We start from the raw sequence: 48,151 nt of genomic DNA, 5'->3' as shown, positions 1-48,151 counted from the left end.
ATCCCTTTAAAGATGATTTTACTGCCATTCGGAAAGCGTATTTGCATAGGGGAACTGACACAACGTATTTTATCAGCTAAACCCATATCCTCAATAATTTCTTCAAATAGAGAAAATGTAGAATCTCTGTGTGTATCATATACTTCCCGTACCACAAGCGCTGTTCTTTTTTCCTGCAATAGCTTTAATATAATCTTTAAAGCGACATGGTAACTTTTACTCGAACCATAACCGCCCACAAGAACTTGAAACTTATGTTTCCAATCAAAGAGAAAGTTTTCGAAGTGAGGATTCACTTCTTTTTCTATCATGATGTATCACCTTTTCGTTTTATCATGATTTCAATTGGATCACTGTCATTGTTGTCTGTTATTTTTTCAACCTCGGCTTTTGTTTTATCAATAACAGCTCTCATTCTTTCAACTTCCAGCAGCCTATCATCGTCATAATTGGCCAATTCATAAAACTGCTTAAGCATGCTTCTTAATTCGCCCATTGACCTGCTAAGGGAATTCATAAATGTTGCTTGGCGATCCCAGGCGAACTGGAATTCATATTCAACCTCTTCGCTTTTCATTTTGTCTCCACTTGACTGTTTTAACTTCTTAAGCTCTTTAATCATCTCGGTTTTACCTTCGACATACATAATTTGTTGCGCCCGCATAATGGATGCAAACTGCATTTTTATATTCATCCAAAGAATGTCTAAAGGTGAAATGTCGTCAATATCGTTAACAATGTTTAGCGTCTCTTGAGGCAAATATTTAGCGAATAACCCGTGCGTAACAGCATTGCTATTCTTTTTTGGAGCTCCGCCCTTGTTACCTAAAGCATTTTTGTTTCCTGGTTGCCCACCTTTTTTTGTGTGCACACTTTTTTCTTTGGGTGCACCCTTGTTACGTTCCCATCCATGCCGGCGTTTCCAGGACTTTACCGTATTAATTGAAACGCCGTATTTCTCAGCTATATCTTTATATTTCATTCCTTTGTTGTAATCTATTTCGGCCTTCTTATGTCTAGCTTCCATTTACATCAACACCCACCCCCGTATGTAATCGAGTTGTTTTGAACGAAAGAAAAAGACACCCCATGTTTGAGATGTCTACAGATACTTTTATTTTCTTTTTCGATAGTTCAACACATCTTCTTTCAAGAATAATCGTTCTCGTGGCGTTTGCTTGATCGGCATTAGTGTACCATGGTCAACCAATTGCTTTATATTCTGCCTGCTGCAACCTATTAGTTCTACAGCTTCTGTAGTTGTCACCACTTCATTTTCCAAAAAACTGCGTAGCTGGTCCACATTATCAAAGCAGTATTTACTCTTTGTCATGCTTCTTAAACCTCCACTTGATTATTATATCTATTGTTGTGATAATTAACCAAATTACAGCTATTACAGAAGCAATAATATCCAATGTATGCAGATCGTTATAATCCATGAATGTGAAGTGGTAAATAAACAGACCTAACAGCACTATATTGAACCAGTCGTAAGTTTTCATTTTGTTTGTGAACATGGTATACTTTGTATTGAGAAGGGGAATTTCTTCCCCCTCGGGCTTACTTGCGACGTTTCTTCTTGGTGGGAGAGCGTCGCTTTTTCTCTTTTTTCCTGTCTTTCATTTCACCCAGATTTTTTATTGTGGTTACTATAGCCGCTATGCTAGCTGTAGACCAAGTTATTAATCTAAGTATTCTTTCGACATCTTCCATGTTCACCTTTTTCCCTCCTTCCTTACTTATATTATAGCATTTATATTTACGTACGTCAATATAAATTTGTTGTTTTATGTATTTATTTTGCAAACAAAAAACACCCAACACACAACATTGGATGCTTTTTGCTATATTATAACCCTTAAAGGAGTTTGTAAGATATTTTTCTTACGGTATCATCTTAACACATAAATAGTTGCAATGTGGTTGCAGATTTTTTGCAGACTCACTTTTCAAACTGGATGGCTTCGATTCCAAAAAAAATGACTGGTAAATCTTCTATTGCTTTATTCAAGTATCTGTATACTGTTACCTTATCAATACATTCTCGTTCTGCTATTTCTCGTATTGTGTATTTTTTAGGCGTGATATACTTCATCTCAAGAACACGAAAATATTTTAATTCATCCTCGCTGCAAGAACGTTTGTAAGCTTCCATTTTCCCTCTGACAAAATACACCATGGCAATGGACTTCGTTTTACTCTGTTTAATTGATTCAATGCTTTCAAGGTTAATCTCATCAATATCCAAGTCCTGGATAGATGTATTCTCAAACTTAACCAAATCATCTTCTAGTTTTTCGCAATGAAGTACAAGCGCCCTGTAATGTTTCAACAGCAGTTTAATATTACGTAAACGCCTGTCATGCTTTTCTTGGTTGCGTTTATTCTCATCTTCTTTATATGCTTTAATTGCTTCTCTTGAAGCTGTTTCTGTAATTAGCTTTAGCTGTTTCTCTGTAATGTGCATCAGGCACCCTCCTTCACTTTCAACTATTCATCATCGCCAAACAGTGACTTCATTTCTTGTAGTAGCTGTTCATCTGTATATTTCTGAAATACAGATTCGTTAACTCCTTCAGCTAATGCCAATTGAGCTATGATAGATTCTCTTTCGTTATGATCCACGATTATTCATCCTCTCATAGATTTCTTTTAACCAATCTACTAGCATAATCATTTGCTTTTTAACCAAGTCATTATTTCCATACTTATTGCTCATTTCACCAGTAGACCGCATAACCCAACTCCAAAACTCGTTGCTATGCATACCGAACGCCATCGCTTTGTTATTACACTCATTTATCCAATTAGCAACTTCAGTATAAAAAGCTTGATAGTCCATCAAATCTCCTCGATTCGAATATAAATACCTGGTAGCTCCGCCCAAAACTTTTCAGCTACCAAACTAACGATCAATGAATCATCCTTCCAAAATCCTAAATCCGTCATGCAATCAAATAATAGCTTCTGGCTGTTATCAATATCCGGCTTTGTATATTTATATTTACCATTCGTGTGTTTCCCGGTAATCGGGAATAACCACTTCACATATAACCGAATCGGATTGTTAAACTTCTTTTCTGGAGCATGTTTTCCAAGGTGAGCCATCAACTTAGTACGTGCAGCCTTTAATTGTTCTGGTTCATAGAAAACGGGCTTCCCCTTCACTACCGTTACCTGTTTCTGTTGATGAGTTACAGTTGGTACTTTTTTCATTGGCATAAAGAATTCAGTTGTCATTCTTCATCCTCCTCGTAATCCACACCCTGCCATTTGCCTGTTTCGGGATTATAAAAAATGTCTTTTGAATTTGATACATCTGTAAATACGTGTTCAATTAACGCCGGTCTTTCAGATAACCATTTCAAAACTTCGCTTTTCCTATGGCTGTATTTTTCACCTGGTAACGTATGGTAAAGAGGCGGCATATTTCTGGCAACTCTTAGCTTTGGATGTTTTTTCCTTTTAGTCAATTTTATCCACCTTCCATTTTTTTACTTTTTGCTGACTGAAATTTTTCATTGTCGTAGGAAGAGAAAATGGTGTGGCGGGCTGCGCTTGAGCCCACCACTTTTTTCTCTACGACCTACGGGAGGGAAACGGAAATGTTATATTATTAATATAAGGTTTTCCCTTCCCTGTGAAATTCTCGATATTTCTCGACTTTTTCCCTCTCAGTGAAGGGAAGGAAAAGTACCGATATTTTCCCTGCTTAGGGAAAGGAAAATATTCGAGTTTTTCCCTAATGAAGGAAAAGAAATAGTTCGAGAATTTCCTTGTTTCCCTAAAAAGGGAAAGAAAGAAAAATATCGACTTTTTCCCTTTTTATTTATCTGGTTTTCTTCCCACTTCGCCATTCGTAATCCAAAAACCACCATGATTTTTAATTCTGTTTCTTACAGTTTTTGGAGTGACTCCCATAAATTCTGATAATGAATCTAATGTGACAGTGCCATCTATCGTACAAGACTCGTAAGCTATTTCTAATGATTCGTTCTGTTCCTTCTTCTTCTCAGCTGAACTCTTTTTCTTTTGAAAGTTTTTCTTCCAAGTTGGCTGTTCGTTTTCAGGCTGTATATCCTTTAAAACTCCTACTTCATCCACTTGATGGACAGGATACTGGAACCACATATTCACTGGTTCAAACTTCGGATATTCACGTAATGTTCCTTCGATGCGCCATGCAGAACGTACACGCACACGCTTTACAGCTTGATTTATTTCTTCTTCCACCTTTTCTAAAACTTCTGGAGGTAGCACCCGTTTGGCATGCGTATTCATTTGCGCTACGCTCTGCTGATCATCTATACCAACATTCTCGTCAAAGTAATCAAAGTTAGCTTGTTGAATCGCCTTAGCGTATATAGCAGTAGCTGCAGCACCTTCTTGTTGCTTGTTCAATTCCTCTGTTACTTCTAGTTCTACTAAGTCAAGAAGTGCATCAGGATCCCTTGCAAACACGCCTGAACCACTAGCCCTATCCATAGATTTTTTACCACCCTGTGTACCTTTTGAATGATGGTGACAGTAAATAACGCTAGAACCCAGCTCAGTGGCTATTTTGTCAAATTGATTGGTGAAATGCGCCATTTGATCAGCACTGTTTTCATCACCCGTCAACACCTTATAGATAGGGTCAATAATAACCGCAATGTAACTTTTCTTTTGCGCACGTCTAATTAGCTTTGGAGCCAACTTGTCCATAGGAACAGACTTCCCACGCAAGTTCCAAATATCGATATTATTAATGTTATTAGGTTGTAACCCTAATGATTGATATACATCTTTAAATCGATGCAAAGCACTGGCTCTATCTAATTCAAGGTTGACGTATAACACCTTTCCTTGTGTACATGGCCATCCAATCCACTTAGACCCTTCCGCAATTGCTATGGATAATTCAATTAAGGCAAATGACTTTCCTGCTTTTGATGGTCCGGCCATTAACATCTTATGACCTTGTCTAAGTACTCCTTCAATTAACGGTGGAGCAAGTTCTGGCATATGATCCCAAAACTCTGTTAAGCTTTCAGGATCCGGCAGATCGTCGTTCACATCTTCAATCCAATCATGCCACTCTTCCCAATTTGGTTTACCAATGTTCGTATCGATGATGAATTGCTTTTTACCATTTCTTACGACACCTGGCATGCGCGAGAGTCTGGAAGGATTTCTGTTTTGATTGTCAATGTTCAAGCCGTTCTTTTTGCATACGTTATACAGGTAATCAACACGTTTTCTATATTCGTCATAATTAGCAGCATCTATTTTTACGATGGCATGAATACTCTTTTTGCCACTATAAACAAGCGCTGCAATTGGTAACTCTAACTCTCGTAAAATAGCGTTTTGCTTTTCTAAGTCCATCGTGTCTGATTCTACCAATGCATATTTATATTCTGTGACATTGTCATTTTTCACGCCTTTTCCGTCTAAAGGATTGAAACGAATCCAAGCGCCAGCTTCGGGGTTATAATCACCTAAAACTGCCCCAACGTCTCCATTCGATTCATTTAATGCTTGTATTAGCTCGCCAGCTGTACGATCCCAATTACCTTTAGTAGGCAAGTGTTTCCCTTCATCGTTTTGCCAGGTGGATACGACATAACCAACATTCTCCGATGCTTCAAACAATGTTTCTAAATAGGTGGTCAGCTCACGAACCGGATTCCACATTGTTGGCTCTCTTATTTCCTGACCTTCAATCCAGTTTTTATCAATAACAACGTAATCATCATTACCAGCTATTTCATCGTTCCAATCTAGTTCACGATCATCACCTGATCGGTGTGGTTGCCATCCGTAGTCTTTGGCCATTTGAGTAATTGTCGCACCCGTAATGCCATTCCCTTCAAATGTAGTCCATTTTTTAAAACATTCTCCTGGATGGTAACGGGCGTTATCTCGTCTGCTCCAATCTTCCCAATCGCTTGCGGTATAGCCCTCATGTTTGAGAGCCATACCTATATTTAGCCATTCTTGATAATCAAGCATAGACGGATCTATATAATCTAATAGGGCGAGTAAATCTAGTTTGTGTTCCAAACATTTCACCAACTTTCCATAGTGACTTTTTACTAGATCTATTTTTTGAATACAAAGTCATAATTGCCTTTGACATCCTCAAGCTTCAAATACGAATATATTTCACTCAACATGTCTTTAATTTCTTTCTTTTGACGTAGAACATAGTTCTTATAAATTTCTGGGTCAAGTAACCCTTCTTTAACCATAGCTGAAGTTAGTTCTACTTTTCCGGTAAGATCTGCTATTTCATTTCCCATAGTTTTCACTTTATTTCTTGCATAACCAGTAAAATGTATTTCTTCATTTATTTTTTGCACTTCTTGTCTATTCAATGATATCTCTCCCTCTTACTCACCTTTATATTCTTTTGGATTTATACCTTTCGGTATTCGCCAACCGTTACCAGCAATTCGATCTATTAATCGTTTTGCATTATCAAACGACCATTTCCCTACATGCTGAAAACCACGTTGTTCTAAGAAACGAATCTGTTTAGGAGTCGTTAACCCTTGCTCTCTTCGCTTATCTAAACGATCAAGAATTTTGCTGGCCTTTCCTGCATTATCAATTTGATCTGGCATAATACCTAGCTTCTCAAGTTTCTTCACTTGTTGCTCACTAGGTGGACCCATTTCCCATCCGAATGAAGGAACATAGCCAGATAAATCTTCTGCTTGGATACTCATTTCAAATTGAAGTGGATCCACTAACTTTCGCTTCCTACGTTTCATTTCTTGTAATTGCTTAGCCAGTGCTTCCTCTCGTTGAGCCACTACATCCTCTGCTGCTGTTTGTTCCACTAATTCTAAATCAAGTGGTACCCCAGCCTCTTCAATTTGTTTTGTCATCGCTTTGGCCACTTCATCATTTTCAGCAATTAAGTGAGCTGGATGACATAGCTCATGGCGCTCTGTATGCCACAAGAAATCCAATAATAATAATTCAGTTTTACCATGATGAAGTCGGGTACCGCGCCCAACCATCTGGCTGTATAAGCTACGTACCTTTGTTGGCCTTAATACGACAATGCAATCAACTGAGGGGCAATCCCATCCTTCCGTTAGTAACATGGAGTTACAAAGTATGTTATATTTACCTTTATCGAAATCTTCCAATATTTCAGCTCGGTCTTTACTTTCCCCGTTTACTTCAGTTGCCTTAAACCCTTTTTCGTTTAATATTTCCGTGAACTTTTGGCTTGTTTTAACGAGTGGCAGAAAGACAACGATTTTTCTATCCTTAGCTACTTTCCACATTTCTTCAGCTATTTGATTTAAATAAGGATCCAAAGCTGAACCTAAATCGCTCGTTTTAAAATCTCCTGCTTGTTGACTTACTTGGGATAGATCTAACTTCAAAGGAATTGTTAATGCTTTAATTGGACTTAAATATCCCTCTTTAATGGCTTGGGGCAAAGTATATTCAAAAGCTAAGCTTTCAAAATAAGATCCCAAGTTCTTCATATCTCCCCTATCTGGTGTAGCTGTTACCCCTAAAACATTAGCTGATTCAAAATGGTTTAAGACTCGCTGATAACTATCAGATATACAATGATGCGCTTCGTCAATGATGATCGTATCGAAAAAATCACTATCAAATTTTGCTAGTCGTTTTTCCCTCATTAATGTTTGAACGCTTCCTACTACTACACGAAACCAACTACCTAATGATGTATGTTCAGCTTTTTCGGTAGCGCATTTTAACCCTGTTGCCTTCTCCAATTTATCTGCAGCTTGTTCTAACAATTCACCCCGATGGGCAAGGACGAGAACACGCTCGCCCTTTTTGACTCTGTCCTCAATAACTTTACTAAAGACAATGGTCTTGCCACATCCGGTAGGTAGAACAAGTAATGTTTTTTTAATGCCTTTATCCCATTCCGATTGAATTGAATCCCTGGCATCTTGTTGATAATCTCTTAATTGCATAATCTTGCCTACCTCCTAAAATTGACCTGGTGTAAATCCGCCTTGCCCCTGTTGAGGGGTATTATTAGTTGGAAATGGCGCTTGTTGATTCATTGGTTGGCCTTGTGGCATACCTTGTTGCATTGGTGCACCTTGTTGTTGTGGAAAAGCTTCCTCGTATGGGTAAAACTTTTTTACTTGATTATTGGTACGTTCTTGGCCGTCGTTCCCAATAAACTTATTAATTTCTAGCTGCAGCTTTCCTTTAGCACCAATAACGCTATTCCAATCCATACGTAACTTTTCACCTTTTTTCTTTTGCCCAATACCAGTGAAGAAATTTGATAACAGTCCTTCTGTTTTGGTGTGAAGTAACAAGTTATGAAAGACGACAACATTCCCATGTTCTTGCGAATGTACTGTTAACTCCAACTTAGCTTGGTTACAAGGAGGCATTTTCGCACTACCTTGAAAACGACCACGTTCAAATTTGGTTACAGTAAAATGGTAGTCTCCAGCTGGTAGCAATATAAATTCGCCACCATCACGTTCTATCTCGTCATCCCAGCCTAATTCTCTTTCTTCAGTACTCATTCCTAATTCCTCCAATTAAATAGTCTTTTAAAATGGTAGATTCTTTCTAAATTCCTCTATCATTCCATACACTTGCTGCCAAGCTCCTACAAGTACGCCTTCGATGAAGCTAGGATCATAATTTGTAATTGGCGTATCTTGTGGATAGTAACCTTTTTGACTAACTGCTATTTGTATCTCACCTTCTGAAACATTATGGGCTATCATTAAATCTCTTAAAGCCTTTGGTATATTTTGATCTAAAGTATCTTGAATCGGCTCTTCTATATTTCCTGCATTACTTTGCTGCATCGGTTCTGGTTGTGTTACTGGCTGTTCAACCGGACTTGGTTGTGTTTGTTGTATAGGCTCTGGTTGATTCACAGGTTGAGATTTCTTCTGAAAAATATGAGCAATGCTTGAAAAATTAAGTGGTAATTCTTCAGGTAACCCATGCCTGTTTTTGGCATCCCATGCCGGATGATGTGTAGTGTACATAATCCTTGTACCCCCTTGAGCTTTATGCTTCCGACCTTTATCATCTGCAGCTACACTGAACGTTTTATAATTTATAAACAAAACCATGTCCGCCCACTCTTTGACTAATGGAGCTGTCTGTGAGCTCGTCTTTTTTCCAAGTTTCAATTGATAACGATCATAAGCGCCCATTTCGTCTGGTTGTTCAAACTTTACAATTTGACTATGTGCAGTAAGAACAACATGTATACCTGCTTCAATAACGTCACTCAGCTTATTCAGAAAGCGCCCGAGTTCTTCTTTTGCATAAATATAACCCTGTCCATAACCGAAGTCCTCAATACCTTTTTTATTGTGTTGAGCACAAACATAGTTCGTGCATTGCATTTCAGCCCAATCAATGGTGTCAATTACAAGCGTTTCAAAGCGCCCCGCCTGCTGTTTAACCCAATCGACTTGTTGTTGCAACATTGTCCAACTTGTTGGTGCTGGTAAACGATCTACTTCTAATTCCGTTGTGGAACCCTCTGTGTCGATGAAAATAGGTTTCGGAAATTGAGATGCTAGAGAGGACTTTCCTATCCCCTCTGGACCATACAAAACAACTTTCTTTGCCTTTTCGATTTTTCCACTGATTACTTCCATGGATTAAAATTCACCCGCTTTCCAAGTTTTTGCCTGTGGTTGCTTTATTTCCTGGGCTTGCTCTACAATGCTTTGACCGACAACATAACCATCCTCAATAATGATCGAACATTCTTCTCCCGTGCCAACTCGTGTAGCTATGGCCTGCAAACCTTCTCCTTCTAACCATTCACCAAACTCCGTAAGTGTTTCGTTATCCATTTGTTCCAATTTGTCTAAGAGGATAAAGCCACAATCAGGTTTTAGTTTACGAACAATAGCTGTAGATACGCGTAACTGATCAGCGCCACTCATGTTATCCCACTTTTGACCGTTGTAAATTAAATCCCCATCTTCAACAGATAAACCTGGCAATGGTAAATCGGCATTCCCTAACAACTCCGACTTTTCCTTTCTAACATCTTCAATGGAAGCTGATAGTTTATCGTACTGTGCTCTATAATCAGCCGCATCTGTTTCTGCCTTATCTTTATCTAGATTTGCACGTACTTTGCGGTTGATTTCGTCAATTTGTTGAATATTAGCTTGCAATTCTTCTGTTGACTCATCTACGAGATCCAATGCATCTTTTTGCGCAATTTCTAAATCATTACCTAATGCAGCATAAGCAGCTTCTGCTTCTTGCAATTGTTGTTTTATGCGTTCAATTTCTTGTCCTTTAGCTTCATACTGTGATTTTATTTGTGCAAGCTGTTGGCGTTTACGCTGATTCTCTCCGTTTTTTGCTAGAATAGCTTGTTGTTGTTCGATAAGTTCGGAGGCAGAAACAAGCTCTTTCGGTGCATCAGGGTAATAAGTTTGTTCCTTCGCAAACTTTGCTTTTTGAGTAGCAATTTGCCCTATAGTGCGCCGCTGGTTATAGAGTTCCTGCTCCTTTGTTTCTAAATCATGAAGCTTGTCTCCTACACCTATAATGCGCAATAAAATATTCGCTTTTTCTTTGCTGGTAGAATTCATGAATTTCGGTAGATCAATAGCCAATTGTTCTACAAAACTATCTAATAATTGTTGGCCTGCTTTTTGACCGTTAGGATCGATAACTTTTAAATCGCTATTTTTACCTTTACGCTCCACAACTAATCCATTGGATAGAGTTAGTTGTAGATAAGGAGGAACTACAGAACCATCCCTATTAGCTTGACTAGGGCGGAATTTATTTCCCCCTAACCCCCAAGCAATAGCATCTAGTACACTCGTTTTACCTTGCCTGTTTTTCCCACCAACTATTGTTAACCCGTTGGCAGTAGGCTCTATTTTGACAGCTTTCACCCGTTTGACATTTTCTATTTCAAGCTTGTTAATTTTAATCAATGTACGTTCTCCTCTCCTTAAGCAATAATAGTAATTCTTCCAGTTTCCATTTCTTTAGCTAACTCTGCTTTTAAGTATTCGCGTACATTAATAATTGCTTGATTTCTCCAAGCACCCCCATCAGCTTCAAAAATGGCACCAGTTGGACCATCTTTCATCCTGAAAATAAAATTACTCTCTGGCTGTTCAACTTCTAAAAATGTACGATATGGTGCTAAAGTAACTGGATTTGGAACAATTACATCATCTGCTGAAGCAATACCTGTTTTAATAGTCACTGCTTGAGAAACACCATTGTCTCCTGTTTGGCGAACATTTTCTTCTTTCACGTTGCCAACTACTTTTAGAATCAAATCACGATCCTTTGTTTTAGTGAATTTGGATTGAAAAGCAATAATAAGTTCTTCAGCATCAAGAAAGTCCCCGTAAGCAAATCTTGGTACAATCGCATTGGCAACCACTAGAGTTTCTCGGCCACCATCTGACTCAAGCAATCCACTCAACGTTACTTTTTTTTCGTTCACTACTTGTAAGAAAAACTGTTGATCTTTACGTTCAAGATTCGATTGAATATAACTAACTAATCCTGTTAGAGTGTTTAACTCAAGTTCATATTGCGCTCGACCATTTGTCGGTTGTACTTCCCTTGCCGTTCCGTTATCGTCAATAAAAAACATACGATCTTTATTATCGGAATCTATTATTTCCACAACTCTTTCATCTGGCTTAATTCCCAACTCTGTTAAATATTTAATAGCTTCTTTAATCATGGTAATTACCCTCTCTCTTTTTGTAGATTAATCACATTTTTTCTGTTCTGTTCTTGTTCAATAACATCAACTGGAACACCAACATCTGTTTTTTGATTGAGATCATCGTCAAAATAAGTCTGTCCTGGTACTTTTGATTTGAGCTCTTTCGCTTCAATGTTTCCATCCGTTAAATCCTTGTCAGTAAGTACCGTAATAGATGTATCTACTACATTTGCTAACTTAATGGCTATGTTGCTGTTTAACTTCACGATTTGACGATTCTCATCCGGAACGAATTCTAACTTTATAGTGACAATACGCTTATCCTGTGCTTTCGTATTTGGATCATGAATGTTGTCGAATACCTTTTTTAACTCTAAGTCCAACTTTTCTTGGATAGCACCCTCCGCTAAACCAGAAAGTGGTAAATCAATTTTTCTCTGAACCATTTCTCTAAATCCCCTTTCTGTGGTATAATCACCACAAGTTATTGTTTTACTATTGGTAGTCAGTTGCAGCTGACTGCCTTTTTATTTTCCGCCAGTAACTTTCCGTCAAGTGTCCAGTATTGATGTATTTCTTCACCAGTTGAATTACTACTTACTGTAAGTATTACTGGTACAACTTCAGCTTTACTTGGAGTTGTAACCACATTTCTCACCTCTTTTCCTAAAGTTGCAAAGCGTTTTTGATTAAATTCATCATGAGCTTGTTTTGCTTTCACACTTGTTTTGGTCATGTCAGCTTTAACTGTTAGTACATCATCACGTCTTAATTGGGATATTTTATATGTCACTGATTGATAAGGACGGTTTAACGCTCGAGCAAGCTCTTTGGTGTTAGTTGTATAACCATTTTCATCAAACTGAATGTTATTAATGAGATAATGGACATCACTTGAGTTCCACATTTTTTTAGATGTAGTTTTTATAACCCCTTTCCTCCGTAATCTGCCTATCACGCTATAAATAGATGACTCTGTTCTACCTAGCGATTCTGCAATTTCTTTAGCAGTAGAGCCTTTTTTTACCATGAATTTTATCCTTTTTATGTCTTCATCCGAATAAGGTTTTCCAGCTGTGTCAATTGCTTTTCCTTTATCAATTTCAGGAAAGTCACCCTCTTGTCTTAGTAACCAAATACGCTTTGAAACAGCACTAACACTACGATTTAAATGCTTTGCCATTTGTTCTAGATTAACAACGTCATTGGTACTATCTAAGAGAGCAGCACGTTTAATGTATCCAACCTCTTTAGTAGTCCATTGTCTTCTCAAATTTACGTCACCTCCTGTCAAATGATCATTAGCACAATAACAATACCTATTACTAAAGCACCCATTAGGCTACCTTTAGCCAATTAAACTCACCTACCTTTTTAGTGGTATAACTTGCTTTCTATAGTCTCGAAAAACTTTTGCTAAATCTGAGTTCAAAGGTGACCCGATTTTGATGTAACAGTCCGTACAGCAAAACAAGTCTGTTTCAGCATGGTAAGTTCCTTCATCCATTCTCACGTAATCGTTTGGACTCATCTCGTTAAAATTGGCTTGCTCAATATATTCAGGGATATCTCTCGGCGCCCTTTTGCAAAATGGACAATGCATTGCTTCACCTCCTTTCATATTGTGGTTACTTTTATTTTTCCAACAGAACGAAACCCTGCATAAACATAGCCGATACCATAATTGATCACGAAATGTATATCCGATGAAACAAGATGCGGAAACACCATGCTTAAAAGGTTATTGAAATTCACTACCTCCATATCTTCCGTAACAGTCACATTGTTTCTTCCTAAATCAGTAATTTTAACTCGGAACATTGGCTTCACCTCCTTTCAAGAGCTTCTTCTAACTCACCCTCCAATGCTTCATCAGCTAATTCAGCTTCATAGTTTCTTTTCACATTCTCCAACCGTTCTTTATCTCCCACTTAATCCTCTCCTTCAATAATTAACAATTAGCAGCCAATTACCAACGACCACAATCCCAAAAGCGACAGGATAAAACACATCAGGATCCAGTAGCTTATTCAAAACCAATTCCTCCTGATTGATTCTTGCTTATCTATTTGATTCAATAGCGATCGTGCTTCATCAGTCGTATCCTTGCTGTTTTTCATACGCTGTAACTCTTCTAGCGCATTAGCTACATTACGATGGTGCACTGCAGCTTTTTCAAACTCTCCTTGTGCGACATAACGGGCAGCATGCATAAAGTTGTAATCATAAACAGCTAACTGCTTGTCGGCTTTTTCTTGGTCTTTTAGTAGAAACATAGAAAGATTTGCCATAATGATCTCCTTTCTTTCCCTCACTTTTGGTAGAATAAATGTGAAGGAGGGTATAGATTTGAAATTTATAATATGGTTGAAACATTTTAAAGAAATCAACAGACCAGTAGGTGACTTAGCGTACGATATTCTTAGGGATAGAAAATTTCCAAACTCTAACAGCTATGCTGATATGAGTTCCTATTTAGAACGAAAACTTGACCGGAACCAATTTAAAATGTTTGAAAAACTCTACGAGCTATATAAATCGGATATTAATTAGTACTTTTCATATCTTTTTCTTCCGGTTATCGGGTCGGCGGTTGCATCCCTGGAATAAGGTCCCACGCTTTTTCTTCGATTTGCTTCTTTTACAACTAGCTTCATCAGTTCAGAACGGCGCAGATCTATTTCTTGCGGGATGCCGTTTTCCAAAACAGTATCTACTGCCTGTTCAAAGGCGCTTCTTAGATTAGATAACTTATCAAACATCTATCTCCCTCCCTCAAAATCTCTTGCATAACTAACTTGTCTATAAAGCTTCATTACTTCCGGGTTGTTGAATGTATACGCTGCTGAATACAACAACGGAATGTTATATGTCCTTGCCATATCCTCCATCAAAGTAACTAACCGTTTGTTACGTATCCGTTTAGGTGCTTGCATGATGTTGTTGTATCTATCACGGAACGATTGCAGTTCTTGGGTCATTTTGCTTCCTCCTTACGTATTTCTGTATTCCAACGTCTACCCACGACTATTTTTTTTATTACCATTCAGATACAATTTCTTCTATTGCTTTAAAAGTTGGTTCGGCAATCCACCAACGTTTCCGGTTTTTCCTTCTTTCATGAACCTTAATTCTTGGATCAGATAAAATCTCTTTTTCCAAATATCGAACTGACATACAAGTTAATTCTGCAAGTTTGTTAATATCGACCAGTAATAAACGTTGATTTATTTGTTCTTGCAATTTACTTTCAATGAATTCTTTTACTGCTTTCTCGTTGATATTCACTTGCACATTTGCAGGGATCAAACCAACAACTCCTTTACTAAATACCTAATATCTTTTTGATATGCTTAGCATGTTCTTGCGCTTTTGGCCCTGTTTTTCTACCGTTAATAATGTCACTTAAATACACAGTAGATATCCCCAGAATTTCGGCTAATTGTTTTTGGCTCATTTTACGTTTGAACAACTCAGAACGAACTTCTAATGCTAAAGTTTCAGGCATAAAAAACACCTCTTTTCACGAATGTTAATTTATAAGCTAAAATGTTAGCTAATTTTATTGACCCAAATTAGCTTATATGATATTATCAATTCATAGCTAAATAAGACTTTAAAAAAAGCCTGTATTACACATTTTGTTACGCCCCCCAGCGAAAAAAATGTATTTTAATAGGTCATATTTTTTATTGTCTTTTCAGCTAACAAATTAGCTTATGAACACAGTTTAATATCAAATAAACTAATTGTCAATAGAAATATTAATTTATTTGATAATTTCCGTTTTTTATAAGCTTGGGAAAGGTTGACGGTAATGGGTTTAGTAGAAAAAATAAAAAATTTATGTAAAGAGAAAAAAATAACTGTTGCAGAACTGGAGAGACAGACCGGAATATCCAATGGACAAATTAGAAAATGGGATGATTCTACTCCTGGAGTAGATAAACTTAAGAAAGTAGCCGATTACTTTGACGTATCTGTGGATTACCTTCTGGGTCGCACAGAAAAGAAACGATACTATGATTTAACAGAAAAGGACGAACAAAGTATTCAAAAAGAACTTGAAAGAATGATTAATAACATGGACAACGAGTCTGGATTTGCTGCGTTTGACGGAAGCACTATAGATGAATTGGATGAGGAAGATAGAGAAATGTTGATCGCTTCTTTGGAAACCTCATTACGCATCGCTAAGAGGATAGCTAAAAAGAAATTCACCCCTTATAAATATAGAGATTAGGAGTGAGTCAGTGTGGATATTAAACATAAAGTTGATTCTCTCATCAAAAAATACGATACTAATAATCCTTTTAAAATAGCCGAAGCAATGGACATAGTTGTTAGAACAATACCCCTGGGGAAGATATTGGGGTTTCATACTAGGCATGCCCGTGTGTCTATTATCCACATCAACGAAAACGCATCTACAGAACAACAAATCTTTACCTGTGCTCACGAACTTGCTCATGCCATACTGCATCCTGAAATTAATACACCTTTTTTGAAATTTAATACATATTATTCGACTAGCAAAATAGAGGTAGAAGCTAATACATTTGCAATTAAATTGGTTTTTAGAAAAGATATGACCTCCACTATTACTATAAAAGATGCTGTAGAAAATTACGGCATACCTGAGCAACTGCTCATTAAAAATTTTTACGATTAAAACAGAACAAACGTTTCTTTAGAGGGGGTGATGCAAACATTTCTATCCAACAACGTCTACCCACGTTGAAAAGGGATGAGAAAAATGAAATTAAATAAAACAAAAACTGATGACGAAATTTATTACTATGTATTGAAGTCAGGTGAAAAGCGTTATATGTATCGCCATAAATACTACGATACTTTAGGGAATAGGAGAGAGAAGAAAAAGAGTGGTTTTAAAACAGAGAAAGAAGCTCTTAAATCTCTTTTGGGAGTAAAGGCTGCATTTTTAAATGGAAACGCTAAGCAAGTAGAACACGATCAAATAACCGTATCGCATTGGCTAGATATATGGTATGCAATGAATGAAAAATCTTGGGGAGTAAAGACAAAAAAAGATAGAAAAGCGCTCATTGACAACTATTACAAACCATTATTAGGTAAATACAAATTGCTTCAAGTTGATAAAAACACTTATGTAAGGCAATTTATTAATCGGCTACACGATATGGAACTTTCGCCAAACACAATTGACCTTTACCATAATATTTTTAAGATTGCTATTAATGCTGCTGTGGATGACGAAATAATTGACAAAAACAGGGTTAAAAAAGTTGTAGTTAACCGAGAAAAGAAAAAGGACAACTTTCTAAAACCAGAGGAATTAACATTATTTTTAACCAACGTAAAAAAGCATGGCAATATTACAAACTACACTCTAGTACAACTTTTAGCTTATACGGGATTAAGAAGTGGGGAAGCCGCAGCATTAAAATGGTTAAATATTGACTTCAAAAATGAAACTGTTACAGTAGAACATACTAGGGATAAGCTGGGTATTAGGCCTCCCAAAACAAAAAACAGTTACAGGACTATCAAAGTTGACAAAGAGGTGATCGGCCAATTAAAAAAATATCGAAAATGGTGTGCTGAGGTAAAGTTATCTTTAGGAAAGAAACTTAAAGAAAACGACTTAGTTTTTATTACGCACCACGGAAGAGAAATAGGTCACTATTATCTCGGTCAATTTCTCAGTGACTTTTATAAAAAAGTTGATTCTGATGATATTTCTTTAAAAAAGATAACTCCTCATGGATTGCGCCATACTCACGCAACCACCCTTATAAGTTTAGGGGTACCACCTAACGCAATAGCTGAACGTTTAGGTAACACAATAGAGATGGTTAATAAAACATATGCTCATTTCTTTGAAGATCTAGACATACAATCAGCTATAGTATTCGGTGAATTTTTAGCAAGTGGGGCTAAAATTGGGGCTAGGTAAAATTGAATACAAATTAACCCTTATATGCAAAGGTTTAGCAAGAAACACAGGGCTTACGTTGTCTAAGTTAGAGGACACCCAGTGGAAAGATTACCGCGGTTATAAATGAAATTCGAATAAATATGAAAATGTATTAATGAAGTAACAATTAATTTGGTCTGGGAACCACACTCCATGGAGATTAAGCTTATTAGTATATTGTGCTAATTGGATAGCGATTTTTTTAACATCTCTGCTGCTATTCAAAAGCGTTTGAAGAAAAAAGATGGATTTCTCACTCGATGAATGTCGAGGAATAATATGACTTATGTGTTACTTTGCAGTATAAGGGGTACTCTAAGATGGGTACCCCTTTTCCAATACATAGAAAGAAGGAATTTACAAAGATGAATCAATTAACTGGAACTATTCAAACCATGACTGTGGAGCGAATCATTAACACGGGTTATGTGTTAAGCTATGGGCAACACGAAATTTTACTACATCATCGAGAAGCAAATAGCGAGTTAAAACCTGATCTAGAAATAGATGTATTTCTATATACGGATAAAAAAGGAAAGGTAGTAGCAACTACACAGCTTCCGCAAATAGAAATGGATGTATATGGTTGGAGCACCGTTAAAGAAGTAATCCCAAACCTTGGCGTTTTTGTTGATATAGGTACATCCAAAGATATACTTGTTTCAAAGGACGACCTTCCACTGTACGTAAAAGTGTGGCCGCAAATCGGTGACCAACTATATGTTACTTTGGGAAGAGACAAAAAAGGCAGATTGCTTGCTATTCCTGCAACAGAGCAAGTCATTTCAAGAGAAATTGAATTCGCTCCGGAAGATTTGTGGAACACCTCTATTTCCGGAACAGTGTATTTCACAAGTAAAGAAGGGGCTGCAATTATTACGCCAGATGATTATCGTGGTTTTATCCATTATACGGAACGAAAGCAAGAACCTCGTCTAGGAGAGTATGTCGAAGGAAGAGTCATTGAAGTAAAAGATGATGGGACGCTGAATATCTCCTTGCGTAAGAGAAAACAAGACAGCCTACATGAAGACGCAGCGGAAATCCTGGAACACCTCCGAGCAAATGATGGGGTTTCCCCTTTTAGTGATAAAAGCGACCCGGAAGAGATACGGGCTACGTTTCAGATTAGTAAAGCTGCTTTTAAGCGAGCTATCGGCAAATTGATGAAAGAGGGAAAGATCGAACAACGAGACGGGTATACGTATTTGTGTAAATGATTGAAAACAATATTATCCATTTGCACAAACGATATTAGTTGCTCAATAATCTTGATTAACAATATTCTGTTGCTACGTTAAAGCTGTTCATGCACAGTATAAATAACCTAGTCACGTAGAAAAAAATCCTCGGGAGTTTTTCTGTAAAGCTGATCCGTGTCTAGGCAAATCTCTAAGCCTAGCTAAAGACCTGTTTCATAAAATGGGAACTATCAAGAAATGATCGTGATACTATAATCGCTCAAGAAATGTAATTTGCTTTCCGTGATCGACTGGTGTGTGTACTACGCTCATCGCACTATGAGAGTCTCATTAACGTCTCTCCCCGAGCAAAAGTTTACGTATATTGTCCAGGCTAATTTAGAGCAGCATTCGCCTTTAATGTGAATACTTTAGTTATCCAGCTTCACCGTTTATAATTTTATTTTGATAGAACAAAGGCGCAAGCGCCCGTTTAGCAACGTAGCGACTGGAACGAAACAACTAAAGTTTTAGGAATCATGGTGAGGCACGAACCAATGATGACTTATCGTAGGGTGATTCATGAAGTTGCCTAGTTGCTGGGCTCATGTGCCGGACGTGGCTCTTCTGTTAAGTCCGTATCCCAAAAGCAACAATTTTTATACGTTCTTATCTTTCAAAAAAGAGCGGGTTTCCCCGCTCTTTTTTGTTATGCTTTTGCATGTGCAAAAGTGTCTGTCAACGCTGTAATAATGAGGCCAATCGCTGCAGCAAATAATGATGCAATGCCCCATCCCCCTAAACCAGCGCCCATAATCTCTACTTTATCGATTGCGGCAGCTAACATAAGAAATACTAAACCCGCAAGCCCTACAATAATTCCAGGAAAGTAACCTGTATAGCTGTCCTTTGATGTCGCCTTTAGCAGTATCAGACTAAGTACTACTACTGCTACTACTAATATTGCACCAATTGTAAGCACCGATTGAAACATTTCTCTCACCTCATACATAAATAGCTGCTGAATATAGTCTACAATTGAACAGATATAAAGTCAATAAGTCCAGCTATTTTTCGAAGGCGTTTTCATGAAGTACCTTTAAAATATTCTTTTCCCTGTTTTATTTCCATATACAGGGTGGAGCTTCCAGCAGTGGAAGATGTCCTTCATCCCTACTGAATGGTAGTACCATAGTGGTATGACCTAAGACCGCTTACGAAAATAGTGCATTTAAGCTGTTATCACTCACTTAGAATTGTTGCAGTACAGATGATCTAACTCTTGAAGCAGAAGCCTTACATCGCCTCGTATACGAGTTAAAATATTTTGTCCATAGTTATCCCTTCCTATCCTATGGAAAAAAGAAAACTAGTCATTACCATATGTTATATCTCTGCTTAATAATCATCCTTTAAGAAAATCGGTATAGAGAAGTTAAAAACGCTCCCCTTTCCTTTTTCACCTCAGCCCATATCTTCCCATTATGTTGTTGAATAATTTCCTTAGTGATGGCTAGTCCTAACCCATGCGCCTGTTGCTTCTGCTGGTTATTTTCTTTGTAAAAACGGTCGAATATATAATTGATTTCTGATTTTGAGATTCCTGCCCCATCATCTGCCACGCTAAAAATCACCCGATCTGCTTCTAATGCTAATCCTATCGAGATACTTCCTTCACTCGTATGTTTGATCGCATTAGATATCAAACTCGCCATAACCTGTTCCATTCTTTGTACATCAACCTCAACTAACCATTCACCAGTATCCAAATGTCTATCCATCGCCCATTGATAATCCAGTTCCGCATTTTCTACATCTAGTTTAAACTGATTACAAAGATGGACAAACAACTTTTTTAAAGAAACAATTTCCTGGGAAAATGAAACATTACCCGATTCTAATTGAGCAAGGTCAAACAAATCCTGAACGAATCAATATAATGCTAGTAACCTCGTTTAAATCACTTGTAAATAAGCGGTTTGGTCTCGTCTATCTAACACTAAACCGTCCAGTATTACATCGACATACCCCCTCTTATACGGCAGTGCTTGAATTGGTTGACAAATACTAAATTCGTTTCGATAATAGATGGGATGAGGTCTTTAAAAACCCATAAAGGAGAAATCTGCTTATCATGACTTACAAAACACTATTCTTGGATATTGACGGAACCATTTTAACACCGGATCATACGTATACCCCCTCTACAAAAGATGCCATCCAGCAAGTCCAGAGGCAAGGTATACTTGTTTTTATTTGCACTGGAAGACCATTACATGAAGTGACAGAGCTAGGGGAAGATTTAGGCGTAGAAGGGTTCATAGGCTATAATGGAGCATATGCGCAATATGAAAACAACATTCTTGTCGATAAACCAATGGATCAAGCTACATTCGAACAATTTCTAGCTCTAGCTAAACAAAGTGACCACGAATTAGTTTGTTATACGAAAAATAAAAACTATTTCACTTCACTTTCAAGCCCTGTAACCCGAGAATTTGCTGAAGTGTTTCAGCTAAAAAACAATTATCTCTTAACAGAAACCGTTCATAATCAAATCCTCGGCTCATCCATCATCAATGTTCAACCTAGCCAAGTACAAGCTTATGAAAACTTAAATCCAGACTTTCATTTATCGGAAGTAATCGTAAATGGGATTTCTAACTGCTATGACATCATTCGTCAGCAAGTTAATAAAGGAGAAGCAATCAAAAAAGTACTCCAATATTTGGATATTCAACCTGAACAAGCGATTGCTTTCGGTGATGGAATGAATGATAAAGAAATGCTACAAGTGGTAGGAGATGGCTTTGCAATGGGGAACAGTAACCCAGACTTGTTTGCTTATGCCAAACACCGAACTACTTCTGTAGAAGACGCTGGCATTTATAACGGACTTAAACAACTTGGGCTCGTAAAATAAAATGAGATACATTCTGTGGAAGACGATATAACCACAGAATGTGTTTTTGTATAGATACCGTTAAAGTGGTAATTGCCTGTAAGAATGGGAGTGCTTAACTTTTTCCCTTCTAATTTCAATAACTCACAACGCACCTATCTGTATGAGTTCATGCCACTTTGTGTACACAGCATTTTTACTTGGACAATAATATAAAGAGCCTTCTAGAGCAGAAAGCCTCCATAAATTAATGCACCACTAATGACAAACGCAGGGTGTAATTTGAACTTTTCCATCAATAAATAGCTGACAACAGTTAAAAATGCTGTTTGGAAGAATCCTATATTCGCATAGGATTCACCAAAAAAGCGCCAGGCCATAATACCTAGCAGAACCCCGATTACTGGTCTGACATATAGTGTCATCCGTTTTACTTTTGGCGAGTCTTTGTATTTATATAATACGCTTAGTAAAATAAGAATCAAAAGTAAGGAGGGCGCTACAGTCGCAAACACACCGACGAATGCTCCTAGCGGTCCACCGACCTCATAGCCGATATACCCTGCCATTTTTGTAGCAATCGGTCCAGGCAAGGAATTACCAAGCGCTAAAACTTCACTAAATTGTTGTACATCCATCCATCCATAACGAGAGACGACTTCATTTTCTACTAGTGGGATAGAAGCAGGACCTCCGCCATAGCCTAATATTCCAGGAATAAAAAAAGCGAGAAATATTTCCCAATAAATCATGAAGAATCACCATCTCTTTCAGAAGGAGGTGCTTCATCTTCTTTACCACCTATCTTTACAAGTGCCAAAATTAATAATGCTCCGATGAGAATTCCCGGGTGAAGATGCAATATTTCCAACAAAATGAAGACGGCGATTAACATGATTATTGTTGAAAACCACCCCATACCTTGGCCAGCTTTTTGAATAAATTGCCACGTCAAGACCGCAAGCATGACCCCGACAACTGGAATAACTGCAGCTGTCATTCCATGCACCCAATCATATCCCTTCATAGATGAAAGCGAAGATAACAACAAAATCATCAAAAAAATAGTAGGTAAAGTTGTCGCTAACACCGCATTAAGCATCCCCAGAACCCCAGAAACACGATAACCAATGTAACCAGCAAGTTTTGTAGCAATAGGTCCGGGCAATGTATTTCCAAGTGCTAACAAATCACCAAATTCTTCATCACCCATCCATTTATATTTATCGACTACTTCTTTATGAACGAGTGGAATAGAGCTAGGACCACCGCCATAGCCCAATATACCAACTCGAAAAAAAGCTATAAAAATATTCCAATGTAATTTCATATTTCACGTACCTTTTTTTAAAATTGTGTACCTAAACAAACGTAGTAAATTAACCGACGTGGTCGAAGAAAATAAGTACTTTTAGATATAGTTAAACTTTAATCAAATGGAGTGTTCTTGATCTCTTCACTGATGGTTAATTAGTGCTGCAAAAGCATAACCGTTCTAATAGCAAGTAAAAGAATTAGATATTTGACTTGCAGTAGGACCTTTCCGCTTATCCTCTTGGAGTTGCCACGTAGCATGAAGAGACCGCAACATTTCCCGTTACTTGAGGGGAAAAAGGGCTATATACATCTGAATTCGCTCATCCCTCGCATTGTCTTGCTCGCTACACAGACATAGGCTCTTTGTACTCAGCAAATCATGCTCGATACAACGATGTAGGCAATCGCCACTCGCATAACCTCGCCCGATACTCCAACATAGGCGCTCACTACTCGGCAAAATCGCGCTCGTTTCAACACCTAAGACGCTCATTTCAAACGAAAAGTCACCCACTCAGACCATCAAAATCACTCCCCCCTAGCCTTAAATAATGGCTATTTTAATACAAAATCTCTATAATAAGAACCAAACTACTCAACCCACACGATAAAGATCAATAGGCCCATAAAGCATCCTAACGCTCCAATATCCGTTCTATAATTAACTTCAACTAACCGACATTATTAATGGGAATAGCTGGCAATATCTATATTCCACTGTTTGTAGTTAAACAGAATCATTGCTTTAAATACATAGCTTAAGCATTCTATTTTCCGATTACCATGCTGCAATCGTGCCATCTGTTCTCGACTCTGTTCCACCAACTAATACACCAGTATCTGGGTTCCTCCAAATAATTTGCCCTCTTCCGAAGTTGTTCGGCTCTAGTTGAACCTGAACCTCGTGCCCTTTTTCAGCTAATTCCAAAGCGATATGATGCGGAAAGCGGCCTTCCACTTCTATTCGCTTATCCTTCATCCATTGCCAGCGCGGGGCATCTAATGCAGCTTGTGGATTCAATTGAAAGTCAAGCGAATTCATGATAACTTGGACATGTCCTTGAGGCTGCATAAATCCTCCCATCACCCCAAATGGACCAATTGGCTGATTTTTTTTAGTCATGAAGCCCGGAATAATCGTGTGGTACGTCTGTTTACCTCCAGCAAGTGCATTTACATGAGAGCTATCCATGGAAAAATTATGCCCTCGATTTTGCAATGCAATACCTGTTCCCGGTACCACCAAACCAGAGCCAAATCCCATATAATTACTTTGTATAAATGATACCATATTCCCTTCTCGATCAGCCGTAGCTAAATAAACCGTACCACTAAGTGCAGGCTCCCCAGCTTGTGGTTGCATTGCGTGGTCTTTTATTAATTCCCTACGAATGGCACCGTATTCCTCGCTTAGCATTTCATTCACAGAATATCTCATGAATGCAGGTTCAGTTATATGCTTTTGACCGTCTGCAAATGCAAGTTTCATAGCTTCAATCTGCTTATGATACGTTTCTACACAATCCTTTTCAACAAATTGAAATCCCTTTAAAATATGGAGTGCCTGAAGTGCAATAATCCCTTGACCGTTTGGAGGTATTTCCCAAATATCGTAGTCCCGGTAATTAACATGTATTGGATCCACCCATTCTACATGATAATTAGCTAAATCATGCCCATTTAAAAATCCACCACTTTGTTCAGAAAATTGCGCTATATGCTCTGCTAATTCTCCATGATAAAAAGATTCACCATAACTATTGGCAATTTTTTGTAACGTATTAGCGTGATTCGGTGAATGCCATAATTCACCAGCTACAGGTGCCCTCCCTTTAGGAGCAAACGTTGCAAACCATTCTCGGTATATGTTGTCAGTAAAATGTTGCTTATAAGCTTGATAAGCTCTTTTCCAGAACCTGCTTAATATCGGCGATACCGGAAAACCCTCTCTAGCATAGGTAATAGCAGGCTGTAACACTTCTTGAAATGACAGCTTACCAAACCTTTTCGATAATTCAGCCCATGCTCCCGGAGCACCAGGCACCGTAACCGGAACCCAGCCATATTTTGGCATCTCCTCATACCCTAATGCTTTTACGGCTTCAATGGAGATACTTTCAGGTGATTTTCCGCTAGCATTTAAGCCATGCAGCTTCCCTTTTGTCCAAACTAATGCAAAAGCGTCGCCTCCTATCCCATTCGATGTTGGTTCCACCACAGTCAGACAAGCTGCCGTTGCAATTGCAGCATCAATGGCATTTCCGCCTCTTTTTAATATTTCGAGTCCTACCTGTGAAGCCAATGGCTGAGAAGTTGCCACCATCCCCTTCTGTGCATACGTAGCTTGTCGTGGGACAGCATATGGGTATGTTTGGTTTTGAAAAAAATCCATAGCTAATGAGCTCCTTTTCTACGATAGTTAGAGACTTTCATACTTACTATTTTTAAAAACAGACCCATCATTTTTAACGTTCATTTTCCAGAATGGTATGTGTGAAAATTATATATGTATTATAATTTCAAATCGAAATCCATTTAGAAGCTAAAACTCTGTATTTTCTTTAAATTAAATAAATGATAATAAACATTTACACAGTTGTCAATACTAATCAATAACAAAAATAAACTTTTAACAGCGAAATTTAATCTATATACAACAATATGAAATAAATGACTTTCATTTTGTTATTACATTTTATTGTGAATAGTACTGTTTATAAAATCCCCTCTCTAAATACTAGACATAAAACAGGAGTACTCTTACTAAACATCTTCTACAAGATAATTTTCTTAGATAACCGTTTTTGTTAAACTAGATACAGATACAAAATAAAAGAGTAGGAGTATCTTATATGAAATTGGATCATATTGACAAGAAATTATTAGCAGCTTTAACTGAAGATGGAAGGTTATCATACGTAGAGCTTGCAGAAAAAGTTGGGTTATCCCGGGTAGCGGTAAAAGACAGGATTCAAAATTTAAAAGATAAAGGCGTTATTGAAAAATTTTCTGTTGTGATTAACTCTGAAAAATTTGGCAAGCAAGTTTCGGCTTTTTTTGAAGTAGATGTGGAACCTATGCAATTACAGGAGGTTGCGCAAAACTTAGCAGATAACCCTCAAGTAGCAAGCATTTATCAAATGACAGGTCCCAGTACATTGCATATGCATGTTCTCGTTGAAGACTTTCAAAAATTAGAAGTTTTTATCAATAAAGAATTATACTCGGTGAGTGGTATTACTCGTGTAGAGAGTTCGATTATTTTAAAACGTTTTAAAAGCAGGACTGGCTTCAAACTGTAGGTTCTTCAATGGATTACTAGCTAATCTGACTAGAGAGCGTTGCAGCGACAAAGGTGCAAGCGCACGTTTAGCAACGTAGCCAATGGAACAACTCAGCGAAGATAAAAGCACTTTGGTGAGAGAATGAACAAATGATGACTTATCGTCGGGCGCATTTCTAAACTCGTCTAGTTGCTAGGCGATGGAGTCGGACGTGATTAGTCGGTTATTTCGTTACCCACAAGCACACTTTCTTATCTTCTTAAAAAAGACATTTCATTTTCTACCAAATGCCTACCAATCGTTCAGCGTCTTGGAGAGTTGTTATAATACGCTCCTTCACCCTGTCTAAATTATTTTAGTCACCGTTTTAAATTTCTTGTGATTTTTCTAACAACCTTTAATTAGATGGAAAGAGGCTATCTTATGTTTGATCTTCTTGTCATGATGCTAGAGCGACTCGGCATTATCGTGATGATTGCATTTTTACTAACGCGATTACAATTTTTTCGCAATATGATTTCCAAACACTCCTTAAGCCAAAGCCAACAATATAAGGCGATGCTATTTTTTGGGTTGTTTGGAATAATTGGTACGTATACAGGACTTATTTTTAATACTGGCACTTCCGAAATCGAGCGTTGGCGCATTGGTATTGAACCAGATGAAGCCATTGCAAACTTTAGAGTAATTGGAGTAGTAGTAGCAGGACTTCTAGGTGGATATAAGATTGGTTTGGGAGCAGGAATTATTGCTGGTGTCCACCGCCTCTTGCTTGGGGGCTATACTGCACTTAGCTGTGGTATAGCTACGATCATAGCAGGTATCTTCTCGGGGTATTTTCACAACAAACAACGCTATCATTCGTTACCTAAAGTATTTACAATTACAGCAACCGCAGAAATTATTCAGATGTTGCTTATCCTCTTGTTATCAAGACCATTTGTGAAGAACGTCTCACTAGTAGAAGTTATTGGGCTGCCTATGGTTATTGCAAATGGGCTTGGTGGAGCACTATTTATGCTTATTATTCAAGTAGTCGTTAAAGAGGAAGAAAAGGTTGGAGCTAGCCAGGCCCAATTAACCTTACGTGTTGCTGATAAGACATTAGTTCACCTAAGAAAAGGACTTCATGAAAGAACAGCTCAGGCAGCCTGTGACATATTATACCAAGAGATGGATGCTATTGCTGTATCCATGACGAATGATAAGGTAATTTTAGCGCATGTTGGTTTAGGTGATGACCACCATAAACAAGGTAATCAAATTCAAACACAAATAACGAGAGATACGATTCAATCAGGTAAACTAATCGTTGCTTCGGATCAACAAATTCATTGTAGTCAAGATAATTGTCCTTTAAAGGCAGTTGTTGTGGCCCCCTTAAAGCAACGCGGAAAAACCATTGGTACATTAAAATTTTACTATCGTTCCAAGGAAGATATTAATCGCTTGGTAAAGGAAATGGTAAGCGGGCTTGCCAAATTGCTAAGCAACCAATTGGAAATTGCTCGAGCGGAAGAAGCGTTGCAATTAGCAAGAGAGTCAGAAATAAATGCACTACAAGCACAGATCAGACCACATTTTCTATTTAATACATTAAACACAATTACTTCGCTTGTGCGAATTGATCCAATGAAAGCAAGAAAATTGCTTGTATCTCTATCCCATTTTTTAAGACAAAACTTAACCGTAACGACCGAGAAGGAAATTACGATTGAGCAAGAATTAAAGCATGTCCAGGCTTATTTGGATATTGAGCAAACACGTTTCCATGATCGACTGCACGTTACCTATCACATTGATGAAAGCTGCTTACAGGAAACCGTTCCTCCATTAATCCTGCAACCTATTGTGGAGAATGCTATGAAACACGGGTTAAAAGATAAAAAAGAAGCTGCACATATTCATATACACATTTCAAAAGAAGGGCAGTCTATCCAGATAGCTGTAACAGATAACGGAAAGGGAATACAAGAAGAACAAATCCAACTTATTGGAAAAAGAGTTGTTTCATCCAACATTGGAACAGGGATGGCATTATACAATATTAATCGCCGACTTACTATGAAGTTCGGCGAACAAGCTCAATTAGTTATTACTAGCAAAATAAACGAAGGAACTAGTGTTCAATTTTTAATTCCAGCTAGAGAATACCATATGGAGGAAGAGTCATGAAACGTATAATAAAAGCATTAGTCGTTGATGATGAAAAATTAAACCGGGAAGAGCTAATTTACTTATTGGCTGCTTATCCTAAAGTAGAAATTGTTGGTCAAGCAAACTCTGGAGAGTCTTGTATTATAGAAGCGATGAAAAAGAAACCTGACCTTGTTTTTCTAGATGTAGAAATGCCTGGAATGGATGGGATGGAAGCAGCAGCTTCACTCATGGAATTGAGGCATCCGCCTTTATTAGTATTTGCTACGGCATATCCTCAATTTGCTGTTCAAGCCTTCCGATATGAAGCGGTCAATTATTTATTAAAACCATATGACGAAAATCAGTTAGAGCAAACAATTTCTAGAATTGAAAAAATGTTATTTGGTCCGGAAGAAAGAGAGCAGGAAGCTGCTAATAAATTAGGCATCGAAAATGAAGATGGCGTCTTTTATGTGGATCCAACTGAAATCCTCTACGTGCAAAGCATAGAGAAACAACTAAAAATCGTTACCAAATCCAATGCATTTTATACCAAAAAAACATTAAAGGGTTTGGAGCAGCGATTAAATGCCTTTCATTTTTTTCGTATTCATAAAAGTTATTTAGTTAACCTAAATTACGTTAGTCAACTTACTCCATGGTTTAATGGTGCCTATAATTTACATATAGCTGGAAGAGATGAACCTTTACCAGTTAGTAGAAATTACGTAAAAGAATTACGTGACCAGTTGGAGCTTTAATTTTTAAAATTACAATACGCAATCGCCCTCTCTTGGGAGAGGGCTGTTTAACTTCGTTTAAAAGAGATCGAACTACAGAGAAATCCTTACAATAATTTAATTTATATAATGATCCATAAAGCTGGATTGTTTATGCTTAAAAACGACGTTCACAAGGAAATAGCCGATGTTTACAATTATTCTGGTAGGGTAATCTACGCTTATTCATATGTATAACACTTAGCGAAAAATTCTCGATGTATATCGCGAGTTCTTTCTAGCTTCGATGAGTTACATACCAACCGCGACGAGCGACTTTCTCGATTACTCGGACACCTGTCTGCTTCGCAGGGCGAACCTACTACTTCGATGAGCAACATGTGTGCTCCGCAGGGTGAATCTACTACTTCGATGAGCAACATGTGTGCTTCGCAGGGCGAATCTACTACTCCGACGTGCAGCCTGCCTTCTTCGGCGGGCTAGCCCCCAACTATGGCGGATGTCTCCTCTATCGGGTGAGCCCTTTCCCCTAATTCAAATGGCGTTATTTCTGCTTCTAAAGGTAGCCTGTTTGAGTGAAAATTGAAAAAACATTTATCCTTGTATTTTTTTCCCTATCCCATGTTTAGTCTAAATATAAACATGTTAGCATAACAAATAGACATGTTATCAAAAAAAACCCTTATTCAAGCGTTTTCATATTACATTATTAATGTAAACGAATTCACCACAAAAGGGAGGACTTGGAATGTTTACATTTCTAGGAGGAATTATACTATTAATTGTAGGTTATTTCACATATGGGAAGTTTATTGAAAAGGTTTTCGGAGTACGACCAGATCGCCCGACACCAGCTATTACGAAGCAGGATGGCGTCGATTACCTGCCACTCAAAAGGAATAAAAATGCCATGATTGAGTTGATTAGTATCGCAGGGGTGGGGCCAATTTTCGGACCAATTATGGGAGCATTATATGGTCCTGTAGCTTTTCTCTGGATCGTCTTAGGATGTATATTTGCAGGTGCTGTTCACGACTACTTAACAGGGATGATCTCGATTCGTAATGGAGGAGCACATCTTCCGCAGCTAGCCGGTAAATTTTTAGGCAAATACATGAAACACATAGTGAACATATTTTCTGTACTTCTTTTATTATTGGTAGGAACCGTTTTTGTCAGCTCTTCCGCTGGTCTAATTTTTGATTTAGTAAATGAAACTATTGCACTCACTGCACTTGTAGTTATCATATTTGGTTACTATATTCTGTCTACTATGTTACCAATAGACAAACTGATAGGTAAGCTATTTCCTATATTTGGTGCGTTTTTGCTTGTTGGAACATTAGCGTTAGGAATTAGCCTTATTATCAACCAAGCACCTATTCCAGAAGTATCATTAACCAATTTGCATCCGGAAAAAACGCCTATCTTTCCATTATTATTTTTAGTTATATCCTGTGGTGCTTTATCTGGCTTTCATGCAACACAATCGCCAATTATTGCCCGAACAACGAAAAATGAAAAAGAAGCAAGAAGTGTTTTTTATGGCATGATGATTGTAGAAGGTATTATTGCTATGGTATGGGCTGCTGCAGCAATGAGCTTATTTGGCGAGACAGTTACGCTAAATGAATTAATTAATACCATCGGGACAGGGGGTATTGTAAGTGAAGTAGGTACAATGATGCTCGGTTCCATCTTAGGATCTGTCCTTGTATTATCCATCATTTTTCTCCCGCTTTCATCTGGGGACACAGCATTTCGCAGTGCACGCATGATTATAGCTGATTACTTTCATGTATCGCAAAAGAAAATTACTAAACGATTGATCATCGCTTTACCATTATTCGCTATCTCTGTTATTCTAACTAATATGGATTTCACTTTGCTTTGGAGGTATTTCTCCTGGGCCAATCAATCTCTAGCAGTTATCGCATTATGGGTAGCATCGATGTACTTATTTATTGCAAAAAAGAATTATTGGGTGGCCATGGTACCAGGTATTTTTATGACCTATGTTACGACAGCATATATTCTTAATGCGCCAATTGGATTTAGAATACCAATGAACATTACTTATATACTAAGCGCAGTGATAACAATTGGTATTATTGCCTTGTTCTACAAATATGCACGGCAAAATGTGAAAAATAACATGGAGATTGAAGAAACCATTTCAGTCTCTACCTCTAAAGTGGCTTAACAGGGAATGGAATGAAATAAAGGTACAAAAACCAAAAAATAAATTGTGCGTAGTTTGATAGCAGAACAAAAATATTGATAACAATCGTTATTTGTACGACCTAACTTCAAGCCATATATGGCTATTTTAGGAAATAAATCCATATAAAAATTGAAAAGAACTCGTATCAATTTCACAGGTGATACGAGTTCTTTTCAGCGACTTTTTCTCGTAATGTGCTACACCATCATCTTAGCAAGCTGTGAAAGATCTACATTACCTCCTGAAATGACGCATACGATATTTTTTTCGCAAGCACCGATTTTATCGTAGATTGCCGCAGCTACTGTAACTGCACTGGAAGGCTCAATTAATTGTTTCATTCTTTCTAACACAAATCTTACTGCATCCTTTATTTGTTCCTCGCTTACTAGAACAATATCGTCTACATAGTGTTGCACAATTGGTAACTTCAAGTTACCGGGTTGAGTTGCTCTTAAGCCATCAGCAACAGTCGCTGTTTGGGAAATACTCGTGATGGCTCCGTTTTGCAATGAAATACATGTATCATTAGCTGTTTCAGGCTCAACCCCAATTACCTTGACGGATGGTTTTATTTCTTTTATCGCAGTTAAGATACCAGAAATTAATCCCCCACCGCCAATTGGCACAACAACGATATCAATTTCGTCCAACTGGTCCAGTAGTTCCAGACCGATGGTTCCTTGTCCCGCTATAATAAGTGGATCATCATAAGGTGGTATCACAGCCCCACCTCCTTCGGAAGCTAATTGTTCGGCACGTCGTAACCGTTCAGAAGGGGTTCGACCACACTTTTCGATACCACCATGATACGCTTGGATTGCAGCAAGCTTATTTTGAATGACATCATCCGGTACGACAATCGTTGCACGTATGCCTAGTTTCTTGGCAATGTAGGCAACTGCTTGCCCATGATTACCGGAGGAAGCTGCCGTTACAAAGGTAGCGCCCTTTCCCACAACCTGTTTTACTTTATTTGCTGCCCCACGAATTTTAAAAGCCCCTGTCTTTTGAAGATGCTCCGCTTTCAAAAAAACGCGATTACCGCATCTGTTGGATAATTGTGCAGATTGAAGAATTGGAGTCGCCTTTACCACTTGAAAAACATTCTCTCTTGCCACCCTCACATCAGATAAAGAAATCATTGCATCTCCCCCATGCTTGTTAAAGTGAAACTTCGCCAGTGAATATTATTTTCTTCTACGTTGATCGTTAGTACCGCTAAGGATATGATCTAAAGCCCCTTGAAAGAATCCAGAATTTAGGTGCTATTATCCCTACTTAGATTGTTGCAGTACAGATTATCCTGCTCCTTAAGCCAGGGTCTTACATTTATAACGGGTAAACGAAAGCCCCCTTACACTACCTAAGAGGGCTGCTTGCGTTTTTGGAACTTATTTTTCAGGGAAGGAACTACGTACAGCTTCATAGACATCGTTTATGTTTTTCCCCATACCCGACTCCACTGCGGCAACATATGACCCTTCTACAATGGGTGCTTCGACTAGTTTTGCATCTTCACGATCAGCCATTTCGATCGCCATTTCTGCATTCATTTTTGCACTACCAAGATCATAAAATAAGAGTACACCCTTTCCCTTATTCGCTTGCTCCAACGCTGCATTAATTTTTTCTATGCTTGTGCCAATCTCGTTCTCCTCTGTTCCTCCAGCAGCTACAATGGGGACATTCTTCATTACCTGCTGAATTAATTCTTTTGTTCCCTCTGCGATTTTATGGCTATGAGAAATTAATACAATACCCACGTAGCTCATCTTTCGCTGTCTCCTTTCCATACTTCTGCTAAAGCTTCAAAAATAAGATAAGTAGATGCCGCACCTGGGTCTTGGTGTCCGACTGTTTTGTCTTTAAAATAGGCGGCTCGTCCTTTGGTTGCAGTCATTTCTTTAATGTTTGCTAAAGCTGATTCAGCCTTAGAGAGTAACCCATCAGCTGTTACATTGGAATCTCCTAAAAAAAATTGCGCAATTGGGGCCCACATATCTACCATTGTCTTTTCGCCCTCTTCTGCTTTTCCACGCTGCTTTAAACCACTTACCGCTTCAGTTAATGCTGTTCCAAATATATCTTGTTTTACAGCCTCTTCACCTTTTAACTTGGTGGATAATTTGAGAAAGGCAGTTCCAAATAAAGGTCCTGATGCTCCGCCAACTTTAGACATTAAAGTCATTGCTACATCTTTTAATACATCAGATATGTTCGTATACGTGCCTTCATTTAATTTGGAAGCGACTTCTTGGAAACCTCTAGCCATATTAATTCCATGATCGCCATCCCCAATTGGTTGATCCAAAGTCGTTAAATAATCTTTGTTTGCTTGCATCTTCTCATTCGTTAGTTGCATCCATTGAATCGTTTTGTTCACATCTAATTGCATGTTTCAATTCCTCCTAAATTCGAAATGCAGGTGCTTCGGATGGAGCAGCAAGTAATGATTTTAATTCATCGTCAAGTTTTAACAATGTTACAGAGCAACCGGCCATCTCTAAAGATGTCATATATTCTCCTACAAACGTTTGAAATACGTAAATTCCTCTATCTTTTAAAATGCTTTGTACCTTTTTATTTACAATAAATAGCTCCATTTCAGGAGTAGCACCTAAACCGTTTATCATTACTGCTACTTCACTTTCTTTTGGTATTTCCATATCATTCATAATTCGCTCCACTAATTCCGCAGCAATATCATCCGCAGAAGCAATTGGTTTACGTTCAATTCCTGGCTCCCCATGAATCCCGATGCCGATTTCCATTTCGTTTTCTTCTAATTGAAAGCTTGGCTTTCCAGCAGCCGGCACCGTTCCAGAGGTTAAAGCCATTCCCATCGAGCGAATGTTAGCAATCACTTTTTCAGCTACCCGCTTCACTTCTTGCAACGAGGCTCCATTTTCTGCCATCGCACCTGCTATTTTATGAACCAGTACAGTACCAGCAATTCCTCTTCTACCAGTAGTAAACGAGCTATCTTCTACGGCAACATCATCGTTAACAATAACTTTTTCCACTTGAATGCCTTCTGCTTCAGCAAGTTCGGCAGCCATTTCAAAATTTAGCACATCACCAGTATAGTTTTTAATTACGAGGAAGACGCCCTCTCCCCCATCTGCTGCTTTTATTCCTTCTAACACTTGATCAGGTGTTGGAGAAGTAAAAACTTCACCAGCAACCGCACAATCTAACATACCTTTGCCAATGTATCCAGCATGGGCTGGCTCATGTCCGCTTCCTCCCCCACTGACTAGCCCTACTTTACCTTGAACAGGAGCATCTTCACGAGCAATTACAAGTGTATCCGGAACTACTTTTAATTTGGTTGGATACGCAGTAACTAATCCGTGCACCATATCTTGAACAACTTCATTTGGATCGTTAATGATTTTTTTCATTGCTTCATTCCTCCTCAACTCTATTGTAGTAGAATCTTACTTCACATAGAAGGCATATGACCCTCTTCATTTCCAACAATCATGTGTCCAGCATACAGTCCATCCTTAATGAACAGGGAGCTTCGTCCCATTAATGGTTAATATCAAATGGATATGACTGGGACTCTCAAGCAGGATATTCGTTTGCAATTAAATTCTCTACTTATCCTCCTCCTCTTCACCTCATAGCATGGAAGTGAAGGAGGTCTTACCCAGTTACATATGGGATTAATAAGTTACAGCTTAGAAAAACTTGGCTTGTCGCCAAGTCTTATGGCGGAAGCCTTTGTTTTTCTTATACTATAAACCAAAAAAATCTTATCCTTTCCTATAGTGGAACAAAGGCGCAGGCGCCCGGTTAGCAACGTAGCAACTGGAACGAAGCAACTAAAGTTTTAGGAATCATGGTGAGGCACGAAGCGATGATGACTTATCGTAGGGCGATTTCGCTCCAGTCGCCTAGTTGCTGGGCGCTTAAGCCAGACGTGACTATTCCGTTATATCGTTATCCCAATGCCAAAATTTTTATACTCTCTTATCTCTTAAAAAATAGAAATTGCAAAAGCTTTGAACCTGAGAAAAAGAAGGTCATGCTTACCTTTAAGATAATCGCGACCTCCTTTTTTATACATTCTTTCTTACTTAAATACCCTTGTTGCTTCTACCGCTTTTTTCCAGCCGGCGTATAAAGCTTCTCGCTCCTGGTGATCCATGGTTCCATTAAATGTCTTTTCTACCTCCCACTGTCGGGCAATTTCTTCTTTGTCTTTCCAATATCCTAATGCCAAGCCTGCCAAATACGCAGAACCTAATGCGGTAGTTTCCTGAATAACCGGACGTTCCACAGGCACTTTCCCAAGGATATCACTTTGAAATTGCATTAAAAAATCGTTTTTAACTGCACCCCCATCCACACGTAACGTTTTCATTTCTAATTGGGAATCATTTATCATCGCATTAATAACATCTTTCGTTTGATATGCTAAAGATTCCAATGTGGCACGAATGAAATGGCTTTTCGTCGTGCCCCTAGTTAGCCCGAAGACTGCACCTCTTGCCTCACTATCCCAATAAGGTGTACCTAAGCCTACGAAAGCCGGAACCATATATACGCCTTCTGCGCTATCCACATTTGTTGCAAATACCTCACTTTCCGGCGAATCTTCAATAAGCCTCAAACCATCACGAAGCCATTGAATGGCAGAACCAGCAACAAAAATACTTCCTTCTAACGCATATTCTATTTTTCCGTCTACTACACACGCTAGCGTCGTTAACAAACCATGCTCTGAAGTAACACCTTCATCGCCAGTATGCATTAGCATAAAACAACCTGTGCCATAAGTGTTTTTAATCATTCCTTTTTCAAAGCAAGCCTGACCAAATAGAGCTGCTTGCTGATCACCTGCAATTCCAGCAATTGGAACTTCTTCTCCAAAGAAATGGTACGATATCGTATGTGCATAAATCTCCGAAGATTGTTTAACTTCAGGCAACATACTTTTTGGAATAGTTAGTATGTCTAGTAGTTCATCATCCCATTGCAAATCATAAATATTAAACATGAGTGTACGAGACGCATTGGTATAATCTGTTATATGCGTTGTTCCAGCAGAAAACTTATAAACGAGCCAGCTATCAATCGTTCCAAATAGTAAGTCTCCCTTCTCAGCTTTTTCTCTTGCGCCTTCTACATTATCTAAAATCCATTTAACTTTTGTGCCAGAAAAATAAGGATCAAGTAGCAAACCTGTCTTTTTTCTAAAAATTTCATTGTAGCCAGCTTCTCTTAATTCCTTACAAATGTCTTCGGTTTGACGAGATTGCCAAACAATAGCACGATAAATTGGTTTTCCGGTATTTTTATCCCAAACGACTGCAGTTTCACGCTGATTCGTTATACCAATTCCGGCAATTTGATTAGCAGCTAAGTCTGCTCTTCGCAGTACATCTGCAATACATGCTAGTACAGATGTCCATATTTCATTCGCATCATGCTCCACCCAGCCTGGGTGAGGAAAAAATTGTTCAAACTCCCTTTGTGCTGTCTCAACAATTTCTCCTTGTTGATTAAAAATAATAGCCCGAGAACTTGTTGTACCTTGATCAATTGATAAAATATATTTATTTTCCATTTTTATCCCCCTATGCGTTATGATTATTTATTTTAGCAGAACGTTCTCCCTTCGTCTCCATCCTAACTGCCCCGATAATAAGTATTGCTATAAGTATACTTAATGCCCAGAAAACAACTGTAAATTCACCAATAAACAGCGCATCATAAAAGAATGCTCCATATACCCCTCCTATAATTGGCCCTATGATTGGAACCCACGCATACCCCCAATCCGAAGATCCTTTACCTGGAATGGGAAGCAATGCATGGGCAATACGTGGTCCTAGATCACGGGCAGGATTAATAGCATAACCTGTTGCGCCACCTAATGACATACCTATTGCTATTATCAATACCCCAACAATAATTGGATTTAAACCTTCTGTAAACTCATTTGCCCCAATAAACAAAAGCCCTAATACAAGAACAAACGTGCCAACAATTTCACTAAGCAAGTTCGCAAGCGGACTACGAATTGCTGGTCCTGTAGCAAATACCCCCAGTTTCGTAGTTTGATCTTTTGTCTTTCGCCAATGCGGTAAATAATTTACAAAAACGACAGCAGCACCAATAATAGCCCCAATCACTTGTGCTGTTACATACATTGGTACTTTAGCCCACGGAAACTCGCCAATAGAGGCAAATCCTATCGTTACAGCTGGATTAATATGTGCAGGAGAATAATTACCAACTGCATAAACCCCAAATGCAACTGCCAATCCCCAAGCAATCGTAATAACCACCCAGCCAGACCCTTCAGCCTTTGATGATTTTAAAGTGACACCGCCAACTACTCCACTACCAAGAATAATCAAGATCATTGTCCCAATTAATTCTGCTAAAAATTCGGATTCAGCCACCATATAACACCCCTTTGTTCTAGACTATATTAATTATGGGCAACCAAGTAATCTATTGGAATGAAAGCCACCATTTCTCCTTTCATGGAAATGGAACAAAATAAACTGTTATAATTTTCCACCCATAAAAAAAGACCTACACTTTTTATATATACTCTACCTAGAAATATACAATAAAAAGTGTGGGTCTCCTACTCTCCGCCACATAATTAACTTGTGTTTTTATCATACTTGAATCTGTAAGCGTTGTCAACAGTAAATTTACCATTCGATTTATATGAAACATATATGAAAATCGCCCAACTTAATTTTATTGAAGCTTCTATTTTGAAAAAGCTTGTATGTGCGTGTATTTGTTCTTCCAATCGTTGCTATTTATTACCCGGGCAATATTTATTCATCTAAGGACGCAGTATCAATTGGTCTCCTGTTTTTCTATCCAAATATGTTTCATGATATTCTCCCTTCACCCAATCATCCAATTGATCATGGTACCATTGACTTTTAAAATGACCAGATTGACCTGGTGCAACGAGATGATACCCTTTACCTGCCTCTTCCATATCAATAACAAACCGCCAAGAAGCGCCGTGATCAACAACACCAGTCTCTGTTTCATAACTAGCGGCCATTGGTGTTATCCTGCTTCCATCCACAGGAAGCGGATCTTCTTTGTTGAAAAAATATTTCAAAACAGGATGAACACTTGAAAGCGGATGTTCAAAGTATACACGATGATAGTCTCCCCATTCCCATTCTGATATATCTTCGCCGTATTTTTCCTCTAACTCTGCGAGTGATTCATGTAATGATGTAATTAAAACTTGATGCAACCCTCCATAATCCTCCAACCAGGCAGAATTTTCTCCGTCTATCTCTTTTCGCAATAATGCATCTGTCGTTTGCCCTTTCACTTTAAATAAATCAAGCATTGAATCTGGTATGTCTTGATAAATGGTTGTCTCTATTTTTTCATACCAATGGTGAAAAATTAATGGCTCGCTTGCTGAAGCAGTATCTTCATAATCCCATTCTTTTAGGATCTCAAGCGCATGCTCAGCTTGATCTGATAATTCCTCTCCTTTTAGTTGTTCTAAAAACGCAGGGACAAATTCTTTTGCTTGCATATTAAAGCTATCCATTTGCAGCTTTTGCATATTCTCGACAGTGATCTTTTCACTATTTTCCAGCACTTCTGCAATGCGCTCATACCGGTATGGTTGCGCCCATACATTACTAATATGATATGGATAATCATCCGTCGTTATTTTATTGTTCGCGGTTGCGATATACCCTTTCTCTGGATTGATCACCTTCGGAAGTTCATCAAATGGAATGTATTGCTTCCATTCGCTTGCTTCTTCCCAACCTGGTAAAGGAAGTAAGGCATCTTTTCCATTCTTATAAACTGGAATATTCCCATTTGCTTTATAAGCAATTGTTCCATCTTTAGAGGCAAACACAAAGTTTTGCGCAGGAACCAAGAATTTCTCCAACCCTTTTTCAAATGATTCCCAATCGGTAGCTTGATTGATTTGTAATATAGCCTCCAACTCCGTTGTAGGCTATAAGGCAGTCCATCTCAATGATAAAACATTTTCCTCACCACTGTCCTCAGCAAACTCTGAAATAACCGGACCATGTCTTGTTTCTACTACTTCATAATCAATTGTTTCTCCATCTTTCACGGCAATCGGTTCTTTAATAACAGTTGCTTCTTCCCACTTCCCAGCAAATAAAAACTCCGCTTTGGAATCTGGCTTCCTTTTTTCTAAATATAATTGTTGTACATCTGGTCCTGTGTTCGTTACTCCCCAAGCAACTTGATCGTTATGACCTAATATAATTCCTGGCACCCCTGCAAAGATAACACCACTTACCTGTTGTTGATCTGTTTTCAATTGCATTTGAATCCAAATCGATGGCGTTGCTAAACCTAAATGTGGGTCATCTGCTAACATCGGAAATCCTGACGCCGTTTTATCACCGGATACGACCCAATTGTTACTTCCATTAAATGTATGCGGAATCATGACCTTAGAAAATGTGTCTTGTATAGAAACATACTCTTCTTCCATAATAACCGGCTTGTCACGAGGATAGGATGGAAAAAGTTCGTAGGCTTTTTCTTCATCAAATTGCTGTAGCAAATAATAATTGAATGCTTGTTGCTCCCAGTGACCACCTAGATCAAATGCCATGTACTTTCCAATGGTTAATGAGTCTAACGGTGTCCATTCTTCTGGTTCAAAGCCCATAAGCTTAAATTCAACCGGCAAACTGTTACTTTGCTTTGCTTGTTCGATGTACGCATTAACCCCTTTTGCAAAAGCTTCCAACACTCGTTTTGCTTCGCCACTGTATAAAGCGTAAGATTCGTCAGCCGCTCTGCGTAACCCTAGTGTTCGAAAGTATTTATCCTGATCAATTGCTGCTTCTCCAGCTACTTCACTTAACGTACCAGATGCCTGCCTTCGTGACATTTCCATTTGAAACAGTCGATATTGTGCTTGTACATATCCTTGAGCTGCATATAAATCATGCTCATTTGCCGCCTCTATTTGCGGCACCCCATTAGCGTCCGTTATCACCTGTACCTCCTGTTTTAAAATCTGCAGCTCTATACTTCCCTCTGTTTTTTCAATAGACCGATTTAAGTAAGCGTTCACAAAGATGATAGTGATGATTAGAACCATTAATAAAATACCAACACCAATGAAGGCTATTTTTGATTTGGAAATTTTTCCCTTCTTTTCTATTGAACTGTTATCGATCCTCTCTTCCATTTGCCCCCTCCTACTTCTTTAATAATTTATCGTAATATTTTATATTTTAACAAAAAACCAAAAATGAAGGAACCTATTTTATTTCCCTGCTATTATAACGAAATTACGGTACATGAAAGTAGCATATATGTTGGGAACTCAAAATGCCATCTGTCTTCTAGATCCTGAAAGTAAAATGAAGAACTTAACCTAAATAGGAAACTTCATATAATGAAATACGTATACATAATGTCTATTAATCAGTACAATAAGCTTGTTTATAAAACAACGTTTAGGTAAAATCATTCTATTTCAACTGGAGGTGTTTTGCTTGGCGGTAGTACTGGAGTTGCTTTTAGAATTATGGATGTTTTTTCAGAATGACAGACGCATCGCTGAAGAAGATATTGAAAAAAACATTCGCTACTTAAGGCAACAATCTTGGTTTCATAACTATTTAGATAATCCACTGTTTCGTAAAATAATCATTTATGATACAGAAGTGCGTCAACTAATCGGTAAGCAAAAATATAAAAAGTTACATCGTCCACTTTATACAGAAAGATTCCATAAAAAATTTGCTGCGATGATGCATGAAAAAGTGAAATCGTGATTACTTCATAGATTATGGAATACTTATTTATCATACGGATAAAGAGGAGTTTCCTCACTTTACTGTAGTAAAATGACATGCCGTGGAAATTTCATCTACCACGGCATGCCCAGGGGAATACCATTCCATTTTGGACCCTTATAAAAGGTGTCTAGCACATTGCTAGTGGTAAAACCATTTTCATTCCACTACTTGGACGTCATAAGCTCTTAGCCAATAATCTATTTGACAAAGATGAGCAATCAGTTGTGGACCTTTCATTAATTGTCCATACCAAGGATCTTTAAATTCCTTACCCTCAGTCTCTAAAATAGCTTCTACCTTTTCCCTATTTAAAAATTCAAATATTCTTGCCTCTTTATCATCTAATATTTCGCGCATCCACTTTGTTACCGCAATCGTGTAGGCAGGCTGAAAAGTTTTAGGAAACGGGCTTTTTTTACGATAGAGAATGGTTTCAGGTAAAATTCCTTCCATTGCTTTTCGTAAGATGCCTTTTTCTCTTCCGTCAAGCATCTTCATCTCCCACGGAATATTCCACACATACTCCACTAGTCGATGATCTGCGTATGGTACACGCACCTCTAAGCTAGCGCCCATACTCATTCGGTCTTTCCGATCAAGTAGCTGTGCCATAAACCAGTGCATATTTAAATAAAATAATTCTCTTCTACGTGCATTCTCTGCACTTTCCCCTTCCAGACGAGGTGTTTCCTTAATCGTCTCCTGATAACGATCATAAACATAATCATGAAGTTTTAATTTTTTCTGCCATTGCGAGTGAAGTAAGCCCATACGTGATGTTAATGACCTCATCCATGGAAATCCTGTTCCTTCCTCCGTTGAAGGGTTATGAAACCACGGGTAACCTCCAAATATTTCGTCCGCACATTCTCCTGAAAGGCTAACAGTAGCTTGCTTTTTAATCTGTTTGCAAAACCATAATAACGATGAATCAATATCTGCCATCCCAGGTTGATCGCGCAGCTCTACTGCCCTTTTTAGATGACTGGCCAATTCTTCACCAGTGATAACCTCATTACGATGGTTGGTTGCAAAAGCTTCCGCCATTTCTTCAATATATGGTTGATCCATGGATGGTTGGAATTTACTTGCTTTAAAATGAGCAGCATTACCTTCATAATCAACTGAAAAAGTAGTAAGTGCTTCTTTTCCTTGCGCTTTAAAATAATTGGCAGCGATAGCTGTAATAGCGCTTGAATCTAATCCTCCAGATAGAAAAGTGGATACAGGAACATCAGCTACAAGCTGGCGCTGTACTGCATCGATAAATAGCTCTCTTACCTTACTTACCGTCTCTGATACTGAATCCGTATGTGGGCGACTCTTTACATTCCAATAGCGCCATTTTTTCACGCCATGTTTTGAGAAAGTCAGCGCATGCCCTGCACGAAGTTCTTGCATATTTTTAAATAAACCATGTCCAGGCGTACGTGCTGGACCAAGTCCGAACACTTCAGCTAATCCAAACCGATCAACTTCTGCTTTAACAGCCTCATGGGCAAGAATTGCTTTTAATTCCGAACCAAAAATAAACTGACCAGCTTTTTCTTGAAAAAATAACGGCTTTACCCCTAAACGGTCTCTAGCTATAAAAAGCTGCTCCTTCAGTCCATCCCACACCGCAAAAGCAAATATGCCATTTAAATGATCCACGCATTGTTCCTTCCACTCCAAATATGCTGTAAGTAGTACTTCTGTATCTGATGTTGTATCAAATGTATAGCCTTTACGATATAATTCATTACGCAATTCCTCTGTATTATATAGCTCCCCATTATATACCAGCGTATACCTATCACCGTTCTTGACCTTTTGCATTGGTTGCTTTCCGCCTTCAATATCAATGACCGACAGACGCTTATGACCAAAAGCAACATGTTGATTCAACCATGTATTCGTTTCATCAGGTCCCCGATGTGACAACGTCTCCGTCATCTTCTCGAGCATTTGTCGATCTGCTCGCACATCTTTATTCCAATTCACATGTCCAGTTATTCCGCACAAATTGCGTCACCCTCCCTAGAAGCATAGCAAACCTACAGAACAGTTTATGAAAAAAACAGAGGGGATATGACTAAATGTCTCTAGTATTGTTGTAAGAGAGCTGTATCCAATGCAGGGAAAAGCCTTTCAGTTCACAATGACATTTTAACTCCCTTCGCAAACCGCTTGAAAGATAAGGAATAAAACTGGTGCAATATACAGTCTTAAAAATTGCTTTTGCCATGCTTACAAAGAACAAACCATTTAAATGAGATAATCCAACATATAATTACAAAACAGAAGTCTTAAAAAGCTAACTTTACCGTTAGTTTTGCGTAAATGAATACAAATAAATAGGCCCCACTCTCTTGGTTCGAGTGGAGATCGGATCTAATTTCCTGAGGCAGATTTGCCCTCGATGTTTAGACTTATGTCACTCGACCTGTAAATGCGAACTAGTACGGTATTTATCTATTTTGTACTCCATGCCAGATTGCATCAATGCAGAAAGAATCGAGCGAAAACCCCTTTCTGAATCAAGAAGATAGGGCTTTTTTCATAAAAGACTCAGTAGGTGTGTTAGAGGTTACTCAAAAACTTGAAAAAAGCTCTTGACATTGTATGCTATACAATAAAAAACAGACAGCCTGCTAGATAAATTCATCGCAGGCTGCCCATTTCCAAAATTATTCCGCTTTTATCGGTTTTTCTTCCGTTACAGCAATTTCATAATAATTTGCCCAGTTATTTTCGATCGTATAATTCAACACACGCTTATTTACTGGAACTATTTTCGCACGATAGTTAGTTGGAATGACAGGAACTTCTTTAACCATTAACTGTTGCCAATCCTTATATACTTTCTGACGGTACTTTAAATCCATAGCATCTTTAGAGACACCTTGCTTTAGCAGCTTATCATTCTCTTCACTTGCATAGCGTGTGAAATTAAATAACGCATCACGTCCATATAGTCCTGCTGGGTTCACATCCGTTGCGACACCCCAGCCAGCTGCATAAACATCAATCTTCGGATCATCATCACCGCTTTGTCCAATACGATCATAGAATGAATTGAACTCTTGTAGACGACCATCTAATAATTTAACATTTAAACCAACATTTTTCCAAGCTTGAATATAATAATTAGCAATTGGCTCAGCAGTTTCTTGACCTGACATCGACGCAAAATTAATAACTAACTCTTCGCCGTCTGGATTTTCCCGCATACCGTCTCCATTGGTATCCTTATAACCAGCATCATCTAAAATTTTCTTCGCTTTTTCTGGATCATAAGCTATACCAGGATTGTCTTTATCGTGAAAATTCGGATGTGATGGTGGTATTAATGTTGTCGCATTCCAACGTAATCCATTGTAAAACTGCTTTCCTACAGTATCATTATCAATTGCATGTCCCATTGCTTTACGCAAATTAACGTCTGCCATTTTTTTATTGGGATCCGGTTTTACTACTTTTTTCTCTTTATCCCACGTACCTAATTTAAAGCCAATGTATGAGTATGCCATGTCTATATTTCCTAAAAACTCTACGTTAGACATATCGGCATTATCTGGATATTGATCCGCTGGGAATTCATGTACAGTATCTACTTCACCTGTTTTTAAAGCTTGGACAACAGTTTTAGGATTTACGACTTTAACCGTAACCTTATCTAGCTTTGGCTCCCCTTGCCAGTAATCTTCATTTTTCGTAAGGACAACCGCTTCTCCTGGTGTAATGCTGTCTACTTTATATGGACCCATACCAATTGGATTTTTCCGGACCGCATCAGACTCCGCCATTTTAGCTACAGGAATATCTTTAAAGATATGCTTCGGTAAGGCATACGGCCAAATACCTCCACTTAGTAAAGAAGGAGACGCCTCTTTATACGTTATTTTTAATGTTTTTTCATCTACCACTTCAATCCCTGAAATCGAATCTGCCTTACCATTATGGTACTCTTCCATACCTTCAATAACTGTAAAATCATCACCATAACGAACCCCAGGATAATCAGGGTGCCCAATGACTTCATAAGCAAATGCCCAGTCCTCCGCTGTAACTGGCTTGCCATCATGCCAATTTACATTATCGCGAATCTTAAAGGTAAATACTTTTCCACTGTCATCTACTTCAAATGTTGCAGCACCATCTTGATTAAAATTATGTGTTTCATCAGCATTTAATAAAGATTCATCAAACCATTTAATAAATTCAACATCATAAGCCCCTGAATAAAAATTAAAATTTAACAAACCTTCAATGGCCGTATCTGTAACGACACCAAACTTCAAGTGACCTCCGTCGATTGCTTTCCCTTCATTTTTTGTTTCTACATTAAAATCATCAATGGAATAAATCTGCTCGCCATCTTTTCCTGACTTCTTATCAGCCGATTTATCCGATTTGCTTTCCTCATCTCCGCCACATGCAGCTAGCATAAGTATGAAACCTAGCATGATCGCAGATAAAACGATACGCCAACGGCTTTCTCTCATATTACTTGACCTCCCTATTTTTTTGTATACGTCATATGACGTTATCTATACTTAACATCTTTAGATGTAAGCAACTCATTTACGGTTTAACCTCTTCGCTGTCTTGCATCTGTTGCACGCTTAAGTGCCTCTCCTACATTTCGGACAGCTAACATCAATAAGAACACCATAATAGCTGCAGGTACCCAAATCCACCATCTTAGTTCCAATGTTTGTGGATTTCTTGCGTATCCAAGCAGTGTACCTAGACTTGGGGTATCTTCGGGAAACCCAAACCCTAAAAAGGATAACCCAGATTCCAAGCCTATATTAGCAGCCAAATTCAATGTCATCGTTACGATAATTAATGAACTCAAATTCGGCAAAACTTGTAAAAACATGATCTTCCAATGCGGGGTCCCTAGCGTTTTTGACGCTTGCGCATAATCCAGCTCTCGCTCCTGTAACGCCTTCGAACGAATTAAACGGGCAATCCCCATCCAGAGAAAAGCTGTCATAATCAGTGAAAATGTCCATACGCTATACTCCGGTACAATCGCCACAAATACAATAACAATCATTAAAAATGGTAAAATCAAAAAGAAATCAACAATCCGCATCATGATATTATCTACCGTACCACCAAAATAACCTGATGCTAATCCATACGTAACCCCAATGACACCAGTCATAAATGTCACTAAAAAGCCAATCGATAATGAGTTACGTGTTCCGATAATTAACTGACCAAATATATCTCTGCCTCCATAATCGGTGCCTAGCCAAAACTCGCTAGACGGTGGCTGATTAATCGCAAATAAATCTACTTTTACAATTTCTGTTTGATCTAAAAATAAAGAAATTCCATAAACAAACCCGGTAATGGTAATAAGAAAAATAAATGATATTAGCGCAACTTTATCTCGAACCATTTCTCGCCAAATGATTCTCCCCATTGAAGGGACTTTATCCTTATCTATCTCAACTGCTTCCACATTTGTATATTCCAATTGTATGTCACCTCCATGATAGTAACTGTTTATTTAATTCGAATCCGCGGGTCTACGAGACTTAAAATAATATCTGAGAGTAAAGCCCCTAGAATCGATGCAATTCCGAATAACAAGACAACAGATGTTACTACACTGTAATCTCGTTGCAACACAGATTCCATAAATAACAGTCCCATTCCCGGATAGCTAAAAATAGTTTCGATAAATACGGTTCCGCCAATCAGACCGGTTATTTCAAACCCAAAATAGGCTGCAATCGGTAATAATGAATTGCGGAATATATGACGGCGATAAACGCGTGACTCGGAAGCCCCTTTAGCTCTTGCGGTAAGTACAAAATCCTTCTGTTTCGTATCAATTATTTCACTTCGCAAATACTGCACCGTATTTACGGTAGTTATCAATGCCATCGATATGGCAGGCAATAATAAATGATTGATTTTGCTCATGATATACGCAAATGATCCTGGTTCTAATCCTGGCTCTACGCTTCCTCCAGTTGGAAACCAGCCTAGGCCATAGCCAAAGGCCCATAACATAACTAAAGCAAAGATAAATAATGGAGTGGCAAAACCAATATACGTATAGCCATTGATCATTTGATCACGTAATGTATCATTATAACGCCCACTCGTAATCCCTAAAGGAATAGCAATAAGATATGTAATGATCAATGTTACTAGCGATAACCAAAATGTGTTTACAAGTCTTTGTCCAATTAATTCAGATACCGGCATCTTAAAGCGAAAAGATTGTCCCAAATCGCCTTGGATAGCTGAAGTAACCCAATCTGTATATTGGACATACCAAGGATCGTTTAAGCCTAATTTTTCCCGCTGTTCTTCTATTGCTGCTGGATCAATATTCGGATCAATTAAACCAGATAGTGCGTCTCCTGGCATAAGCTGTGCCATAATAAATACTAAAATACTTAGTAAAACAATTTGTGGCATAGTAATTAACAGCCGTCTAACAATAAATTTCCACATGCTATCAACCTTTCTGCGGTAAAGCAACTAAATGTGAATCCGATATGTGGCGTAATTGGTACGCTAACCCTTCACCATCAAAATAATCATTATAATTACTGTGATACTCTTTTTCTACTTCTTCTCGGTATACTTTCTTCTGTTGACGGTTAACCGGATCAATATCTGGTATTGCCGCAACAAGACGCTTCGTATATATGTGCTGGGGATGGTTAAAAATATCTTCTTTCGTCCCTTCTTCGACAAAACGCCCTTTATACATAATTCCTATTTCGTCACACATATGCTTTACAATCCCTAAATCATGGCTTATAAATAAATACGTTAAGTTCAAATCCTTCTGAATATCTTGCATAAAATTAAGTACTTGCGCCTGCACAGACACATCCAGTGCGGAAACTGGTTCATCTGCGAT

At 38.2% G+C, this 48,151-nt stretch carries 51 protein-coding genes and 1 pseudogene; 11 read left to right on the top strand and 41 right to left on the bottom strand.

Translation table 11 applies throughout. From position 1 onward, the window contains the following. The 20 genes from D1839_RS16315 to D1839_RS16225 all read right to left on the bottom strand — a co-directional run. A partial coding sequence (locus tag D1839_RS16315; RefSeq protein ID WP_207671002.1) for a phage terminase large subunit occupies window positions 1-311 on the bottom strand: 311 nt, incomplete at its 3' end. Continuing rightward, window positions 308-1,027 (bottom strand): phage terminase small subunit, encoded by a 720-nt coding sequence (terS, locus tag D1839_RS16310; protein WP_120380901.1) that lies wholly within the window; start codon window positions 1,025-1,027, stop codon window positions 308-310. The genes terS and D1839_RS16315, both read right to left, overlap by 4 nt. Window positions 1,028-1,114: 87 nt before the next feature. Beyond that, a complete protein-coding gene (locus D1839_RS16305) occupies window positions 1,115-1,333 on the bottom strand; it encodes a helix-turn-helix domain-containing protein (protein ID WP_120380900.1) in 219 nt (72 codons plus the stop codon). A 230-nt stretch (window positions 1,334-1,563) separates the two neighbouring features. After that, on the bottom strand, window positions 1,564-1,722 hold the full coding sequence (locus D1839_RS16300; RefSeq protein WP_158589683.1) for a hypothetical protein: 159 nt from the start codon (window positions 1,720-1,722) through the stop codon (window positions 1,564-1,566). 223 nt (window positions 1,723-1,945) lie between these two features. Beyond that, window positions 1,946-2,470 (bottom strand): hypothetical protein, encoded by a 525-nt coding sequence (locus D1839_RS16295; RefSeq protein ID WP_120380899.1) that lies wholly within the window; start codon window positions 2,468-2,470, stop codon window positions 1,946-1,948. A gap of 23 nt (window positions 2,471-2,493) precedes the next feature. Beyond that, on the bottom strand, window positions 2,494-2,628 hold the full coding sequence (locus D1839_RS20910; protein WP_286164837.1) for a hypothetical protein: 135 nt from the start codon (window positions 2,626-2,628) through the stop codon (window positions 2,494-2,496). Next, window positions 2,618-2,845, bottom strand: a complete 228-nt coding sequence (locus tag D1839_RS16290; RefSeq protein WP_120380898.1) for a hypothetical protein — start codon at window positions 2,843-2,845, stop codon at window positions 2,618-2,620. The genes D1839_RS20910 and D1839_RS16290 overlap by 11 nt, the downstream gene beginning before the upstream one ends. After that, window positions 2,845-3,243: a RusA family crossover junction endodeoxyribonuclease gene (locus D1839_RS16285; RefSeq protein WP_120380897.1), complete on the bottom strand. Its 399-nt coding sequence runs from the start codon at window positions 3,241-3,243 to the stop codon at window positions 2,845-2,847. Before D1839_RS16285 ends, D1839_RS16290 begins: the two co-directional genes overlap by 1 nt. Beyond that, window positions 3,240-3,476: a hypothetical protein gene (locus tag D1839_RS16280; RefSeq protein ID WP_120380896.1), complete on the bottom strand. Its 237-nt coding sequence runs from the start codon at window positions 3,474-3,476 to the stop codon at window positions 3,240-3,242. The genes D1839_RS16285 and D1839_RS16280 overlap by 4 nt, the downstream gene beginning before the upstream one ends. Before the next feature lie 352 nt (window positions 3,477-3,828). Then, window positions 3,829-6,057, bottom strand: coding sequence for an AAA family ATPase (locus D1839_RS16275; RefSeq protein ID WP_442970627.1), 2,229 nt, complete (start codon window positions 6,055-6,057; stop codon window positions 3,829-3,831). Between the two features lie 29 nt (window positions 6,058-6,086). Further along, on the bottom strand, window positions 6,087-6,362 hold the full coding sequence (locus D1839_RS16270) for a hypothetical protein (protein ID WP_120380894.1): 276 nt from the start codon (window positions 6,360-6,362) through the stop codon (window positions 6,087-6,089). 15 nt (window positions 6,363-6,377) lie between these two features. Then, window positions 6,378-7,958: a DEAD/DEAH box helicase gene (locus D1839_RS16265; RefSeq protein WP_120380893.1), complete on the bottom strand. Its 1,581-nt coding sequence runs from the start codon at window positions 7,956-7,958 to the stop codon at window positions 6,378-6,380. Between the two features lie 15 nt (window positions 7,959-7,973). Next, on the bottom strand, window positions 7,974-8,531 hold the full coding sequence (locus D1839_RS16260) for a hypothetical protein (RefSeq protein ID WP_120380892.1): 558 nt from the start codon (window positions 8,529-8,531) through the stop codon (window positions 7,974-7,976). A gap of 27 nt (window positions 8,532-8,558) precedes the next feature. Beyond that, the gene (locus tag D1839_RS16255; protein ID WP_120380891.1) at window positions 8,559-9,632 is read right to left on the bottom strand and encodes an ATP-binding protein; all 1,074 of its coding nucleotides are present in this window, start codon (window positions 9,630-9,632) and stop codon (window positions 8,559-8,561) included. A 3-nt stretch (window positions 9,633-9,635) separates the two neighbouring features. Then, window positions 9,636-10,943 carry an AAA family ATPase gene (locus tag D1839_RS16250; RefSeq protein ID WP_120380890.1) on the bottom strand — a complete coding sequence of 436 codons (1,308 nt, stop codon included), beginning with the start codon at window positions 10,941-10,943 and terminating at the stop codon, window positions 9,636-9,638. Window positions 10,944-10,960: 17 nt separating this feature from the next. Continuing rightward, window positions 10,961-11,713 carry a hypothetical protein gene (locus tag D1839_RS16245; protein WP_207710067.1) on the bottom strand — a complete coding sequence of 251 codons (753 nt, stop codon included), beginning with the start codon at window positions 11,711-11,713 and terminating at the stop codon, window positions 10,961-10,963. 5 nt (window positions 11,714-11,718) lie between these two features. Next, window positions 11,719-12,144, bottom strand: coding sequence for a replication terminator protein (locus tag D1839_RS16240; RefSeq protein WP_120380888.1), 426 nt, complete (start codon window positions 12,142-12,144; stop codon window positions 11,719-11,721). Between the two features lie 59 nt (window positions 12,145-12,203). Continuing rightward, window positions 12,204-12,971, bottom strand: a complete 768-nt coding sequence (locus D1839_RS16235) for a helix-turn-helix domain-containing protein (RefSeq protein WP_120380887.1) — start codon at window positions 12,969-12,971, stop codon at window positions 12,204-12,206. Between the two features lie 344 nt (window positions 12,972-13,315). After that, window positions 13,316-13,519, bottom strand: coding sequence for a hypothetical protein (locus tag D1839_RS16230; RefSeq protein WP_120380885.1), 204 nt, complete (start codon window positions 13,517-13,519; stop codon window positions 13,316-13,318). A 209-nt stretch (window positions 13,520-13,728) separates the two neighbouring features. After that, a complete protein-coding gene (locus D1839_RS16225; RefSeq protein WP_120380884.1) occupies window positions 13,729-13,989 on the bottom strand; it encodes a hypothetical protein in 261 nt (86 codons plus the stop codon). Between the two features lie 58 nt (window positions 13,990-14,047). Between D1839_RS16225 and D1839_RS16220 the strand changes: the two genes are divergently transcribed. After that, window positions 14,048-14,251: a YozE family protein gene (locus D1839_RS16220; protein ID WP_158589682.1), complete on the top strand. Its 204-nt coding sequence runs from the start codon at window positions 14,048-14,050 to the stop codon at window positions 14,249-14,251. Here D1839_RS16220 and D1839_RS16215 read toward each other — a convergent pair. From D1839_RS16215 to D1839_RS16200, 4 genes are read right to left on the bottom strand one after another with little or no spacing between them, the layout of a single operon-like run. Further along, window positions 14,248-14,460 carry a hypothetical protein gene (locus D1839_RS16215; protein ID WP_120380882.1) on the bottom strand — a complete coding sequence of 71 codons (213 nt, stop codon included), beginning with the start codon at window positions 14,458-14,460 and terminating at the stop codon, window positions 14,248-14,250. The genes D1839_RS16220 and D1839_RS16215 overlap by 4 nt on opposite strands. Continuing rightward, window positions 14,461-14,679: a hypothetical protein gene (locus D1839_RS16210; protein ID WP_120380881.1), complete on the bottom strand. Its 219-nt coding sequence runs from the start codon at window positions 14,677-14,679 to the stop codon at window positions 14,461-14,463. A gap of 58 nt (window positions 14,680-14,737) precedes the next feature. Then, window positions 14,738-15,007, bottom strand: a complete 270-nt coding sequence (locus D1839_RS16205; RefSeq protein WP_120380880.1) for a hypothetical protein — start codon at window positions 15,005-15,007, stop codon at window positions 14,738-14,740. Window positions 15,008-15,023: 16 nt separating this feature from the next. Next, complete coding sequence (locus tag D1839_RS16200; protein WP_120380879.1) at window positions 15,024-15,206, bottom strand: helix-turn-helix domain-containing protein; 183 nt, start codon at window positions 15,204-15,206, stop codon at window positions 15,024-15,026. A gap of 309 nt (window positions 15,207-15,515) precedes the next feature. Here D1839_RS16200 and D1839_RS16195 point away from each other — a divergent pair, with 309 nt between their 5' ends. The 4 genes from D1839_RS16195 to D1839_RS16180 all read left to right on the top strand — a co-directional run bounded on the left by D1839_RS16195 (window position 15,516) and on the right by D1839_RS16180 (window position 18,877). Then, window positions 15,516-15,941, top strand: a complete 426-nt coding sequence (locus D1839_RS16195; protein ID WP_120380878.1) for a helix-turn-helix domain-containing protein — start codon at window positions 15,516-15,518, stop codon at window positions 15,939-15,941. A 12-nt stretch (window positions 15,942-15,953) separates the two neighbouring features. Continuing rightward, complete coding sequence (locus tag D1839_RS16190; RefSeq protein WP_199690297.1) at window positions 15,954-16,370, top strand: ImmA/IrrE family metallo-endopeptidase; 417 nt, start codon at window positions 15,954-15,956, stop codon at window positions 16,368-16,370. Window positions 16,371-16,454: 84 nt separating this feature from the next. Further along, a complete protein-coding gene (locus tag D1839_RS16185; protein ID WP_120380877.1) occupies window positions 16,455-17,636 on the top strand; it encodes a site-specific integrase in 1,182 nt (393 codons plus the stop codon). Window positions 17,637-18,022: 386 nt separating this feature from the next. Then, window positions 18,023-18,877 carry a CvfB family protein gene (locus D1839_RS16180; protein ID WP_120380903.1) on the top strand — a complete coding sequence of 285 codons (855 nt, stop codon included), beginning with the start codon at window positions 18,023-18,025 and terminating at the stop codon, window positions 18,875-18,877. A 670-nt stretch (window positions 18,878-19,547) separates the two neighbouring features. On the opposite strand, the gene D1839_RS16175 is transcribed toward D1839_RS16180, so the two are convergent. Further along, window positions 19,548-19,832: a hypothetical protein gene (locus tag D1839_RS16175; protein WP_120380876.1), complete on the bottom strand. Its 285-nt coding sequence runs from the start codon at window positions 19,830-19,832 to the stop codon at window positions 19,548-19,550. 418 nt (window positions 19,833-20,250) lie between these two features. After that, window positions 20,251-20,757 (bottom strand): sensor histidine kinase, encoded by a 507-nt coding sequence (locus D1839_RS16170; RefSeq protein WP_120380875.1) that lies wholly within the window; start codon window positions 20,755-20,757, stop codon window positions 20,251-20,253. Window positions 20,758-20,972: 215 nt separating this feature from the next. On the opposite strand from D1839_RS16170, the gene D1839_RS16165 reads away from it, so the two are divergent. Beyond that, window positions 20,973-21,761: an HAD family hydrolase gene (locus D1839_RS16165; RefSeq protein WP_120380874.1), complete on the top strand. Its 789-nt coding sequence runs from the start codon at window positions 20,973-20,975 to the stop codon at window positions 21,759-21,761. A 203-nt stretch (window positions 21,762-21,964) separates the two neighbouring features. Here the strand turns inward: D1839_RS16165 and D1839_RS16160 are convergent, their stop codons facing one another. The 3 genes from D1839_RS16160 to D1839_RS16150 all read right to left on the bottom strand — a co-directional run bounded on the left by D1839_RS16160 (window position 21,965) and on the right by D1839_RS16150 (window position 25,449). Then, window positions 21,965-22,492: a chromate transporter gene (locus D1839_RS16160; protein WP_120380873.1), complete on the bottom strand. Its 528-nt coding sequence runs from the start codon at window positions 22,490-22,492 to the stop codon at window positions 21,965-21,967. Beyond that, a complete protein-coding gene (locus D1839_RS16155; protein WP_120380872.1) occupies window positions 22,489-23,070 on the bottom strand; it encodes a chromate transporter in 582 nt (193 codons plus the stop codon). Before D1839_RS16155 ends, D1839_RS16160 begins: the two co-directional genes overlap by 4 nt. 765 nt (window positions 23,071-23,835) lie before the next feature. Then, window positions 23,836-25,449, bottom strand: a complete 1,614-nt coding sequence (locus D1839_RS16150; RefSeq protein ID WP_120380871.1) for a gamma-glutamyltransferase family protein — start codon at window positions 25,447-25,449, stop codon at window positions 23,836-23,838. A gap of 460 nt (window positions 25,450-25,909) precedes the next feature. Here D1839_RS16150 and D1839_RS16145 point away from each other — a divergent pair, with 460 nt between their 5' ends. From D1839_RS16145 to D1839_RS16130, 4 genes are all read left to right on the top strand, one after another. Beyond that, a complete protein-coding gene (locus D1839_RS16145; protein WP_077301772.1) occupies window positions 25,910-26,359 on the top strand; it encodes an Lrp/AsnC family transcriptional regulator in 450 nt (149 codons plus the stop codon). A 405-nt stretch (window positions 26,360-26,764) separates the two neighbouring features. Further along, window positions 26,765-28,516: a sensor histidine kinase gene (locus D1839_RS16140; protein WP_120380870.1), complete on the top strand. Its 1,752-nt coding sequence runs from the start codon at window positions 26,765-26,767 to the stop codon at window positions 28,514-28,516. Next, the gene (locus D1839_RS16135; RefSeq protein WP_120380869.1) at window positions 28,513-29,241 is read left to right on the top strand and encodes a LytR/AlgR family response regulator transcription factor; all 729 of its coding nucleotides are present in this window, start codon (window positions 28,513-28,515) and stop codon (window positions 29,239-29,241) included. The genes D1839_RS16140 and D1839_RS16135 overlap by 4 nt, the downstream gene beginning before the upstream one ends. A 727-nt stretch (window positions 29,242-29,968) precedes the next feature. After that, entirely contained in the window at window positions 29,969-31,423 is a 1,455-nt protein-coding gene (locus D1839_RS16130) for a carbon starvation CstA family protein (protein WP_120380868.1), read from the top strand. Between the two features lie 218 nt (window positions 31,424-31,641). On the opposite strand, the gene D1839_RS16125 is transcribed toward D1839_RS16130, so the two are convergent. The 7 genes and pseudogenes from D1839_RS16125 to D1839_RS20905 form a co-directional block, all read right to left on the bottom strand. Then, window positions 31,642-32,589 (bottom strand): threonine ammonia-lyase, encoded by a 948-nt coding sequence (locus D1839_RS16125; protein ID WP_120380867.1) that lies wholly within the window; start codon window positions 32,587-32,589, stop codon window positions 31,642-31,644. Window positions 32,590-32,838: 249 nt separating this feature from the next. Beyond that, window positions 32,839-33,219, bottom strand: a complete 381-nt coding sequence (gene dhaM / locus D1839_RS16120) for a dihydroxyacetone kinase phosphoryl donor subunit DhaM (protein WP_120380866.1) — start codon at window positions 33,217-33,219, stop codon at window positions 32,839-32,841. Next, entirely contained in the window at window positions 33,216-33,842 is a 627-nt protein-coding gene (gene dhaL, locus D1839_RS16115; protein ID WP_120380865.1) for a dihydroxyacetone kinase subunit DhaL, read from the bottom strand. Before dhaL ends, dhaM begins: the two co-directional genes overlap by 4 nt. A 13-nt stretch (window positions 33,843-33,855) precedes the next feature. Next, window positions 33,856-34,851, bottom strand: coding sequence for a dihydroxyacetone kinase subunit DhaK (gene dhaK, locus D1839_RS16110; RefSeq protein ID WP_120380864.1), 996 nt, complete (start codon window positions 34,849-34,851; stop codon window positions 33,856-33,858). 677 nt (window positions 34,852-35,528) lie between these two features. Next, complete coding sequence (gene glpK, locus D1839_RS16105; protein ID WP_120380863.1) at window positions 35,529-37,025, bottom strand: glycerol kinase GlpK; 1,497 nt, start codon at window positions 37,023-37,025, stop codon at window positions 35,529-35,531. 10 nt (window positions 37,026-37,035) lie between these two features. Further along, window positions 37,036-37,866 carry an MIP/aquaporin family protein gene (locus tag D1839_RS16100; RefSeq protein WP_330585561.1) on the bottom strand — a complete coding sequence of 277 codons (831 nt, stop codon included), beginning with the start codon at window positions 37,864-37,866 and terminating at the stop codon, window positions 37,036-37,038. A 401-nt stretch (window positions 37,867-38,267) separates the two neighbouring features. Further along, window positions 38,268-40,562 (bottom strand): annotated as a pseudogene (locus D1839_RS20905) (penicillin acylase family protein). Between the two features lie 400 nt (window positions 40,563-40,962). On the opposite strand from D1839_RS20905, the gene D1839_RS16090 reads away from it, so the two are divergent. Next, complete coding sequence (locus D1839_RS16090; protein WP_120380861.1) at window positions 40,963-41,244, top strand: hypothetical protein; 282 nt, start codon at window positions 40,963-40,965, stop codon at window positions 41,242-41,244. Window positions 41,245-41,424: 180 nt separating this feature from the next. Here the strand turns inward: D1839_RS16090 and asnB are convergent, their stop codons facing one another. The 5 genes from asnB to D1839_RS16065 all read right to left on the bottom strand — a co-directional run. Further along, a complete protein-coding gene (gene asnB, locus D1839_RS16085; protein WP_120380860.1) occupies window positions 41,425-43,272 on the bottom strand; it encodes an asparagine synthase (glutamine-hydrolyzing) in 1,848 nt (615 codons plus the stop codon). Window positions 43,273-43,937: 665 nt separating this feature from the next. Then, window positions 43,938-45,755 carry an oligopeptide ABC transporter substrate-binding protein gene (gene opp4A / locus D1839_RS16080; protein ID WP_120380859.1) on the bottom strand — a complete coding sequence of 606 codons (1,818 nt, stop codon included), beginning with the start codon at window positions 45,753-45,755 and terminating at the stop codon, window positions 43,938-43,940. A gap of 86 nt (window positions 45,756-45,841) precedes the next feature. Next, the gene (locus tag D1839_RS16075) at window positions 45,842-46,744 is read right to left on the bottom strand and encodes an ABC transporter permease (protein WP_286164836.1); all 903 of its coding nucleotides are present in this window, start codon (window positions 46,742-46,744) and stop codon (window positions 45,842-45,844) included. 29 nt (window positions 46,745-46,773) lie between these two features. Next, window positions 46,774-47,736: an oligopeptide ABC transporter permease gene (gene opp4B, locus D1839_RS16070; protein ID WP_120380858.1), complete on the bottom strand. Its 963-nt coding sequence runs from the start codon at window positions 47,734-47,736 to the stop codon at window positions 46,774-46,776. A gap of 4 nt (window positions 47,737-47,740) precedes the next feature. Next, window positions 47,741-48,151, bottom strand: a 411-nt coding sequence (locus D1839_RS16065) for an ABC transporter ATP-binding protein (protein WP_147358289.1), incomplete at its 5' end; no start/stop codon positions are given.

It is taken from the genome of Roseburia sp. 1XD42-34, from assembly GCF_009917385.1.
GTDB lineage: Bacteria > Bacillota > Bacilli > Bacillales > Amphibacillaceae > Virgibacillus.
This window is presented reverse-complemented; position numbering and strand designations above follow the sequence as displayed.

Bases quoted from the DNA above. Each gene is read 5' to 3' on its own strand.
- terS (WP_120380901.1), bottom strand. From the start codon at position 1,027: ATGGAAGCTAGACATAAGAAGGCCGAAATAGATTACAACAAAGGAATG.
- D1839_RS16305 (WP_120380900.1), bottom strand. From the start codon at position 1,333: ATGACAAAGAGTAAATACTGCTTTGATAATGTGGACCAGCTACGCAGT.
- D1839_RS16295 (WP_120380899.1), bottom strand. From the start codon at position 2,470: ATGCACATTACAGAGAAACAGCTAAAGCTAATTACAGAAACAGCTTCA.
- D1839_RS16290 (WP_120380898.1), bottom strand. From the start codon at position 2,845: ATGGACTATCAAGCTTTTTATACTGAAGTTGCTAATTGGATAAATGAG.
- D1839_RS16285 (WP_120380897.1), bottom strand. From the start codon at position 3,243: ATGACAACTGAATTCTTTATGCCAATGAAAAAAGTACCAACTGTAACT.
- D1839_RS16265 (WP_120380893.1), bottom strand. From the start codon at position 7,958: ATGCAATTAAGAGATTATCAACAAGATGCCAGGGATTCAATTCAATCG.
- D1839_RS16260 (WP_120380892.1), bottom strand. From the start codon at position 8,531: ATGAGTACTGAAGAAAGAGAATTAGGCTGGGATGACGAGATAGAACGT.
- D1839_RS16255 (WP_120380891.1), bottom strand. From the start codon at position 9,632: ATGGAAGTAATCAGTGGAAAAATCGAAAAGGCAAAGAAAGTTGTTTTG.
- D1839_RS16245 (WP_207710067.1), bottom strand. From the start codon at position 11,713: ATGATTAAAGAAGCTATTAAATATTTAACAGAGTTGGGAATTAAGCCA.
- D1839_RS16240 (WP_120380888.1), bottom strand. From the start codon at position 12,144: ATGGTTCAGAGAAAAATTGATTTACCACTTTCTGGTTTAGCGGAGGGT.
- D1839_RS16230 (WP_120380885.1), bottom strand. From the start codon at position 13,519: ATGTTCCGAGTTAAAATTACTGATTTAGGAAGAAACAATGTGACTGTT.
- D1839_RS16225 (WP_120380884.1), bottom strand. From the start codon at position 13,989: ATGGCAAATCTTTCTATGTTTCTACTAAAAGACCAAGAAAAAGCCGAC.
- D1839_RS16215 (WP_120380882.1), bottom strand. From the start codon at position 14,460: ATGTTTGATAAGTTATCTAATCTAAGAAGCGCCTTTGAACAGGCAGTA.
- D1839_RS16210 (WP_120380881.1), bottom strand. From the start codon at position 14,679: ATGACCCAAGAACTGCAATCGTTCCGTGATAGATACAACAACATCATG.
- D1839_RS16200 (WP_120380879.1), bottom strand. From the start codon at position 15,206: ATGCCTGAAACTTTAGCATTAGAAGTTCGTTCTGAGTTGTTCAAACGT.
- D1839_RS16195 (WP_120380878.1), top strand. From the start codon at position 15,516: ATGGGTTTAGTAGAAAAAATAAAAAATTTATGTAAAGAGAAAAAAATA.
- D1839_RS16185 (WP_120380877.1), top strand. From the start codon at position 16,455: ATGAAATTAAATAAAACAAAAACTGATGACGAAATTTATTACTATGTA.
- D1839_RS16180 (WP_120380903.1), top strand. From the start codon at position 18,023: ATGAATCAATTAACTGGAACTATTCAAACCATGACTGTGGAGCGAATC.
- D1839_RS16175 (WP_120380876.1), bottom strand. From the start codon at position 19,832: ATGTTTCAATCGGTGCTTACAATTGGTGCAATATTAGTAGTAGCAGTA.
- D1839_RS16165 (WP_120380874.1), top strand. From the start codon at position 20,973: ATGACTTACAAAACACTATTCTTGGATATTGACGGAACCATTTTAACA.
- D1839_RS16160 (WP_120380873.1), bottom strand. From the start codon at position 22,492: ATGATTTATTGGGAAATATTTCTCGCTTTTTTTATTCCTGGAATATTA.
- D1839_RS16155 (WP_120380872.1), bottom strand. From the start codon at position 23,070: ATGAAATTACATTGGAATATTTTTATAGCTTTTTTTCGAGTTGGTATA.
- D1839_RS16150 (WP_120380871.1), bottom strand. From the start codon at position 25,449: ATGGATTTTTTTCAAAACCAAACATACCCATATGCTGTCCCACGACAA.
- D1839_RS16145 (WP_077301772.1), top strand. From the start codon at position 25,910: ATGAAATTGGATCATATTGACAAGAAATTATTAGCAGCTTTAACTGAA.
- D1839_RS16140 (WP_120380870.1), top strand. From the start codon at position 26,765: ATGTTTGATCTTCTTGTCATGATGCTAGAGCGACTCGGCATTATCGTG.
- D1839_RS16135 (WP_120380869.1), top strand. From the start codon at position 28,513: ATGAAACGTATAATAAAAGCATTAGTCGTTGATGATGAAAAATTAAAC.
- D1839_RS16130 (WP_120380868.1), top strand. From the start codon at position 29,969: ATGTTTACATTTCTAGGAGGAATTATACTATTAATTGTAGGTTATTTC.
- D1839_RS16125 (WP_120380867.1), bottom strand. From the start codon at position 32,589: ATGATTTCTTTATCTGATGTGAGGGTGGCAAGAGAGAATGTTTTTCAA.
- dhaM (WP_120380866.1), bottom strand. From the start codon at position 33,219: ATGAGCTACGTGGGTATTGTATTAATTTCTCATAGCCATAAAATCGCA.
- dhaL (WP_120380865.1), bottom strand. From the start codon at position 33,842: ATGCAATTAGATGTGAACAAAACGATTCAATGGATGCAACTAACGAAT.
- dhaK (WP_120380864.1), bottom strand. From the start codon at position 34,851: ATGAAAAAAATCATTAACGATCCAAATGAAGTTGTTCAAGATATGGTG.
- glpK (WP_120380863.1), bottom strand. From the start codon at position 37,025: ATGGAAAATAAATATATTTTATCAATTGATCAAGGTACAACAAGTTCT.
- opp4A (WP_120380859.1), bottom strand. From the start codon at position 45,755: ATGAGAGAAAGCCGTTGGCGTATCGTTTTATCTGCGATCATGCTAGGT.
- opp4B (WP_120380858.1), bottom strand. From the start codon at position 47,736: ATGTGGAAATTTATTGTTAGACGGCTGTTAATTACTATGCCACAAATT.